The organism is Vibrio sp. 10N.222.54.E6, from assembly GCF_041473955.1.
GTDB lineage: Bacteria > Pseudomonadota > Gammaproteobacteria > Enterobacterales > Vibrionaceae > Vibrio > Vibrio tasmaniensis_A.
This window is the reverse complement of sequence record NZ_JBFRTD010000010.1, coordinates 64,837-122,507: the sequence shown is the minus strand read 5'-3', so window position 1 is coordinate 122,507 and position 57,671 is coordinate 64,837. Positions and strand designations below refer to the sequence as shown.

Below are 57,671 nucleotides of genomic sequence, written 5' to 3'. Positions count from 1 at the left end.
CGGCATACATATTGGTATCGCGTTTGTGTTCTACACTATCGTGACTACCGGTGCTGGTGATTTACCGTGGGGTATTACTCGCTTATTGGGTGGTCTAGCTTTTAGCTTAGGATTAATCCTTGTTGTTGTTACTGGTGGTGAACTGTTTACCAGCTCGGTGTTGACGCTTGTTGCTCGCGCAAGTGGCAAGATTACCTGGCGTACATTAGTTAAGAACTGGACCACGGTTTATGTCGGTAACTTAATTGGTGCATTGCTGCTGGTGGCCTGTATGCTTCTGACTAAACAGTACATGTTCGATCATGGGCAAGTGGGTTTGAATGCCATGGCGATTTCCCAACACAAAATGCACCATGATTTTATCCAAGCTATCGCGCTTGGCATCATGTGTAATGTGTTGGTTTGTATCGCGGTATGGATGACGTTTAGTGGACGTACACTGACTGACAAAATCGCAGTTATGATTTTACCTGTGGCGATGTTCGTATCAGCCGGTTTTGAGCACTGTATTGCCAACATGTTCCAAGTCCCTTTAGCTATCGGTATCAAAACATTTGCTCCCGCAGAATTTTGGACAATGACAGGCGCTAACCCTGCGGACTACGTTGATCTGAACATGATGGACTTTTTGATGAACAACTTGCTGCCCGTTACCATTGGTAACATCATTGGCGGTGGTATCTTTGTTGGTATGTGGTACTGGTTGATCTACCTACGTGACTAATAAGGGTGGCGTGATCCACCAAGCAAAGGTTTCGTGATTAATTCCGATTACACGGTTAATCCAGTTTACGAGTTAACTGGGTAACTTGGACTCAGTGAAAACACTGAACTGACTTATGACATTTAAAAGACGGTCTGCATTGCAGGCCGTTTTTATTTGTGGAAAACCTACTTATTCATTTCTTAAATTATCATGTGAACGCTCAATAGCGATGATCACCGTGTGTGTATATGTCTTTGAAAACACCCAAAGATCAAAGGTAATGATCTTTCCCTAGGTGGGAATGGACAAAAAAGGATCTATATTGATTTGGTTATCCACAATTTCTGTGGATAACCTGTCTCAAATTCAGTGAGTAACCAGATCTAAGTGGGGTAGGGAGGCTATTTCGAAGGCTGTATTTGCGCGAGAACTCGGCCTTCTTTAGTAAGAGATGTCTTCAATGAGAGCTGAAGTGCAAGTGCTAAAGAGCAGCTCATCATCACGAAGATAGCTAACATGATCATCAACTGATACTTAATCGCAATCATCGGTGATGCACCTCCTAAGATCTGTCCTGTCATCATTCCCGGTAGCGTGACTAAGCCTGTAGTTGCCATAGAGGCCATAATTGGTGACATCGCTTTCTGTATCGCATTACGAACAAAAGGCGCGGCTGCATAGGAAGGAGATGCGCCCAAAGCGATAGCCGCTTCGTACTCTGATTTCTGCGTTTCAAAAGCCCCAAACAAGTTCTGCAATGCCACGATATTACTGCTTAAGCTATTACCTAACAGCATCCCTGCAATAGGGATAAGGTACTGTGCGTTAAAAACCGGTGTCGGTTTAATGATGAAAAAGCAGATAAACAAGACAATAGGTACACAAGTTACAGCAAGGCTAACGGCTATAGGACCTAAAAGTAGGTTTTTGGAGAGCCTAGATTTTTCAACAATTGAGCTTGCCCCAACGATGATCATTGCAAATAGCCACAGTAAATTGACCCATAAGCTATTTAAGGTGAACAAGTATTCTAGGTAAAGTCCCACTAGAAATAGCTGAATAACCATACGGATTATGCTGACAGAAGCCTCTTTGCCAAGGCCGAGTTTTAACTTGTGGTTGATGGTAATAGGTAGCAAGAGAAGTGAGCTGAAGAACAATAACTGCCACCAAGATATATCAATAACGTCTTGCATAATGATTCCTTTTAAGTGGTCTCCATCATATCTGAAAGTGCCAAATGATGCATTTCAACTGTAAAGTCACCAATTCTAAAAATGATCAATCATTTAACAAACAAAACACAAAATAGTGGTTGTTTGAGGCTTTTCTAGCTACTACTTAGTAGGTAAAAAGTTAAAATTGGTTGTCAGATGGTTGCGTGTATGTTGGTTTTTAACATTTGTGAAATATACTTAATTCTTCACATTTGTTAATACTTTTTAATAACTTTGTTTAACTGAAAACAAGTTTGGATGACCTCAAAAAAGTATTGATTAGCAAGGGTTATAACGGGGGATTTGATTGAACCCTACTTTGTGTATGGTCTAAAATTTGTTGTTAGATACTCAAGAACTTTAGCCCCATAGAATGGGTTACTCGAAATTACTAAATACAAAATAGGCAAAATGTATGAGTGATGTTAATAAAATTGAAACTGGCGAAAAACGCTCGTTGGAGTGGAAGTCTTTCCTCTTCATCGCGGTGGTTCTCTTTCCAATATTAAGTGTGGCTTTTGTAGGCGGTTACGGCTTCCTAGTTTGGGCACTGCAAGTGTTTGTATTCGGACCTCCTGGTGCTCACGGCGGCATGTAATGCCCTCTAGTAACAACATTTTTTAAAATCAATATTTAAGAGAGCTAAACATGAAATCATTTTTAGTTAAATTATGGCGCACAATGACTCGCCCTGCAGTACACATCAGTCTTGGTGTACTAACTATGGGTGGCTTTATCGCCGGTGTTATTTTCTGGGGCGGTTTTAACACAGCTCTAGAGCACACAAATACGGAAGAGTTCTGTGTAAGTTGTCACACCATGCGTGACAATGTTTACGTAGAGCTACAAGAAACGGTTCACTGGAAAAACACTTCTGGTGTACGTGCTACTTGTCCTGACTGTCACGTTCCACATGAATGGACAGCAAAAATCGCTCGTAAGATGCAAGCATCTAAAGAAGTATTTGCTCAAGTATTTGGTGACCTAGATACACCTGAGAAATTCGAAGCTCGTCGTATCGAACTGGCTAAACACGAATGGGATCGTTTCTCTTCGAACAAATCTCTAGAGTGTAAAAACTGTCACAACTACGATTCAATGGACTTCGAGAACATGCGCCCAACAGCGCGTATCCAGATGAAGAATGCAGCAGAACGTGATCAAAGCTGTGTTGACTGTCACAAAGGTATTGCTCACAACCTTCCAATGGATATGGCATCAGCAAGCGGTATTGTTGGCGAGCTAGAAAATGTAGCAAGCAGCACATCTTACGCAAATGGTTCTGACGTGATCTCTATTCGTCACCTACCAATGTACACAGATGAAACAGCAACAGTTGAAGCGGGTCTACTCAGCCCTGCAAGTAAAGTTGCGGTTATCGACGAAAAAGGCGACATGATCAAGATTCAAATCGATGGTTGGCGTAAAGCGAAAGGTTTCGGACGTGTAATCCAAGAAGACTTCGGTATGAATATCTCAACTGCAATCTTGACCAAAGAAGTATCTCAAAGTGACGTTATCACTGTTGGTGAGAAGAAAGAAGATGAGCTTACTGGCCTTCCATGGGAAGAAGTTAACCTAGCACTTTGGATGAAGAAAGAGTCTATGGTTGATAACTTCGATCCAATCTGGAACGCAGCGGGTCAAGCGTACCAATCTAACTGTTCAACGTGTCACTCACAGCCAGATGAAGCTCACTTCAGCGCTAACGGTTGGGTAGGCATGTTAGATGGTATGATTGCATTCGTTAACTTCGATACAGATACAGAAGCACTTGTTCTTAAGTATCTACAGAAGCACTCATCAGATTTTTCTGAAGGCCATCACTAATAAGACGTCAATTGGAGTAACACAATGGCAATTACAAGAAGAAGTTTTCTGAAAGGTGTCGCGACTACAAGTGCGGCATCGGTTATCGGTCCAAGCTTATTGGCGTCGGCATCAGTGTCTGCAGCAGAAACAGACGGCGCGTGGAAAGTCTCTGGTTCTCACTGGGGTGCATTCCGAGCTCGCGTTTATGCGGGTAAAGTACAAGAGATTAAACCTCTAGAAATCGATCAACACCCAACTGAGATGTTGAAAGGTATTAAAGGTATTATCTACAGCCCATCACGTGTGCGTTACCCAATGGTTCGCCTAGATTGGTTGAAGAAGCATAAATACAGCGCAGACACGCGTGGTAACAACCGTTTTATTCGTGTGACTTGGGATGAGGCACTAGACCTTGTTTACCGCGAACTAGAGCGCGTACAGAAAGATTACGGTCCATGGGCGCTTCACACAGGTCAAACTGGGTGGAGACAAACGGGTCAGTTCCACAGCTGTACTAACCATATGCAACGTGCAATGGCACTTCACGGTTACTCTGTGAAGAAAATCGGTGACTACTCAACAGGTGCTGGTCAAACGATCATGCCTTACGTGCTAGGTTCTACTGAAGTTTACGCACAAGGTACATCTTGGGAACTTATCCTAGAAAACAGTGACAACATTGTTCTTTGGGGTAACGATCCAGTTAAAAACCTGCAAGTAGGTTGGACATGTGAGACTCACGAGTCATTCGCATACTTAGAGCAGCTGAAAGAAAAAGTTGCTAAGAAAGAGATCAACGTTGTTTCTGTTGACCCTGTTAAAAACAAAACAGGCCGTTACCTAGAAAACGAGCAAATGTACATCAACCCACAAACTGATGTGGCGTTCATGCTTGGTGTTGCTCACGTTCTTTACAACGAAGATCTATACGACAAGAAGTTCATCGAAACTTACTGTCTAGGTTTTGAAGACTTTATCAAGTACGTTCAAGGTGAAACGAAAGATAAAGTTGAGAAGACACCTGAGTGGGCTTCGGCTATCTGTGGTGCAAGCGCGGACTCTATCCGTGAATTCGCTAAGATGCTGGTTAACGGTCGTACGCAGATTCTTGTCGGTTGGAGTATCCAACGTCAACAACACGGTGAGCAGCCTTACTGGATGTGTGCCGTTATCGCAGCAATGGTTGGCCAAATCGGTCTACCTGGCGGTGGTATCTCTTACGGTCACCATTACTCTGGTATCGGTGTTTCTTCAACTGGCTTCGCTGCTCCGGGTTCATTCCCGTTGAACATCGACCAAGGTCAATCGCCTAAGCACACTAACACTGATTACAACGGTTACAGCCGTGTAATCCCTGTTGCTCGTTGGGTAGATAGCTTGCTAGAGCCAGGTAAGAAGATCAAAGCGAACGGTTCAACGGTTACACTACCGGATATCAAGATGATGGTATTCAGTGGTAATAACCCGTGGCACCACCACCAAGATCGCAACAAGATGCGTAAAGCATTCAAGAGCCTACAAACTGTAGTGGCTGTTGATTTCGCTTGGACTGCAACTTGTCGTCACTCTGATATCGTGCTTCCTGCATGTACTCAGTGGGAACGTAACGATATTGATGGTTACGGCGCGTACTCTGGTCGTGGTTTGATCGCGATGCACAAACTAGTCGATCCTCTGTTCCAGTCTAAAACTGACTTCGAGATTATGTCTAGCCTAACTAAGCGTTGGGGTCGTTACGACGATTATACGCGTGGTATGGACGAAATGCAGTGGGTTAAATCTCTGTATGACGAATGTCGTGCATCAAACGAAGGCAGCTTCGAAATGCCTGAGTTTGCTGAGTTCTGGGAGAAAGGTTTCCTAGACTTCGGTAAAGGTAAGCCATGGACTCGTCACGCTTCATTCCGTGAAGATCCAGAGATCAACGCACTAGGTACGCCTTCTGGTTTCATCGAAATCACAAGCCGTACTGTTGGCAACATGGGTTACGAGCACTGTCAAGAACACCCTATGTGGTTTGAGAAATCTGAACGTTCACACGGTGGTCCAGGCTCTGACAAACATCCGTACTGGCTACAATCTTGTCACCCAGACAAGCGTCTTCACTCTCAGATGTGTGAATCTGAAGAGTGGCGTGCGACTTACGCGGTACAAGGCCGTGAGCCAATCTACATCAACCCAATCGATGCTAAGAAGAAAGGCATCAAAGATGGCGACGTAGTACGTGTGTTCAATGACCGTGGTCAACTACTAGCAGGTGCTGTTCTAATGGATAGCTACGCACCTGGTGTTGTTCGTATCGAAGAAGGCGCTTGGTACGGCCCGATCAACGAGAAAGTGGGGGCGCTAGATACATACGGCGATCCAAACACACTAACTCAAGACATCGGTACGTCTGAACTTGCTCAAGCAACGTCAGCAAACACATGTTTGGTTAACTTCGAGAAGTTCCAAGGCAAACTGCCTCCAGTAACTTCATTCGGTGGTCCAATCGAAGTTTCTTAAGTCTTGTACTTAAGAACCAAGATTAAAGCTTGAATTAAAGCCCCTGTAAGCACTCTTACAGAGGCTTTTTGTTTTTCTAGCCTGTGTGCGGAATTTGTAATTAAGCATTGTCATAGCGCCAACAGGGGGCGTTTTTGAGACCGGCTATAACGACGTGCCGTTTGAGATAGGCTGTAGAACTATGAACTACGAACAATGAAGCAGGAAGGGAATGTATAAAGAATCTGTTGTAAGGGCTTAGGCAGACGGAAACAAAAAGGCCGATACAAAGTATCGACCTAATAGAGACCTATGGAATTGAATCAGCTTGAGTTAAATTTCGAACATAAACCAATAACCGTATGCACAGATTAATGCGGGTATGCCTGAATATAATGTGGCCACAAGAGCCGCTTTCGGTGCCATTGCGATAGCAGGGAATAAAGCATCACCATCATTTGAAATTGCGTTACCGACCTGAGCTGAAAGTGGCAGTGCACCTGAAAGGTAAAGGCTAGTGACCAACAATTGTGGACCACACCCCGGCAGTAAGCCCATCAACACACCCGCCAGGGGGAGCATCATCCCCCAGCTTGAGAATAGCGTCGCAAAATCGACATTTGCAAGCACAGAGCCAAACTCGAAGAAAAGAAAAGCCACCACCACCCATGCAGTGACAAAGTTTGTATCTTGAGCTGTTTTTTGTAGTGGGTGAGAACCTATACATTTTTCATCTTCACTTACGGCCGATTTGTAATCCTCAATTTCACGAGTAAGCCCCCACAAAAACATCGAGCTGATCAGTAAAATCGTTCCCGTCCATTCCATAGACATCTCAGGCAGTGTCAGCAACTGGTTTACATCGATTTGAAAAGAGCCAAGCAGGGCAACAGCGGCTCCCGGAATAATAAGCACAGACCATAGGTAACCCTGAAGGTTTATCGCTTTTTTAGAGACAGGGCTTTGACCTTGAGGTTGTGAGGTACAGCTGTTTTCCGCTTCATTTCTCTCTGCCTGTTTCGGGCGTAAAAAGTCGTCTGCGTGAAACAAGTTTATGATTCGTCCTGAGGCGGTACCCACGATTACACCCATCGCCATCATGGCTAAACCTGTTTTGGGTTCGCTAGCAATTAACAGGAATGCCGCGTCACCCATGGTTGAGACGAGTACAGCCACAACCGCACCAAATCCGAGTTTGCCTGAAATAAATTGTGTGGTGACCACAATCGCTCCCCCACAGCCTGGCAATGCGCCCATTAGCGCGGCGAATACAACTTGGTTTGAACGAGATTGATGGACGAGCTTATTGAAGACGTTATCTTTGTTGATGTATAGACTTAACCAGTGGTAAATCGCTAGGGTTAGCGCAACGTAACATGACACTGCCCAGAAGGCGTCAGACAAGGTAGTGACCGTCAATTCTCGCGTAGCAGGAGCTGCAACTAACGCCGCAAGTGAAATAGGTAAAAGCAGGCGCTTAAAAGACAGTGAAAACTGAGTTGTTTTCGCAGCGCTGCTGCTTGGCAAAAAAGAGATTAGTCGATCCATAAGTGTCACTCAAAATTTGTGTATTAAGATAATCATATACGAATGATAATAATTATCAATTGCATTCGTTGTTTTTTTATCTTTTGTTACCATTGGCCAAACCCACGAAACATGACCAATCTAAAAAAATGAGGTAAAGTATGCCTAATAAAGAGAGACTCTAAAGGTAGAGTCATAATTGTTAGTGTAATAGGAAGAAACATGATTTTAGTTGTTGGTCACAAAAACCCTGATAGTGACAGTATTTGTAGTGCGTTAGTTGCAACTGAGCTTCTTAAAGCTCGTGGCGAGGAAGCGACACCAATTCGCCAAGGCGAGATCAACCGCGAAACTCAACACATTCTAGAAGTCGCTGGTGCTGAAAAGCCAGAACTTCGTACTTCTGTTGCTGGTGAGAAAATCTGGCTAGTAGACTACTCAGATCTTGCACAAGCACCAGACGATGTAGCTGAAGCAGAGATCGTAGGTATTGTCGATCACCACCGTCTAGGTGACGTGATGACAGTTAACCCTATGGAAGCTTGGATCTGGCCTGTTGGCTGTACAAATACAGTACTTTTCAACATGTTCAAGATTGAAGGTCACGCTATCTCTCAACAAATCGCTAAACTGATGATGTCTGCAATTCTTTCAGACACAGTTGGTTTTGCTTCTCCAACATGTACTCAAAAAGACAAAGACGCGGTTGCTGAGCTTGCTGAAATCGCTGGCGTGACTGACGTTGATGCATTTATCAAAGCGCTTCTAATCGCTAAGACAAACATCGAAGGCCTATCTGCGGCACAATTAGTAGAAAAAGACCTTAAAGGCTACCCATTCAACGGTCGTGATGTTGTTGTTGGTCAAGTTGAGCTTGCGACTCTTGAGCAAGTAGACGGCATGATCGAAGCGCTAGAAGCTGATCTTGAAGCGCGTTGTGAGAAAGATGGTCTAGCATTCGCTGCAGTAATGCTGACAGATATCACTACAGCTCAAACTCGTCTTCTATACAAAGGTGAGTGGGCTGATAAGCTGGTTAAATTCGAGAAAGACGGTGTATTGATGATGGAAAATACATTGAGCCGTAAGAAGCAAGGTTGGCCTTGGCTTCAAGGCGAGCTTGTTTAACCAAGTCGCTTAATTATAAACGCCTGCTAATTTAGCAGGCGTTTTTCTTTGAAGTAGGCTTTCTTCTTCATCGATAGTGTTTGAAGTTAAAAACACTCGGCATAAAATAGCTTTAAGAACATAGTTACTGACTAAAGTAGGAAATTGAGATGACTACACAGCTAGACGATAAAAAAATCGCTGAAATCAATAAGTATACGGGTGAGCAACGCCTGAAGTACTGTGTGAAAGAAATCGTAGCGAACCGTGAAGTATGGATCTTAACCGATGAACACGGTTGTGTAATGCTGAACACAGAAGATGAAGACTGTGTTCCTGTATGGCCAAATCAAGAGTTTGCGGAGTCTTGGGCGACGGGTGATTGGTCTGAGTGTAAAGCTGAGTCTATTTCACTAAACAAATGGCATAGCCGTTGGACTAACGGTCTAGAAGACGACGAGCTTGCAGTTGTTGTGTTCCCGAACGAACAGGAAGAAGGTGTTATCTTGTTCCCGGATGAGTTCGACTTCGAGCTGAAGAAGCAGGCTGCTAAGCGCTAATTCTCTCGTCAAATTGTAAGCCAGCGTTGTCTTACCTCGGGCAACGCTGTTGTTCTATTCTTCCCTTCTAAGCTACTTTCCAACGTATTTTCGTCAATACCCAATAAGTTGATACAAAGGCGCCTGCTGTGCTGCTTTAGAAGCTTGCTGAAGTACACCTGTTTTGCTGTATCTTTTCAGTATTTTTCGCACAACTGGTTTTGCCTGTTCTTTTGTCATTCCCACTTTCAATTGAGGCTCATACAGTAGCTTTAGCAGCACTACATCTAAGGGGGATAACAAGTCTTCTGGCGTGTGATCATTGAAAATAGAAGGGTAGGCTTTATCTGAATCATTCGGCAGGCCTAGAACCTGTGTGATCTCTTCCACGATACATGCGACCAGCTTTCCTCTTGCTCTCGCTTGATCTACTGGGATCACAATTCCTGCATATACAATCTCCCCTTTGGAATTAGTTCGATAACCTGCAGTACAGATAGCGCTGTTTAGATGCTGTGTCGATTTCAGTTTGAGTACAGTTTTGGCTTCAGCTATCCACTGACTCTGCCTCGTGTATATCCATTTTACATTCGCTTCAGACTTATTTTTAACGATTGTTATGGGGTGCTGGGTCACTTCGGACAAGTGTTGGAGATGAAGTTCCGTGAGCTCCTGATGCAGGTCTTTATCACCCACTCGATGATCAACCCATACCTTGATAGGCTGTTTCCATTTAGCGAGGAGCTTGTCGCCTTGTGAATATTCGTGTTGAAGTGCGACGTGATAAAAGGCAGTTTCGACGAAGGTTCTATCTAGCCATGTGAGTGTTGTGCTTGCTGCATTAAAGGACAGCAGCGCCAACAAGAGGGAAAGCATTGAAGCTCTTGGTAACATATCTTTCCCCTTTGCGGAATATAGCGCTATCACCGATTAATGGCTTGGTGCTTTATAGAAGTGGCTCTCAACTAACCTTTGTGTGATTTGGTGAGTTGGGTTAGTCAGTACTTCATGTGTTTCGCCACTTTCAACCACATTGCCTTCGTGCATGACGATGATCTTATCTGTGATGTGTTTAACAATGCCGATGTGTTGGGAAACATAAACGAACGATACGCCCATCTCTTCTTGAAGTTCTAGGAACAGATTGATGATTTGCGAACGCATCGCCATATCCAAACCATTCAACGCTTCATCAGCCACAATGATGGAAGGCTGAAGTATCAATGCGCGAGCCAAACAAACCCTCTGCTTCTGGCCTGCAGCAAGCATCTGAGGATAGAAGTAAGCATGTTCTGGTAGAAGCCCAACACGTAATAATGTGTCCTTTACGCGGCGCATGCGGGCTTCTGGTGGCATGTTGGTATTTCGCTTCAACGGTCCTTCAAGGATTCGACCAATCTGGATGCGTGGATTTAGCGAGGTGTTCGGATCTTGGAAAATCATTCGAATCAGTTTACAGCGAGTTGAGTAGTCTTTGTGTTCTAGCTTTTCACCGTTCACTCGGATCTCACCTGCTGTTGGTTCCACCATACCCGCTAGCATTCTAGCTAATGTCGATTTCCCCGACCCATTCTGACCGATAAAACCAATAGTCTGTCCCGCTTCAAGGGAAAAGCTAACTGGCTTCACTGCCTGATGAATCTTTTTACGGAAAAGACCAGAGCGAGTCGTAAAGTCTTTAGATAAATCACTGACCTCTAATAATGCACTCATGATTTCTTTTTCTTCTCCATATTCAGAGGGAAATGACAGTTAAATTTGTGGGTCTTTATACGCTTAGTATGCGGGATCTCGACACACTGTCTTTGCGCGTATGGACAACGTGGTCCAAGTCGACAACCAATCGGGAGGTGCTGCAGCGGCGGAATTGACCCTGGTAAAGATTGCAGTTTTTCTTTATGGGGAATCCAGTCGTTAAAATCGGGCATCGCTTTTAGCAGTGCAACGGTGTAAGGATGCTTTGGTACATCCAACAGTTTTGTCGTATCTGCAGACTCAACGGACTGACCGCAGTACATCACGGTTATTCGTGTCGCCCATTGAGTGATAGTCGTTAAATCGTGCCCAATGAGGAGAATTGTCGTGTTATGAAGTTGATTCATTCGGCTCAATAAGCGCAATATTTGAGACTGCGTAATCGGGTCTAAATCGTTGGTTGGCTCATCGGCAATTAGCACTTTTGGCTTGGCAGCGATCGCCATGGCGATCATGACTTTTTGACACTCACCATCGGTCAACTCATAAGAATAACTGTCCATTAGGTGAGAGTGATTTTTGATCCCCACTTTATGCAGTAATGCTATTGCTTGCTTTTTTCGCCACTTAAACCGTTGCCACCATCGACCTTCAAATGAACGCGAAGGAATCGCCTCTATTAGCTGGCGTCCCACTTTTTCGGAAGGGTCAAGACATGTCGATGGTTCTTGGAAGATCATCGCGATATCGCGAGCGATCACACGGCGTCGTTCTTTGGGCGTTAGTTGTAGCAGGTCGATATTGCCAAGGCGCATTCGGTCGGCAGACACTTTCCAGTTTTCTTTGCAAACACCAACGATCGCTTTTGCAACCAAGCTCTTACCAGAACCTGATTCACCTACTAAGCCACGAATTTCTCCCTCATTGAGGGTAATACTCATTCGATCTACTGCTTTAACCATCCCTTGAGGGGTCTCAATCTCGATGGTTAGATGTCGAATATCAAGTAACGGCATTATTCGATTCCTGCATTTAGCGCTTGGCGAACACCTTCACCGACAAGGTTAATCACGATCACTGTAAACATAATGGCTAAGCCGGGTAGAGTTACTGTCCATGGCGCAAGGTAAATCAGCTCTACAGAATCACCCAAAATTGAGCCCCATTCGGTACTTGGTGCTTGAGCGCCAAGCCCTAAGAAACCCAAGGCCGTGATATCAAGAATGGCGACTGACAATGCCAGTGTAATTTCAAGTGCCACTACAGTAAGAATATTAGGAAGGATTGAATTCCATAACAGGTAGAAGTCATTCGCACCATCAAGGCGAGAAGCCAAAATATAGTCTTTTTCTACTTCTGCATGCACGGCAATGTATACCGAACGAATAAAGCGTGGAATCAATGCCAAACATAAGGCTAGCAAGATATTAAACTCGCCAAAGCCAAGAAATGCCACGAAGATAATCGCAAGTAGCAACGACGGAATAGACATTACCGTGTCAAGCAAGTGGTTTAGCGTACTTGATAGCAACCCACGAGTCATACCTGCAAGTACGCCAATCAGACAACCGATGACTGCTGCGATAAAGGTAATCACTACTGCGGCACCAAATGTCAGCTGAGAGCCAATAATCAGACGGGATAGAATATCTCGGCCTAAATCATCAGTGCCTAGAAAATACTCAACTGTTCCAGCCGGATCCCAAGAAGGAGGTGTTAGTAGGTGCCCCGTCTGCTCTTGAGCATCATGTGGTGCTAGCCATGGTGAAGTGATGGTGATCAAAATGATCAAGACCAAACACCATAGTCCAAACATTGCGAGATTATTGCCACGGAAGCTGCGCCAGAAACGCTCGAATTGGGTTGGAATCTGTTCTTCTTGGTAGACGTTATTTGTTAGCATACCATTCCTTCCTTACCAGAGGATTGACCATCGCGCCCAGTAGATCGGACAGTATATTCGCGGTCAAAACCAAGGTTGCTACCACAATTACACCAGCTTGAATTGAAACGTAATCTTGATTGGATAATGCATCCAGCAACCAGCGGCCAATACCCGGCCAGTTAAAGATAGACTCGGTGATGATAGCGAGCGTTAACATACTGGAGAGTTGAACGCCGACCTTAGGAATAATCGGTGGTATTGCATTTCTTAATACATGTTGAGTGACGATCTCTCTTGTTGAAAGACCTTTGATTCGCGCGGCACGGATGTAGTTTTGAGCCATCACTTCAGCCACTGACGCTCTCATTAGTCGGATAACCTGGGTTGTTGGAGCGAGCGCCAAAACAAGACAAGGTAACGCCATATGGTCTATTACGCTCTGTAGGGCGTGTGCTCGATAGTTACCTTCGGCAAAGAAGGCATCAATCATTGCAAAGCCAGTCACGTGTTCAATTTCGTAAAGTAGATCGTATCGTCCCCCAACAGGGAACATCTCGAAGTGCAGTGAGAACACCATGATCATTAGCAATGCGACCCAAAATATAGGTGCTGAGTAGCCTGCCATTGAAGTAAACGATATAGTGGTATCAACAAACTTACCTTGTCTCATGCCGGCAATTGTGCCGAAAGGGATGCCGATAAACAGTGCGAGTAGAAAAGCAAAGAAGCACAATTCTAACGTCGCAGGGAATACCACGACAAGCTCTTCGATGATAGGAACACCGTGTTTGCTCAGGCCGAAATTCAGCGTCGATAATTCGGTGACGTAGCTAAGCCAGCCGGGCCAAAAATCTTGAATTGCCCAAGGTGAGGTTTGGTCTAATCGAAGTAGAGCAAAGCCCACCAAAGTCAGAATTCCAAGTGTAATAATGAATAAGTTTACACGTCTTAATGTATACCAAAACATCAGTTCACCTCCCTTCTGACTTGATCAAAAGGTTGAGCATTAAAAGGACTGCGTTTAAAACCTGTTAGCGAACGATCGTGCACACGGAATTGCACGCCATGAGCGAGAGGTATCACAGGAACTTCTTCATTAAGAATGTTTTGGGCTTGTCGATACAAGTTCACGCGATGCCTTTGTTGATTAATCTCTAATGCCAAGTCGAGAAGGAAATCAAAGTCTGAGTTGCACCACATAGAGACGTTTAATCCCGCGCGTTCCGAACTACATGATAGAAGTGGACGCAAGAAGTTGTCTGGGTCGCCCGTACTGCCAATCCAACCTGTGAGTAACAAATCTGTTGAGGAAATTGAAGACAGCTGTGTTCGGTCAAATCGATCGTCGGTATAGAGTTTCAATTCAATACCAATATCAGCCAAGTTTGCTTGGATCAGTTCTGCCGTTTTTCTTGGACTTGGATTGTATGCGCGTGGCTCTAGTGGCACCCACATTGAAAGCTCTAACCCTGGTTCTACACCGGCCTCTCTAAGAAGTGCGATCGCATAGTTTCGATCATAGCGAACTTGAACGCTGTCTTTTTGATAAGCCCAAGAAGTAGGGGGAAGTAACGTGTAGGCTTTTGTACCTGTACCGTAGTACACAGAATCAAGAATGTTCTGACGGTTAATAGCCAAGTTCAATGCTTTACGTACTCGTGAGTCACGCAATGCAGGGTGTTCTGTGTTTAGCGCGATGAAAGAGACATTTACTGCAGGTGTGGCAGAAATCTTCAACTCTTCATGAGCTTGAATAATAGGGATCTGGCTAGAAATTGGTGAGTTCAACACGTCACACTCACTGCGGAGAAGCTTGGCAAGTGTGCCTGTACCGCGTTGTGAAGTATCAAATACAACTTGGTCCATTTGTACTTCACCCTTCCAGTAATGCATGTTCTTTTTCAAGCGTACAAGATCATTAATTTGATATTCATCCAAGTAGAAAGGGCCTGTGCCTACGGGCTTGGAGTCTATTTCATTTTTTTCATCTGTGGTAATCAGCTTGTTGGCATATTCTTTGGAGTGAATGACCGCATAGCTGGTGGCGATATTGTTAAGAAATGAATTATCTGGGCGACTTAACTGGAACTTCACCGTTAGGTCATCCACCGCCGTGATTTCAACTATCAGGTTTTGAAAGTCTATGCCAGCGAACCATGGATATAAACCGCCACCCACATAATGAAATGGGTTTGAAGTATCAATGATACGTTCAAAACTAAAGACCACATCCTGTGCATTCATGCTGCGGGTTGGGGTAAACCAATCTGTGGTTTGAAACGCAACATTTGGGCGCAGTTTGAAAGTGTACTCTGTACCTGATTTATCGACAGACCAGCTTGTTGCCAAGTTCTGTTTTGGTCGGTAAGTCATAGGATCAAGAGTGAGCAGGGTATCGAAAATTTGAGGGCTCAGCGACTCTGAGGTAATGCCACTATCAACCAATTGTGGATTGAAGGTACTAGGATTACCTTGGCCGCAATAAATGAAGCTTTTTTCACGGATTTGCTCGTGAGTGACACTTTCACCACATCCAGCTAAAAAGCCAAGCGTGCAGATGCTAAGTGATAGTCTTATTAGTGCTTTCATAAAAAGAAATACTTTTCGAAACGAGGCGTTAGAGGAGCCTCAAGATCCCGACAATTTAACATTTTATTTATTCGGCTCCAAATAATAATCAAGTGTGGACAGCTATTTATCGTTAGCTTGCCCTACAATCGCGTACTTCCTCACCATTCCACGTAATTGGTTATAGGTTAACCCAAGTAGTTCTGCTGCTTGCTTCTGGTTATACTTGCTCTGTTTTAGTGCTTGATTGAGTAATTTAATGTCTTGCTGTTCTTGCCATGCTTTGTAATCAAGCGGCAAAGAAAATGAGTGCTCTAATGGAGTATGGCTGTTGGACAGATCATTGCCAGTTTCGTGCGTGGAATCTTGATCTATTTGCCATGTTGGTTTAAAGGGGTTAAACACCAAAGATTCAATAGGATATGGATCTTTACCGTGCTGGTAGATAGCTCGTTCAACGACGTTTTTGAGTTCTCTCACATTTCCCGGCCAAGAATAATCCAATAGTGCATCAACAGCAGATGGAGCAAAACCGACAAACAGCTCCAATTCTAACTCTCGACACATCTTAATGGCGTAGTATTCTGCTAGCAGCGTGATGTCTTCTTTTCGTTCGCGAAGAGGTGGGGTAGTAATGACATCAAACGCCAGTCTATCTAATAAATCGGGTCTGAATTCGCCTTTTAACGCCATGTCTGGTAAGTCAGCATTGGTCGCACACACCAGTCTTACATTGGCACTTAGCGCCTTTTGTCCGCCGACACGCTCATATTGCCCGTATTCAATAACACGCAATAGCTTCTCTTGAACGGCAAGGGGGGTGGTCGCTAGTTCGTCTAAGAACAGAGTTCCACCTTCAGCCCTTTCAAAACGACCTTGATGACGACCTTTTGAACCGGTAAAAGAACCTGATTCATGACCAAACAACTCTGAATCAATCAACCCTTCGCTAAGGGTTGAGCAGTTCAGTGAGATCAATGGCTGGTCCCAGCGCCTTGAAAGGTAATGCAGCCTTTGGGCGATTAACTCTTTACCTGTACCACGCTCCCCGATGATCAGAATCGGTCTTTCGATTGGTGCGAGTTGAGACACTTTATCCAAAACAGAGAGAAAACTAGGGGATTCACCAATGAGATTCTGCTGCATAAATGGGTCCTTGTATGATCTGATTTCCAATGGGCAAGACATAGAGAGCTTTATTTACATCACTTGATGTAAATAGCATTAATCACAAAGCTGTAGTGGTGAAAAATACCAATACTTGGCTAAATTCATCATAGCATGGTTCGGGATAATCACCATTTTATTGTAAGCGCTTGATAAACAATGACTTGAAAGTTGGCACGCTACTTGGATTACTTATGGTAGGTTTAACAACAGACGTAGATTTTTGAGCAAGTGGATTGAGAAATCGAAAACGATTTAAAACCTATTTGCCATTATTGCAATTAAGGAGTTTCTTATGGGTATTTTTTCTCGCTTTGCAGACATTGTAAATTCAAACATCAGTGCACTATTAGATAAGGCTGAAGATCCTGAAAAGATGATTCGCCTCATTATTCAAGAAATGGAAGACACGCTGGTTGAGGTTCGTACTAACTCAGCAAAAGCCATTGCAGACAAGAAAGAGCTAGCACGTAAAGTTGAAGCTATCGAAACTCAGATTCTAGATTGGCAGAATAAAGCGACATTAGCCCTGACTAAACAACGTGAAGATCTGGCTAGAGCGGCACTCATCGAAAAGCAAAAACTTGAAGATATCATCAAGAGTCTCCACACCGAGCAAACTTTGGTTCATGAAACCATCGAAAAACTAACCAGTGAGATCGGTAAGCTTGAAACCAAAATCGCCGAGACTCGTGCAAAACAGCAAGCACTAATGATTCGTAATAATGCAGCAAGCAATCGTCGCGATGTTCAAAAACATCTGCATTCAAGCAAAACCAACGAAGCAATGGCGAAGTTTGAGCAATTCTCACGTAAAGTGGATGAATTAGAAGCTGAAGCTGACGTTTACGCAAAAACCGGTAACGCAAAATCTTTAGACCAAGAGTTTGCAGAGCTACAAGCTCAAGACGAGATTGAAAAAGAGCTGGCGAAACTGAAGCAACAAGTTGAAAACCGCGATAAATAATTTTAGGAGTTGTCTATGTCAACATTTCTAATTGCAGGTCCACTGATTGTCTTTTTGATCTTCGTGGCACCGCTATGGTTATTCTTACACTACCGCAGCAAGAAGAAATCCAGCAATGGTCTTTCAGAAACGGATCTTCAGCGTCTGCATAAGCTTTCTGAGCAAGCTGAGTCGATGCAAGACCGAGTGAAAACGTTAGAAAAAATACTGGATGCGGAGTCACCTAACTGGAGACGAAACTATGAGTAGAGAACTGTATCGCGATCCGATTAACGGTAAATTGTCTGGCGTGTGTGCCGGATTAGCGAACTATTTTGGCCTTGAAGTTTGGTTGGTTCGTATCTTAGTGATCTCAGCCGCACTGCTAGGTGGTAGCTTTTTGGTGTTATTAGCGTATTTAGCTTTGACATTTATGCTTGAAAAACAACCACCTCAATATGTCGATCAGATGAAAGCCAAACAAGAGCACACACTCAAGCAAAAACCCTGGGAAAAAGGGCAAACAGCAGAGTCTTTGTTGGGCACTTTAGAGGGTGATTTCCAGACGTTAGAGACCAGTGTACGCAATATGGAAGCTTATGTGACTTCGGACACTTTTAAAGTCGACCGTGCATTTAAGAACATGTAGTGGTCAAGCCTCAAAAAGATTAGATAACGGTTTAGGAAAATTTATCCCAAGCCGTTATTTTTTATTAATAATTTTGTCTAAATAAATCTTACGATAACTGGTAAGTTACATGTGATTAATCTATGTTAATAAAATATTTATAGATATGGATGATCGCAATGTACAAAGCCTCCCTAGTCCTATTGGTGACCTTATCCGGGTTATCAGGGTGTGGTAAGGAGCTCCCTCCGGTTCCAGAACCCGAATCACGACCAGCCAAACTCTTCACCGTCTCGGTCGGTAACAATGCCTTCGAACGAAATTTTCCTGCGACTACTGAAGCGGGCGATAAAGCCGTATTGGCATTTCGAGTCCCCGGTTTACTAAAAACGATCGATGTCACTGCGGGGCAACAGGTCTCCAAAGGTGATGCATTGGCAACGCTTAATCCTGATGAGTATCAGTTGCTAGAAAAGCAGGCAAGAGCTAACTTCAAACTTGCCGATGTGCAATACCAACGTTCCATCAAGCTACGTAAGGATAGAGTGGTTTCTGAGCAAGATTTTGACCAAGCGAAAGCAAATCATAACTCTGCAAGAGCGGTTTTAAATCAAGCAAAAGCTAATCTTCGCTACACCACACTCGTTGCGCCATATGATGGTACTATTTCTATTATTCCTGCTGAAAACCACGAATACATCGCGGCTAAGCAAGGTGTAATGAATATCCAAACGAATCAGATCCTCAAAGTTGTCTTCTTATTGCCTGATCAATTAATTGCACGCTTTTCTGCAGGGTTTGAGACAGACGCAACTATGGTATTCGATGCTTTCCCTGAACATTCTTATGTCCTCACCTTTCAAGAAGTCGATACCGAAGCCGATCCTAAAACCGGTTCATACAAGGTCACCATGGTAATGGAGAGACCGACTGATATAGGCATCCTACCGGGTATGTCTGGCACGGTTAACCTTGTTTCTTCACAAGCAGCGGCGACAAAAATTCCAACCTCAGCAATGATGACCAATGGAGATGATGTCTCAGTATGGCGCGTTAACAACGATGGTATCGTCGAAGAAGTCGCGATAGTCATTGATGAAAAACGTCATATTATTTCGGGTCTTAACGACGGAGATCGCGTTGTGACCTCAGGCGTTAATGGATTAGAAACCGGCGTCAAGGTTCGTGAGTGGATCAAGGAAAGGGGGCTCTAACATGAAGACAGTATCAAAAGCCATCGGCCTATCATGTTTGGCGATGTTGACAGCCTGCAAAGACAAAGGTGTCACTGAAGTCGAAAAGCTTCCTCTTGTTAAAGCCATTGAAATCTCCGTCTTAGACTTTAACGATAAGCTCTATTTTCCAGCAGTGGCTAATGCTGCTGAGAAAGCGCACCTAAGTTTCCGTGTCGCTGGTGAGATTTTTAAACTTGATGTCAAAGAAGGTGAACAAGTTAAAAAGGGTGATGTTCTTGCCGAGTTAGATCCAACAGATTATCAGTTGGACGTTGATAACGCTCAAGCTCGATACACAGTGATTAACAGCCAATACAGACGTTCAAGTCCGTTGGTCAAAAAGGGGTTATTGGCTAAGTCTCAATTCGATGAGATTGCCGCTCAGCGTCAAATCGCTTATGCCGAGTTAGAATTGGCAAAACTGCGTTTGTCATTTACTAAGCTTCGCGCACCGGTTGATGGAATTATCTCTCGTGTCAGTGTTGACCAATACGAAAATATTCAGGTTGGCCAACAGATTGTGAATATTCACAGTGTTGAGGATGTTGAAGTTGTTATCCAATTGCCTGACCAAATCTATGTAAATCAACCAAATGAAGCGACTATCTCGAATATTGAGGCAGTAGTTAGAGTTCCAAGTGGGAATGAATACAGTGCGGGGATAAAAGAGTTTACGACTGAACCCGATCCAAACACAGGTACATTTACCGTCACGCTTGCTTTGCCTATGCCAGAAGATGATTTGATTCTTGACGGTATGGCCGTTGAGGTCACGTCAAATGGGCGTGATATCGGGTTGAAATTAAAAGCAGGCGTACTTATTCCTATTGAGGCTGTGTTTAATGCCGATGGGGATGAGTTAACTCGTCAAAACTCTTACGTGTGGATTCTTAATGACGACAATACAGTATCTAAGCAGCAAGTCGTATTAGGCAAAGCGAATCAGAAAACATTGCAGATAATCAAAGGATTAGAAATGGGGCAGCATGTCGTTGTTGCAGGCGTATCGCGATTGCGAGATGGGATGACAGTGGAAGTATTGTCTCAGGAGACGAACAATGAGTGAAGTCAATAGCAAGCCCCAAAGTGACGATCAACAGGGTGATGACCAAATCACTGGAGTGGCGGCTTATTTTATACGAAATAAGGTCATTAGCTGGATGCTATCACTGATCTTTCTTATTGGTGGTGTGTCTGCATTCTTTGGTTTGGGCCGTTTAGAAGATCCTGCCTTTACCATCAAAGATGCCATGGTAGTGACCTCTTATCCGGGAGCGACGCCTCAGCAAGTGGAAGAGGAAGTGACTTACCCATTAGAGAAAGCGATTCAACAGCTTACCTATGTTGATGAAGTTAACTCTATCTCTAGTCGTGGCCTGTCTCAGGTTACGGTAACGATGAAGAATAATTACGGCCCTGATGATCTTCCACAAATTTGGGATGAACTTCGACGTAAAGTGAATGATTTGAAAGGTCAACTGCCACCCGGGGTAAATGACCCTCAAGTCATAGACGATTTTGGTGATGTTTACGGTATTTTGCTTGCCGTAACGGGGGACGGTTACAGTTACAAAGAGTTACTTGATTACATTGATTACCTAAGGCGAGAGCTAGAACTTGTTGATGGGGTCAGTAAAGTCTCGGTATCCGGCCAACAGCAAGAGCAAGTGTTCATTGAGATATCGATGAAACGGATCAGCTCTCTGGGTTTGTCTCCAAATACTGTATTTAACCTTTTATCCACTCAAAATATTGTTTCAAGTGCAGGTGCTGTAAGGATTGGTGACGAGTACATTCGAATCCATCCAACAGGGGAGTTCCAGAATGTTGAACAGCTCGGTGATTTGATTCTTACGGAAGGTGGCGCTCAAGGGCTTATCTATCTAAAAGATGTGGCGAATGTAACTCGTGGTTATGTTGAAGTGCCTACTAACATCATTGGCTATAACGGGAAGCTCGCACTTAACCTTGGTGTTTCTTTTGCACAAGGCGTGAACGTGGTCGCAGTGGGCGAAGCCTTTGACCGAAGGCTCGCCGAGCTGAAATACCAACAGCCCGTAGGTATTGACATATCTGAGGTTTATAACCAACCCAAAGAAGTCGATAAGTCAGTTAGTGGATTTGTAGTGAGTTTAGGACAAGCGGTTGCGATCGTAATCGTAGTGTTGCTGTTCTTCATGGGATTACGATCGGGTTTGTTGATTGGTTTGATACTGCTATTGACCGTTTTCGGTACCTTCATTTTCATGCAGTACTTCAAAATCGATCTTCAACGTATTTCATTGGGCGCGTTGGTTATCGCGCTGGGGATGCTGGTGGATAATGCCATTGTGGTGGTGGAAGGGATATTGATCGGCACGCAGAAGGGGCGAACCCGAATGCAGGCCGCTACAGATATTGTGACCCAAACCAAATGGCCACTGCTTGGTGCAACGGTTATTGCGGTCACCGCTTTTGCCCCAATCGGTTTGTCTGAAGACTCAACGGGCGAATATTGTGGCACCTTGTTCACGGTTCTACTTATCTCCTTGATGCTGAGTTGGTTTACGGCCATCTCACTCACGCCATTCTTTGCCGATATGTTCTTCAAAGGCCAGAAAGTCGATCCAGATAGTGAAGGTAAAGACCCATACAACGGGATGGTTTTTGTTATCTATAAAAACTTCCTTGAGTTCTGTATGAAGCGTGCGTGGCTCACGATGTTCGTTCTGATTATTGGTTTGGGTGCGAGTGTTTACGGCTTTGGTTTCGTAAAACAAGCCTTTTTCCCATCTTCAACCACGCCGATGTTCCAAGTTGATGTCTGGATGCCGGAAGGTACGGATATTCGAGCGACCAACACCAAACTGAAAGTACTGGAAAGTTGGTTAGCAGAGCAGGACGAAGTTGAACATATCACGACAACGGCGGGTAAAGGTCTGCAACGTTTCATGCTGACTTATGCGCCAGAGAAAAGTTATAGCGCATACGGTGAGATAACGGTTCGTGTGAAGAGTTATGAAGTACTTGAAGGTTTGATGTTGCGCTTTCGTGAGCATGTAAACGGCCAGTTCCCTGAAATTAATTACAAACTTAAGCAGATCGAATTAGGTCCTGGTGGCGGTGCGAAAATTGAAGCGCGAATTGTGGGTTCTGATCCAACGGTTTTACGTTCAATCGCAGCTCAAGTTATGGACATCATGCGTGCTGACAATGGATCGTTTAACGTTCGTCACGATTGGCGTGAAAGAACTAAGGTACTGGAACCTCAGTTCAACGAAAGCCAAGCGCGTCGTTATGGTATTACCAAATCTGATGTGGATGATTTCCTAGCGATGTCTTTCTCTGGTAAATCGATCGGTGTGTACCGTGATGGGACGACGCTGATGCCTATTGTGGCTCGTTTACCTGAAGATGAACGTGTCGATATACGTAACATCGAAGGCATGAAGATTTGGAGCCCAGCATTAAGTGAATACATCCCACTACAACAAGTAACACTAGGCTACGAATTGGAATGGGAAGACCCACTGATCATCCGTAAGAACCGTAAGCGTATGCTGACGGTAATGGCGGATCCTGACCTACTGGGTGAAGAGACAGCATCAACTTTACAGAAACGCTTACAGCCACAAATAGAAGCGATTGAGATGCCACCGGGTTATTCATTGGAATGGGGTGGTGAATACGAGTCGTCAGCTGACGCTCAAGCGTCACTGTTCACAACTATGCCGTTAGGCTACTTGTTCATGTTCTTAATCACGGTGTTCTTGTTTAATTCGGTGAAAGAGCCCCTGATTGTTTGGTTAACGGTACCACTCGCCTTGATAGGGGTAACGACAGGCTTGCTAGCCTTGAATACACCGTTCGGTTTTATGGCGCTTCTGGGCTTCTTGAGTTTGTCTGGAATGCTTCTGAAGAACGGTATCGTACTGCTTGATCAAATTGAGATTGAGATGAAGTCAGGTAAAGACCCATATATAGCGGTTGTTGATGCGGCATTGAGTCGTGTACGTCCTGTATGTATGGCGGCTATCACAACGATTCTCGGTATGATTCCATTGTTACCGGATATCTTCTTCAAGCCAATGGCGGTAACCATCATGTTTGGTTTGGGCTTCGCCACCGTACTGACGCTAATCGTGGTACCTGTGCTGTATCGTCTATTCCATAAAATTGAAGTCTCGTAAGACGAGTGAGTCTTTGAATTAATGCCCCTGTTTAGGGGCATTATCATTTCTGAGTGATTTAAAATAGGTAGCAATAACATGGAAACAAACACTGAAGGTAGAACGTGTGCATGGGCACTGAAGCACGAACTGGAAAGGGAGTACCACGACGCAGAGTGGGGCGTGCCTGTTTATGATGACCAAGTTCTGTTTGAGTTCATTACTTTAGAAGGCGCTCAGGCGGGCCTGAGTTGGATTACGATCCTTAAAAAGCGCGAAGGCTATCGTGCTGCCTTTGATAATTACGATCTAAACAAGTTAGCCGAATTGAGTGAAGACAATGTGCCACACGTCATAGAGAACTTTGATGTGGTTAAGCATAAAGGCAAGATTGCCTCTGTGTATAACAACGCTCGAGCAACGCTTGAACTGCAGAAAGAGTTTGGTTCTCTTTCAAACGCCTTATGGCAATTTGTCGATAACAAGGTGATCGAAAACCACTGGATTGAGATGACTCAAGTTCCAGCTTCTACCGAGCAATCCAAAGCGATGAGTAAGTTTTTGAAGAAGAGAGGCTTTAAGTTTGTTGGGGAAACAATCTGTTACGCGTTAATGCAAGCGACAGGTATGGTTAATGACCATTTAGAAGGTTGCCCACATAAATAAAGGTGTTATTTCTCGACGCGAAATAATTGTGTGTAAATTGAAAAATTCACTGGTCATTTATAAACTTTTCAATATTATATGCGACCAAATTCAAATGTAGACAACGATAGTGAATCAACAAAACTACCAAATATGTGATGCTAACTATGATCCCTTGCTTAGGCAGTTTATGCGTGAGGATGGCCACGTAGAAACTATCGCGCCGCTAGAAGGTAAAGTGTTCCTATTCTTGCTTGAAAATACAGGCGAATGCATTGAGCGAGGCCTGATCTTTGATAGATGTTGGGGGGATGTGATTGTCTCTGAGCAAGCGTTGACCAACGTGATATCTAAGCTTAGAAAAACACTGAACAGAGTGACTTGTGGTTGCGCCACGATTCGTACCGTCAGTAAAATGGGGTATTCTCTGGAGATAGAGGAATCATCTCAACCTCAAAATACAGAGCCTAAAGCGACAGTCCCTGAGGCGGATTTAGTATCAGAGTCTCCTCAAACGATAGGATTATCGCAAGCCGAACTTAACCCATCATCAATAACGACAAATCAAACACAAACCTCAGGCGAGTCACCTGAGAAAAAGCCGCAAGATGAGCAGGCTCATGTTATGCCTGCATCAGTAACACAAAGCGTTGAAGGCGACATGGAAATGCCATTGTCCACAGTTAGCCCGAGAGGTTCAGTCAACGCGGTACCACCTAGCTTTAAGCTTTTTGTTCATCGTCATTTAGCCTGCGTGGGCTACTTTTTAGCCTTTACCTGTGTGTTGATCTCTTTGTTTAATATATTTCAGGCTTACTATCAGCCATTGCCATACTTTGTTGATAAAAATGAGTATCACGACAGCTTCGTAGATGAAACTAATCACTACTTTTTCCATATTGTTCGCAATGAAGCCTACTCGTTGCCTGCGATCACTGAGAGACTGATACAAGTTATACCTAGCCACTGTAATGTTGATGTTTTTGTTCGCATTTATCCATCTGTCAACCAACCTGAAAATGATGCTTTGTATATGCTGATTGAGAGAAAGGATGGCGAAGCTCTTAATTACTTGTCATCTATTTTTGAAGTTGAGTCATCTTTTGATTCGTTTGTGAATTACATGGCTCAAAGGAGTTACTTTTGCGAATAATTGGTTTGCTATTGGTATTAGCACTCACAGCTGCAAGTTTCATGATTGATAGAAACGTATTAGCGGGCACTCGTTGGCACTGTAAAACCATCAAAACGGGCTTTATGACGCAGGCATTTCAACCTTATCAATCGTTGTATGAACGTATGACTTTTACCTTCCAATCAGACAATACGTTTATGATTGCAGAGGCGGTGAAGATTGAAGAGAAGAATGGTCAGGTGAGTAAATTGGAGCACCACTCCTCAGGTCGTTATTCGTTAGAAGATGGCGAGTTGTCTATCTCTATCATTGATTATTCGCCGACAACTGAAACTGATGATCCTGTTATTAATCGAGAGTATAGCTCGTATAAGGGGCTGAATATTGATTACTCAGTTGTTGTCACCGATGACTCACTCTATTTATTTAATAAAAATCGTTTCGAAATTTTTAATTGGGTATGTTTTAAGGTTCAGAAGTAGTCATATAACTTCTACACCAAGAGCTTACCGAACTAAAAAAGGCAGGTTGTCCCTGCCTTTTTGTGGAAACTTGTTTATTGTTTTACTTAAACCAGAGCGTTGTAACGATCTAGTCCAGCTTCTAGATCCGCAATCAGGTCATCGACGTCTTCTAAGCCGATATGAACGCGTATCAAGGTTCCTTCGAAGTTAGGGTTCGCTACCGTTCTCAAGCTATTAAAGCTGCTCGGTTCGTTCGCTAGAATCAAACTTTCAAATCCACCCCATGAGTAACCCATACTAAAGTGCGTCATACCATCAAGCAGAGCAGTCGTTGCTTTTGTGTTTGAGTTCTTCAGTACGAAAGAGAACAAACCATTACCGCCAGTGAAGTCTCGTTTGAAGAATTCATGACCAGGACAAGACTCAAGGGCAGGGTGACGAACATGGTCAACCTCAGGGCGTGTTTCTAACCACTTTGCTACTTTAAGGCTGTTTTCAGCATGTTGGCGAAGTCGAACGTCAAGAGTGCGAATACCGCGAAGACCAAGATAAGCGTCATCTGGAGATACGCACTGTCCCATCAAGTAACTCTGCTCTCTCAGTTGATCCCAACATTTTTCGTTGGCTACCGCAGTTCCTAGCATCACATCAGAGTGACCAACAATGTATTTAGTCGCCGCTTGAATTGAGATGTCGACGCCAAAATCGAACGGTGAGAAGTTAACACCAGCCGCCCACGTGTTATCGAGCATTACAATGATGTCATGTTCATGAGCAATACGTGCGAGTGTTGGGATGTCTTGAACTTCCATGGTGACTGAACCCGGAGATTCAGTAAATAGAACCTTAGTATTTGGCTTAATAAGGTCTTGGATACCTTCACCGATCGTTGGCTCGTAGTAAGTGGTCTCTACACCCATCTTTTTCATTATGGTGTCACAGAAATCACGAGTGGGTTCATAACAGGTATCGACCATCAGAATATGGTCACCTGTTTCAACAAAAGAGAGGATGGCATTAGAGATGGCTGCCGTACCACAAGGGTAAAGTGCGCAACCTGCACCACCTTCAACTTCAACCATTGCATCTTGAAATGCGAAATGAGTCGTGGTGCCACGGCGTCCGTAGAAAAGTGTCTTGTTAGCGCGGTTAATGGTCGCTTTGCGTTTCTCTTCTACTGTGTTGAACACGACAGTTGAAGCGCGTTGTACTGGTGGGTTAACGACACCATTAGTCCACTTCTTATCACGACCTGCAGTGATCAGTTTAGTGGTTTTGTTCTCGGACATGCTGTGAATTCCTTATCAATCGGTTATGTCCTATTTAAAACATGCCAATAGCCTTCAAAGCAAGAGCAGAGCGGGAGTTTTTGCGCTTTTCTTTCGCTTTTTAACCTTCCACGTCGTTTATCGTGAAAGGTTTAAAATCCGATAGTCGGCGAGTGATGAGCCGGGGTGGACGCATTGATGGAATTAAAGCAGCGGGTTGAATAAGTAAAACAACCTTTCGAAGAAGCGGTTGCGTAGGTTTCTCTGCTCCCATTGCTCCAATTCCACTGGATGAGATGATTCAATATAGGATTGCTGCAAATCAAACAGTTGCTTGGTGAAGTGCACATCATCAACGGCTAGCGTTACTTCGAAGTTAAGCCATAGGCTGCGCATGTCGATATTGACCGTTCCGATTAAGCAAAACTCTTCATCAATCACTACCGATTTGGTGTGAAGAAGCCCGCCGTAAAACTCATATATCTTCACTCCGGCTTCAAGCAGTTCGGTATAGAAGGCGCGAGAAGCCCATTTAACCATTAATGAATCGTTGTTATGTGGAATGATTAATTCGACGCTGACACCACGTTGTGCCGTCATTTTGAGTGTTTCTAATAAGTCGGCACTCGGTACAAAATAGGGTGTTGTAATACGAACTGAATGGTTTGCTTGATTAATCGCAATAGTAAGAACTTGCAGAATCAAATACTCCGGCATGCCCGGCCCAGATGGCACTACTTGAACTGGATGATGCGTCATTATTTCTTCAACCGGGCACTCTGGTAAATCAGGAAGAATGCGTTCACCGGTTTCCACTTCCCAATCCCAACCATGAATTGCTGACAACACGTTAACGGTTGGCCCAGTGACGCGAACCATGACATCAATCCATTGGCCGACACCTGAGCTCTGTTTGAAATGAGCTGGATCTACCATATTCATTGACCCGGTATAGGCGATGGACTCATCAATCACGATGATCTTCCGGTGCTGCCTTAGATCTAAACGGCGTAAGAAAATACGCCAAGGACTAACCTCTAATGCTTGGACAACGTGAACGCCAGCGTCTTTCATCATTGAACGCCAGTGACTTTTGAAAAAACGCGGGCTACCTGCAGAATCGAGTAAAACTTTAACATCGACACCACGTTTTGCTGCTCGAATAAGTGCGGAAGCAACGGAGTCAGTTAAGCCACCGGGGTGCCAAATATAGAAAACCATTTTGATACTCGTCTGGGCGTTTTCTATATCTTCGATAATTGCGTGTAGGATTTCATTAGGAGAAGCTTGCAGTGAAAGTGTGTTTCCGCTGAGAGCTGGAATGCCCATCCGATTGTTACAAAGCTCATCAATTTTGTGGATAGGAGAGCCGACTTTACCTGGAAGGTGGACTTGGCAATCATTTAATTGGCGGAACCAATCACCAAAAGGCGTAAACATGCGATGTGCCCGCTCAGCCCTCTTTCTACCGAGATTTAGCTCTCCGAAAAGGAAGTAACAAGCGACGCCAACAATAGGGATAATGTAGATAACCATCAACCATGCGAGAGAAACGCTGACAGAGCGTCGTTTTAGTACGACACGAAAAGTCACACCGGCGACAAGGACCCAGTATAAAGCGACAGAAGCTAAAGTTAAAAAATGGTAGAGCTTTTCCACATTGAATACTCGAAAAAAGAGACACTTAGATAGTAATGCTATTTTACGGATATGGGAATTTAAGGAATCAACTATTTACAAAATAGAGCAAAAGCTGTAAACAGGTTAAAGTTGTTAAGTTTTAGTTAACTTAAGACGAATGCAATTGTTTTGTATGAAAAACCGGCATTTAACCATAAAGATTTACATTGATAACGAAATATATACGGTTCGGGCTTCCAATTGTATTCTTAAACTGGTTTACTTGCTAGATAACGAGCGTCAATCAAATCTTTTAATGGTGTAAATTATTATATACACCTTATCTTTTAATGACGCCACACAAAGCAAAATACAACATCACATAACACAAAAGTTTGGAGTAAACGTGGCTACTAGTAATACAACCACTACACCCCGCGATACCTGGGGTTCGAAATTAGGATTCGTAATGGCTGCAGCAGGTTCTGCTGTTGGCTTAGGTAACATCTGGAAATTCCCATACACAGCAGGTGAAAGTGGCGGCGGTGCATTCGTTGCAATTTATCTGTTTTTTGTAATCTTCATCGGTTTTAGTGTGATGCTAACTGAATTTGCGATTGGCCGTCATACGCAAAAATCAGCAGTAGGTGCATTTAAATCAACTGACCGTCGCTGGACGTTCGCTGGTGTTATCGGCGTAGTCAGTGGTTTACTTATCATGGGTTTCTACCCTGTAGTAGGTGGCTGGTCTATCGCATACATCGGTAAAATTGCTGGTGGTCTACTAGACGCACCTGAAGCAATTGGCGACAGCTTCGGTGGCTTTATCTCAAACCCAGTTCAGCCACTAATGTGGATGGGCCTATACCTACTACTTAACGTTGTCATCGTTATGAAGGGTATTTCTGGCGGTATTGAGAAAGCGGGTAAGATTCTGATGCCACTTCTTTTCATCATCCTTATCGTGGTATCAATCAAAGGCCTAATGCTTCCGGGCGCGATGGCTGGTCTTGAATTCCTATTCAGCCCTGACTTCTCTAAAGTAGACAGCGGTGTAATCCTAGCTGCACTAGGTCAAGCATTCTTCTCACTATCTCTTGGTATGGGTTGTATGTTGACTTACGGTTCTTACCTTAAGAAGAAAGAGAACCTAGTTCAAACTACAGCTATGGTTACGGCGATGGATACAGGCGTTGCTATCCTAGCTGGTGTTGCAATGTTCCCTGCAATGTTCGCATTCGGTATGGAGCCTGCAGCAGGTCCTGGTCTAGTATTCGTTGTTGTTCCTCAGCTATTCGCTGAAATGGGCGGCGTAGTTGGTCTTCTATTTGCTCTTATGTTCTTCGTTGGTCTAAGTGTAGCGGCACTGACTTCTTCAGTATCTCTACTTGAAGTTGTTGTTTCGTACCTAATCGATGAGAAAGGCATGAAGCGTGTAACAGCTGTACTGTCTGCAAGTGTCGTAATGGCGATTCTATGTATCTTCGCTTCTCTATCACTTGGCGGTTTCGGTCCAACACTGTTTGGTACTGGTGCATTTGATATCTTCGACTTACTAACGGATAAAATCTTCCTAGCAGTTGGCGGTATGTTGGTATGTATCTTCGCTGGTTGGAGACTAAACCGTGCTGACCTAGAGAAAGAAATCACTAACGACGGTGAAGTATCTTTCCCACTATTCGGTCTATGGTACACACTCGTTAAGTACATCATCCCAGTAGCTATCGCTATCGTAGCGTTCATGGGTATCTCTTCTGGCTTCGACAGCGGTAAAGGTGCAATCATGCTACTAGGTATTGGTATCATTGCCGGCTCTGCGCTTATTTCTAAGAAGCTATAATTCTTAGAAACTCTAATCGCAAACTAAAGTTAATTGATAAGCGGGAGCCATTGGCTCCCGTTTTTTATGCGACGTACTTATTGTTTTTCGAGAAATAAAAACATCGTCCCCTAAAGTTATCCGTGTGGTGGCCGATATATCTTTCGGTTAGGCTATATCGGCCTGTATTTATTTTAGGTAGGTGTTCTGTGAAATTGTCAGTGAGAAAAAAACTATATTTGGGTTTTGGATCTATATTGGCGGTGCTTGTCACGTTAGTAGGGATTGTATCGATAGAAGTGATTGGGGCTCACGAGAGCTCTGATGAAATTAGACTGGATGATGTTCCAGGAACTGTTACCTACCTTATATTGATCGATGAAGCTGGTGATGTTTACCGTGATGCTTTGGGCGCGGTTGTTCAGGGCGGTAATGCGCTCAATGATTATCGAGCTAATAAGACTCAATTTTCTCAAGCAATTGAAGAAGCAAAGCGTTTAGAGAGTAAAGGCTCAGAGGACCATCGTCGTGTTCAGCGAATTGAAGAGCTAATGGGGCGCTTTACTCAAGAGTTTGAATCGAAGCTCGTACCTATGCTTAATGATGAAACTGCATTGTTATCAAATATCCAGCAGCTTCGCTCTTTGTATGAGAGTAATCTTATCCCGATTGAAAATTTGCTTGATCAAGCATCTGAAAGTGAGATTGCTGATACAGAGCGAGCTCTGCTAACACTAACGGATTCGTTTATTACAATCGAACGCACGATTATGGTGTTGACTGCGGTTGCGATTGTGTTTGGTTGCGTAATTGCGTTTGTATTGTCTAGCTCTATTACTAATCGCTTAACTCGTGTAGAGCAAGTTGCACGACGCGTAGCAAATGGTGATCTAACGGCAGGTGACATTGTTGATGATTCTGGTGATGAGTTGGCTGACCTTGCTCAATCGATCAACCAGATGCAAAAGTCATTGGTCGATCTCCTCGGTTCTATCTCATCAGTGACTACCCAAGTTCAATCCGTTACTGGTGAGCTATCATCAATCAGCCACGACATCGTATCTGGCGCCTCTGCTCAAGCAGATAAAGCGACATTGATTGCGACTGCGGCAGAAGAACTAAGCTTAACCATTTCTGAAGTAGCGCAACAAGGTACTTCTACTTATGAAGAAGCGCGCCGCTCAGAAACGTCTGCAGAAGACGGTCGTAAAGTGATCGTGGAGATGGTTGCGAGCATCCAACAAGTGTCTACTCAAATGAGCGACATGTCGTTACAAATGAACACGCTGGGTTCACATGGCGAGCAGATTGGCAGTGTTATCAAGGTAATCGAAGATATCGCAGAACAAACCAACCTCTTGGCTCTGAACGCGGCTATTGAAGCTGCGCGTGCTGGTGAGTTCGGTCGTGGTTTTGCCGTGGTAGCTGATGAAGTACGAGCGCTAGCGGAGAGAACGACTAAAGCAACACAAGAAGTGTCTGGTATCATCCAATCTATTCAATCTGGTACTCAAGAAGCGGTTACTTACACTCAAGACAACTGTCGTTTAGTTGAAATTGGTGTAGAGCAAAGTACAGGGGCGGTATCGGCTCTAGAAGCAATTGTTAGCGGTGCGGGCAACGTACAAAGCATGGTTAACTCAATTGCGACTGCGGCAGAAGAACAGACAGCGGTGACAAAAGAAATCGCAGCGGATATTACGGCAATCAGTGATATCTCTGAACAGTCATTACAGTTAGCGACTCGCAGCTCTGAGAACACATCAGGTTTGAATGCTAAAGTTGCCGAACTTGAAGGCTTAGTAGGTAAGTTCAAACTTGCTTAGAGCTTAGAGCTTAGAGCTTAGAGCTTAGAGCTTAGAGCTGGATCATAAGTCTAGAACATAAGCTTAGAGCGAATTGATTAAAGACTTCCCAGTGAAAGTTGCCTATTGAAACATAAGCCCAACGATTCAATGTTTATTGAACTCGTTGGGCTTTTTCGTAGCTGGAATCTGGATTCAGACACGGTATACTCCACGTTCTACAATGGAGCTAGCCTTTACATGTTCGACATTCTTCTGAATCACTCTGATTTTTTACTTATAAACAAACATCCAGGCGTCAGCGTCCATAAAGACGATGGTGATACGATGTTATTGCAAGAAGTTGCTAAGGCAATCAATGAGCCGAAGCTATATTTAGTCCATCGTCTCGATAAAATGACGTCAGGAATTCTACTGCTGGCAAAAAATACCCCGGCAGCGAGTGAGCTTTCACAGTTGTTTGCAAAGCGTGAAGTAGAGAAGTACTACCTTGCGATAGGCTCCAAGAAGCCGAAGAAAAAGCAGGGGCTGATCTCAGGAGATATGGAGCGTTCACGACGCTCAAGCTGGAAGCTGCTGACAACCAAAGAAAACCCAGCGATTACCCAATTTTTATCTGCAACGGCTGAACCCGGTGAGCGTCTACTTTTATGTAAACCCTATACGGGGCGAACTCATCAGATCCGTGTCGCGATGAAGTCCATTGGCTCGGCTATTGTTGGTGATCCTATTTACAATCCATCGAACGAGGCTGACAGAGGCTATCTGCATGCCTTCGCGATTCGATTTACCTATCAATCACAAGCCTACGAATGTGTCTGCGATCCAAGAAACCTCGACTCTTTGGGGGAGAAATGGCATCAAGAGATCGTGTCTAATGGTTTAGACAGTTGGCTTGAACCTTGGTCATTAACGTGGCCAAAGCTAAACACTAAGTGAGTGAAATAATGGAAGCATCAGCTTTACCTCTGTTTTTTAGTCATATTGAACAGCAATTGAATGAAGTGCCGAATGAACTACGTCGTATTTTTCACGGGCGTGGCAAGTTTTGGCCCGGCCTAGATCAACTCACTTGTGATTGGGTTGATGGACAGTTATTGGTTAACGTGTTTAAAGAAGTGGACCAAGCGTTCTTATCATCTCTAAAGACTGGATTGGTCGACCTCACTAACAAAGATATCTGGCAAGTAAAACAGGGCACAAGCATTGTGCTGCAACACCGTTATGCTGATGGCGCGCCCTCTGAAGTGTTGTGGGGTCAATTGAACGACTCACCAGTCGTGGTTGAACATGGGCTTAAGTACCAACTAGACATTGGCCGCAATCAGAACTTCGGTCTGTTCCTAGACATGCGTAATGGCCGTCAGTGGGTACAAGATAATGCTAAGGATAAGAACGTTCTTAACCTGTTCGCATACACTTGTGGTTTCTCTGTGGCGGCGATTGCGGGTGGCGCTCGACAATGTATGAACGTAGACATGTCTCGCGGATCACTGAACAAAGGCCGTGATAACCACCGCTTGAATGAGCATGATATGCGCTCGGTGAACTTCCTTGGCTACGATATCTTTAAGTCGTGGGGAAAAATCAAGAAGGGTGGCCCATATGAGCTGGTTATTATCGATCCGCCTTCGTTCCAAAAAGGCAGCTTTGCACTTACTAAAGACTACAAAAAGATCTTACGTCGTTTGCCTGAGCTTCTAACCGAAGGTGGTGAAGTGATTGCTTGTGTTAACTCACCAGCAGTGTCACCAAACTTCTTGATTGAGACGATGGCAGAAGAAGCGCCAAGTGTTGAGTTTATCGAGCGTTTAGATAATCCACCTGAATTTGTCGATGTCGACCTCGATTCAAGTTTGAAAGTCCTGAGATTTAAAATTAACGTTTCTGAAGACGCTTAATTTAGAGTAAACAAATATCAACGTTTGAAAGTAAAAAAGCCACTCAAATGAGTGGCTTTTTGGTCTTTAGGTTTCTAAGAAGTTTAAGCTTGTTGTTTCTCTAGCTCAGCTTCTTTCACTTCGTCTTTGATTAGAGAATCAACGATTACCGCACATGCTGCATCACCAGTGATGTTAAGGGCAGTACGGATCATGTCGAAGATACGGTCTAGAGCGAACAACAGAGGTAGACCTTCGATAGGGATACCAGCTGCTAGAAGAACCGCAACCACTAGGAAAGAAGGACCTGGAACACCAGCTTGACCAACTGCGCCTAGCGTAGACGTTACGATGATAGCAACGTAAGCGCCCATAGAAAGGTCGATGTTGAACAGCTGTGCGAAGAAGATAGCAACTAGGCCGTAGTAAATTGCATTACCAGACATGTTGATCGTCGCACCAAGTGGCAGAACGAATGAAGCCGTAGAGTTGCGAACGCCAAGTTCTTTCTCTACCGTTTCCATTGTTACTGGTAGTGTCGCCATTGAAGATGCTGTTGATAGTGCAACCGCTTGAGGCTTCTTCATTGCCACTAGGAACTTCTTAGCTGAAGTCTTAGTGAAGATTTGAATCATCAGTGGGTAAGCAACAAAGCCGAAGATAAGAATCGCAGCGATGTAAACAATGAACAGCTTGAACACGACCATAAGCGCGCCAAAGCCAAACGTACCTACTGCTTCAGCCATTAGGCCGAATACGCCAAGTGGTGCAATGATCATAACTTTGTTGATCATCCATACCATAGCGTCAACGATAGCATTTACACCGTTGATGATAGGGTCACGTTTCTCTTTTGCTTGTTTAGAAATCGCAATACCAAAGAATAAGCAGAAAACGAGAATTTGCAGAATGTTTGCTTCATTCAGTGATTGGAAAACGTTGGTAGGGATCATGCCAGTGATGGTTGCCCAGAACGTTGGAAGTTCGCCTTTCGCAGCGTATTCTGAAGAGAACATGCCTTCAACGCCAGAAACATCGATACCACGCCCCGGTTCGAACACTTCACCCATTACAAGCGCTAGTGCTACAGCAAGTGCAGACGTTAGTGCAAAGTAACCCAGTGTTGTTACACCGACTTTACCAGCCGATGAGCTATTACCTAGACCTGCAGCACCTGAAATTAGGGCAACCGCGACTAGAGGAATAACCAGCATCTTGATCAAATTGATGAAGATAGCACCCAGTGGAGCGAACATAGTTGCGCTGTCACCCATCATCGCGCCGACTGCGGTACCGATGATCATTGCAATAACGACTTGAATGCCAATATTGCTTAGTAAACTCTTTTCTTTTAACACTTCCATAACCTCTGTGCTACTAAATATAAAAATCCCAGAATTACTCACCAATGAACGATGTGCCATTGGATAAATATTTCGCGAAGAGTTTTACACGTATCCTTTACATTTATCAATATGAGCAGAGGTGAAAGTCTCTTAAAAACAGCAGGTGAATCGCTATTAGATGTTTTTTCATACCAAAGCAAACGTTTGCTTTGGTTTTTCGTTGTTCGGTTATTTGTAAGATTTATAAAAGTGTTTTTATTGATCGCTTTGTGAATGGATTGTGCTTCGCGTCGCTTGCTTACTTTTGTTAACATTTAATCAATATCTTTAAGTTTTTTCTATACAGATTAATCTGGCTGAAAATGATAAAGCTTGTTGTGGGAAATTTAGCCTGAACTATGCTTAAGGTATCTATTTATTACCAAGATGTTACCTCTGCGCTTTAAATAAAACGTCTATCTAGCATCTCAGTTGTAAGGAGAGGGGCTATGACTTTTATATTAAAGTACTTGTTTGCGTTTCTTCTGTTGTTCAGCTCTGTGTTCGCTCAGGCCGATGATGTTTGGGTGATTGAGGTGAACGGAGGGATAGGTCCGGCGACCAGTGATTACCTCACTAGAGAAATAGAACAAGCTCACGATGAGCAAGCAAAACTCATCATTTTGAAAATGAATACGCCTGGCGGGTTAGATTCGTCGATGCGTGACATTATTCGATCCATCACCACATCACCGATTCCTGTCGCTACTTGGGTTGGCCCTGCGGGTTCGCGAGCAGCGAGCGCCGGAACCTATATTTTACTTGCCAGCCACGTTGCTTCCATGGCGCCCGGAACTAATCTAGGTGCAGCAACCCCAGTGTCTCTTGGCGGTGGCAAAACGCCGACTAATCCCTTGTCGCCTCAAGGTGATGCCAATAAAGACGACAACACTTCTGCGAGTGAGCAAGACGCAACCAAACAAGAGAATTCAGATCAAGTAAAAGCCACCACTGCGATGGAGAAGAAAGTCATCAATGATGCTGCTGCCTACATCGTCAGTTTGGCTAAGCTGCACAAACGTAACGAAGAATGGGCAGAAAAAGCGGTAAGAGAGGCAGCCAGCTTGGATTCTGAGAATGCACTGACTCTTAACGTGATTGATTTTATTGCCAGCGATCTTCAGCAATTGGTTGAACTGAGCAACGGACGCACCATCACCATCAACGGTGTCAGTCAGGAAGTCCAACTTAGTGATGTTGCTTTTGTCGAGCGAGAACAAGACTGGCGCTTTAGTTTGCTGTCAGTGATCACGAACCCGAACGTTGCATATATTTTGATGCTGATTGGTATCTACGGTTTGTTACTCGAATTCTATAACCCTGGCGTCGGGCTACCGGGTGTATTGGGGGGGATCTGTCTGTTACTGGCAATGTACTCCTTACAAATGCTGCCGGTGAGTTACGCAGGCCTTGCGTTGATTCTGCTTGGAATTGCCTTAATGGTGGCAGAGGCCTTTAGCCCGAGCTTCGGGATTTTCGGTTTGGGTGGCGTCGCCGCATTCACATTGGGCTCGATCATGCTGATGGATACCGAAGTGCCGGGTTATCAAATCGCATTGCCGTTAATTATCGGTATTAGCCTATTCTCTGTCGCTTTTATCGTTGTAACTATCTCTATGCTAGTCCGAGTGAGAAACAAGCCGGTGACTACGGGGATGGAAGCAGTTGTCGGCGACACTGGCAAAGTGGTAAGCGGCTTCCCCGGTACGGGTCGAGTATTGGTTGAAGGTGAGATCTGGCAAGCCAAATGTGCGAGTGAATTGCAAGCGGGGCAGCTTATTAGAGTGACCAAACTGACTGGGTTGTTGTTGGATGTTGAGGCGTTGCCCGAGGAGACATCATCGAAATCTAGCTAGCGCGACATGCTAGAACAAACTTGATTGAATTATTTATTGCTTAACCATCGTTACCATTAGGGGGCGGTTATGTTTATACACACTATAGGTATTGTCATTGTGCTCGTTATCTTGCTGATAGCCAGCATGTTCAGAGTGCTGCGCGAGTACGAGCGTGCAGTGGTGTTCTTCCTCGGGCGCTTTTACGGTGTGAAAGGGCCGGGCTTGATTATCATCATTCCTTTTATCCAACAAATTGTGCGAGTGGATCTACGAACTATCGTTTTGGATGTACCAACACAAGATTTGATCACACGCGATAACGTGTCGGTGAAGGTGAATGCCGTGGTGTATTTCCGAGTGCTGGATCCGAAGATGGCGATCAATAACGTAGAGAACTACCTCGAAGCGACAAGCCAACTTTCACAAACAACGCTGCGTTCGGTGCTTGGGCAACATGAGTTGGACGAGCTGTTGTCTGAGCGAGAAGAGCTTAATAGAGACTTACAAGCGATACTGGATCAACACACCGATAACTGGGGGATCAAGATTGCCAATGTCGAGATCAAGCATGTTGATCTGGATGACAGCATGGTGCGTGCTCTTGCTAAACAAGCCGAGGCGGAACGTTCTCGTCGAGCCAAGGTGATACATGCGACGGGTGAGTTAGAAGCATCTTCAAAGTTACGTGAAGCGGCCGAAGTGTTGAATCAAGCGCCCAACGCCATTCAATTGCGATATATGCAAACACTAACAGAAGTGGCGAATGAGCGAACTTCCACAATCATATTCCCAATGCCCATCGATCTGGTCGAGAAGATAACCGATCCGATTAAAGCGACACTCAATGAGGCAGCAATCAAGAAAGCGATGAAAGCCGATGAGTAATTCGCTTAAATGAAGAGCAATAAAAAAGGCTCCACAGTTGTGGAGCCTTTTAGTATTTGAATCGCTGGTTCTATTTAATGACCAATGATATTACTAGCCGTTACTTCTGCGTAGCCGCTTTCATTGGCGTAACAAACTCCGCAAGTGCTTTAAGCATTGCTTCTGGTTGTTCAACGTTGTTTTCAATGATTTTCACAACCGCTGAGCCAGAGATAGCACCTGCAGCGCCAGCTACAATCGCTTCTTTCACTTGTTCAGGAGCAGAGATACCGAAACCAAGCAGTGCTGGTGGCGCATCGAACTTGTTCAAACGGTCGAGCAGTGCCGTTACTGGCATGTTTGCTTTTGTTTCAGCACCCGTTACACCAGAACGCGAAAGTAGGTAGGTGTAACCACCACCTAGCTCAGAAACTGATTGAAGAGTTTCATCGCTTGCTGTCGGTGGAGCAATAAAGATTGGATGAACGCCAAACTTTTTAGCTGCAGCAACAAACTCGCCACTCTCGTTAGTTGGTACATCAGCAATCAATACTGAATCGATACCTGCTTTTGCGCAGCGTTCGTAAAAATTTTCTATACCACGTGCGTAAACCAAGTTTGCGTACATCAGTAGGCCGATTGGTAGCTCTGGGTATTTAGCGCGAATTTGACCGATAAGATCGAAGCACACATCTGGCGTTACTTTAGAATCTAAAGCACGAATGTTTGCGCCTTGGATTGTTGGGCCATCTGCAAGCGGATCAGAGAATGGAATACCAAGCTCAAGTGCATCTGCACCCGCTTCAACCAAGGTTTCCATGATCTTAAGTGATTGCTCAGGGTTAGGATCGCCAACCGTTACGAATGGTACAAATGCGCCCTGATTCTTTTCAGCTAAGCGAGTGAAGAGTGATTGATAGCGATCCATTATAATGCTCCTTTCTCTTTAAGAATGTCGTGTACAGAGAAAATGTCTTTGTCACCGCGACCAGATAAGTTAACGACTAATAGCTGTTCTTTCTCTGGGTCGTCGTGAGCCATTTTAACAGCATGAGCCAAAGCATGAGATGACTCTAGCGCTGCAATTATACCTTCTTTACGTGCAATCAATTGGAACGCTTCTAGCGCTTCGTCATCGGTCACGTTGTCGTATTCAGCACGGCCAATCGCATTTAGGTGCGCGTGTTGAGGACCAACTGATGGGAAATCTAGACCCGCAGATACAGAGTAAGACTCTTCTACTTGGCCGTTCTCATCTTGCATCAGTGGGGCTTTCATACCGAAGAAAATACCGGTTTTACCGTGTTTAAGCGGCGCGCCGTGTTGGTCAGTATCAATACCTTTACCAGCAGGCTCTACACCGATTAGGCGAACAGACTCTTCTTCAATGAAATCAGCGAACATGCCGATAGCGTTTGAACCACCGCCAACACAAGCGATAACGGCATCAGGAAGGCGACCTTCACGAGCTAGAATTTGGTTTTTCGTTTCTTCACCAATCATGCGTTGGAAATCACGAACAATCGTTGGGAATGGGTGAGGACCCGCTGCAGTACCCAATAGGTAGTGCGCGTCTTCATAAGTTGCAGACCAGTCACGTAGCGCTTCGTTACATGCATCTTTTAGCGTTGAAGAGCCAGAATGAACAGGGATAACCTCTGCGCCCATTAGTTTCATACGGAACACGTTCGGGCTTTGACGTTCAACGTCTTTTGCACCCATGTAAACACGACACTTAAGGCCCAATAGAGCACAAGCTAGAGCCGTTGCCACACCGTGTTGGCCTGCGCCAGTTTCAGCGATGATTTCTTGCTTACCCATACGTTTTGCTAGCAGCGCTTGACCAAGTACTTGGTTTGTCTTGTGAGCACCGCCGTGAAGTAGATCTTCACGCTTTAGGTACAGTTTAGTTTTTGTACCTTTAGTCAGGTTACGCGTTAGCGTTAGTGCCGTTGGACGACCTGCGTACTCTTGCAGAAGCGTCATGAATTCACTGCGGAACTCAGGATCGGCTTGTGCATCGATAAATGCTTGTTCTAGTTGGTCTAGTGCTGGCACTAGGATCTGCGGTACGTATTGACCACCGTATTCACCGAAGTAGGCATCGAGTTTAGCCATTGTGTTATTCCTTCAATTCTATCGATGTGTATTCACACCAAGTCATTTAATCTTGTTTAAGCTTCGCAAAGGCAAAGCTTACTAATTAGTTTTGAGATTCTGCTTTCTAATTTCTAGCGCCGAGTTTGGACTAGTAATTGCGAATCGCTGCAAAAGCACGCTGCAGCTTGTCTGCGTCTTTTTTACCAGGAGCGGATTCAACGCCAGAGTTTAGGTCTAATCCTAAGCAGCCCAACTTAGCCGCTTGGTTAGCATTGTCTGGGTTTAGGCCACCCGCCAACATGATTGCGCTTTGGTTGTTGATTAGGCTCCAGTCGAACGCTTGACCTGTACCACCCGTTTGAGAACCCACTTTAGTATCTAGCAGGTGACGAGTCACGTTGCTTTTCAGTAATTTTGGTAGCGTGTTTTTAGCACCGTTTTCAGCACCAGAAGCAACACCGTAAGCTTTCCAAATCTCAACGTGTTCAGGTAGTGATTGTTTTAGTTCATCGACAAATGCTTGAGGTTCGTCACCGTGCAGTTGCACCGCAAATAAACCTAGCTCAGAAACCGTTTTCGCAACGTCAGTAACGCTATGATTTTGGAAAACACCCACGTAGTTCAAAGGTGCGCCGCTCATGGTTAAACGAGCTGCTTCGATATCCACATGACGCTTAGATGCTTCAACGAAAATCAGACCACCGAATACCGCACCGGCTTGATAAGCCTTTGCTGCATCGTCAGAGTGAGTTAAACCACACACCTTGTTTTCACCGAGCGTCACTTTACGCACTGCGAGTTCAAGGTTCTTCTCTGCCATTAAAGAGCTGCCGATTAGGAAGCCGTCTGCAAACGTTGAAAGGTCACGCACTTGTTGATGTGTGTAGATGCCAGACTCTGAAATCACGACTGCGTTTGTAGCCAGTTCGCGAATCAGCGGAGCCAACTCTTTGGTACGGTTCAAATCAGTCGAAAGGTCACGCAGGTTGCGGTTATTAATACCGATCACTTTTGCTTTTAAAGCGACAGCGCGATGAAGCTCTTCTTCGTTGCTGACTTCGGTAAGTACGCCCATATTTAGCGAGTGAGCGACGTCAGCAAGTGCTTTGTACTCTTCGTCATCCAATACCGAAAGCATTAGCAAAATTGCGTCAGCTGAGTAGTGACGAGCTAGGTAAACTTGGTAGGTATCAACCATGAAGTCTTTACACAGGATAGGTTGCTTAGCAATGCTGCGAACCTTAGGTAAAAACTCAAAGTCACCTTGGAAGTACTTCTCGTCTGTCAGCACAGAAATCGCGTTGGCGTGGTTGTTGTAAACCGATGCAATGTAGTCCAAATCAAACTCGTCACGGATTAAACCTTTTGACGGAGATGCCTTCTTACATTCAGTGATGAAAACCGTTTGTTCACCGCTCAGTGCATCATAAAAGCTGCGGTCTGTTGCGGTTAACGCTGCTTTAAACTCGTCCAATGGTTGAGTTTGCTTACGCGCTTCAACCCATTGGTATTTATCTCGAACGATTTTTGCTAATACTTCCGCCATTTCAGCTTCTTTGACTGAAACGTGGGTCGACAGTTTATCGGTAGTCTGTGTCATGTTCTTTGTCTCGTCGTTCGTTAGGCGTGTGCAGCAAGCTTTTGTACAAGCTCGTACGCTTTGCCAGAGTTCATCGCGTCAATCGCTTGCTGTGCGTTGGCTTTTAGATCTTCGTGACCAAATAGACGCATCAGCAGAGCAACGTTCACGGCTACTGCGCCAACTTGAGCATCAGTGCCTTTACCCGTAAGGATATCGGTTGTGATGGCTTTGTTCTCTTCTGGCTCGCCGCCCTTGATTGCTTCAAGAGGGTGAGTGTTCAAACCAAAGTCAGCCGGTGTCACTGTGTACTCGTGAATTTTGCCATCTTTGATTTCAGCAACGATCGTCTCGCCGTGAATAGCCACTTCATCGAGGCCGCTACCGTGAACAACCGCAGCACGCTTCATACCCATTTGCAGCATGGTTTCCGCGATAGGGCGTACTAGCTCTTTGCTGTAAACACCCATTAACTCGATGTTAGGGCGAGCAGGGTTAATCAGTGGGCCAAGGATGTTGAAGATAGTGCGTGTTTTCATTGTTTGGCGAACAGGCATCGCGTGACGTACACCGACGTGATATTGCGGAGCAAATAGGAATGCTACGCCAAGTTCGTCGACTGCAGTACGAGTGTCTTCTGCTGTCATCGCTAGGTTAATGCCGAACGAATCCAGTAAGTCAGAAGAACCTGATTTGCTCGATACACTGCGGTTGCCGTGCTTCGCGATTTTTAAGCCACACGCTGCTGCAACGAATGCTGAAGTCGTCGAAATATTAATGGTGTTATGACCATCGCCACCTGTACCCACGATGTCAGCGAAATCGTAATCAGGACGTGGGAACGGGTTTGCATTGGCAAGCAGTGCTTTTGCGGCGCCAGCGATCTCATCGGGCGTTTCGCCTTTGATTTTTAGTGCAGTTAGCGCAGAAGCCATCAAAATTGGGTCTAGTTCGCCCTTGATGATCACATCAAACAGTTGTTGGCTTTCTTCTTGAGTAAGAGACTGTTGTTCGTAAAGTTTATTAATCTGTTCCATGATCGTTTCCTAGTTAGTCTTTTTATCAAGAGTAGAGCTTTTCTCTAGATGAAGAGGTTTATCAAGAGCCCATTCGATAGCGTTCGCTAGAAGCGTTGCACCGTAGGTCGTCATAATCGATTCAGGGTGGAATTGGAATCCACAAACCTTGTCTTGTTCTTGAACTACAGACATTACCAAATCATCGACTTCAGCGGTCACTGTTAGACTATCGGATACATGCGTTGCCACTAAAGAGTGGTAGCGAGCGATAGCCAGCGGCGAAGGTAAGCCTTGGTAAGTCGCATGGTTTTGGTGTTCCATCATCGACACCTTACCATGAATGATTTCGCCAGCGCCTGCAACGGTGCCGCCGTAGGCTTCAACAATCGCTTGGTGGCCTAAGCAAATACCAATCATTGGCACTTTGCCTTTTAGCAGCTGAATTAGCTCAGGCATGCAGCCCGCATCCGCTGGAGCGCCAGGGCCTGGCGAAAGCAGTGCAACAGGGTTGTCTAGTTCGTTGATCGCCGCTTCAACTACCTTTGCAGGAATGTTGTTACGGTAAATTTTCACGCTGTGACCTAATGAACGGAACTGGTCTACAAGGTTGTAAGTGAATGAGTCGAAGTTATCGATGAATACAATATCAGCCATGATTACGACTCCTTCTTGTTTGATGTGTGCTGATTTGCAGCAGCGCTTTTAGTATGAGCTGCTTGAATCGCAGAGATGACCGCTTGAGCTTTGCCGCGAGTTTCATCTGCTTCTGCTTGTGGATCTGAATCGAACACCACACCCGCGCCCGCTTGTACTTGTGCTACGCCATCTTCAACGTAAGCAGAACGAATTACGATACAAGTATCTAAAGTGCCTTCACCGGTTAGGTAACCAACTGCACCGCCGTAGCTACCACGACGTGTTTTTTCTACGTCACGGATAAGCTGCATTGCGCGGATTTTTGGTGCGCCTGTTAGCGTACCCATGTTCATACAAGCTTGGTAAGCGTGTAGAGCATCTAAGTCTTCACGTAGCTGACCAACAACACGAGAAACCAAGTGCATCACATGACTGTAGCGATCAACTTTAAGCAAGTCTGCTACGTGGCGAGTGCCAGCTTCTGCAATACGTGCCACATCGTTACGTGCTAGGTCGACTAGCATCATGTGCTCAGCGTTTTCTTTCTTGTCGGTACGCAGTTCAAGTTCGATACGGCTATCTAGGTCGAAATCGATTTGACCGTCTGGGCGTTTACCGCGACGACGAGTACCTGCAATTGGGTAAATTTCAATTTGGTTGGTTTCAGTTTCGTACTTCAGCGCACTTTCTGGAGAAGCACCAAACAGAGTAAACAGCTCATCTTGCATGTAGAACATGTAAGGGCTTGGGTTACTTTGCTTGAGTTCTTTGTAAGCAGCTAGTGGAGCAGGGCAAGGTAGCGTAAAGCGGCGTGAAGGAACTACTTGGAACACGTCGCCTTTAACGACGTATTCTTTTAAATCACGAACCGTTTGGCAGAAGTCTTCATCTGAAACGCTTGGTACAGCGTCAACATTGTCTAGTGGCGTAACTTCTGTGATGGCTTTCAATGACTGACACTGTGTTTGAATGTCGGCTAGGCGCTCTGTTAATTGCGCTTTGATGCTTTCATCTTGAGCAAACAAGCTCGCGTGAAGTAGGCCTTCGTTTTCTTGGTGGTCGAAACGTAATAGAGTCTCGGCAACGTAGAAAACAAAGTCAGGACAATTGTTGGTTGCTTCAGCATCGCCTAGCGGTTCAAAGTTCGCCACGATGTCGTAAGCGAATAGGCCAGCCATGAATAACGCGTGTTTGTTATTCGCGTCTTGCTCAAAGCTATGCTGAACCAAACGCAGTGCATCGAATGAAGACGCTTCTCTTAAGCGTGAGTCTTCGTCTAACTCGTTACTTGGCTCAACAAAAGTCAGCGTCAAAACGTTATTCGTAAGGTCAGATTTGATCTCTGTTTTAACGTTTTGAGATAGGTGTTCGATAAGCGCTTGACCATTTTGAGTCAAGGCTTGAAAGGTTACTTCATGTCCGCGACATACGATGCGAACAGCAGAGTCGATAAGGAGTAGGCTTGTCAAGTTCTGTTTAGATTCAATCTCAGCAGATTCCAACAACAGACTGTCTGTTTTGTTTTCACACAGAGTATGAAAAACACTGGTTGGATCTTGCGAGTAAGGAACGGAAGAATTGATGACCTCAATGGTTCCCAGCTTTTTGATTTCAATGGCCTTGTTCACAAGACCTCCTTTATGATTCTTTAAATTTCCTGCCGTACATAGTCGCATAAAGATACCTTCCACCCAATCTAGAATATGGTTAATTCGTTGATTTGTTAGTCAGTTGAATGTGAGATGTTCGACAAATTAAAAAGCCCGCTATGAAAGCGGGCTTAGTGATAACTTTTTTATAAACAAACTGTTTAATTAGAAGTACACGTTGGCCCACCAAGAACTTGTCCAAGTGCGCCACCAATTAAGCTCTGAACTTGCTTCTACTGAAGAAAGTTCTAAAACTTTATCTTTATGGTTTTGGTTAAATTCTTGTAACATAGTGAACCTATCAAATGTGATACTTCGTATTTGTGTACTAGTTAACTAGTTTTGCGCTTGCAGGTCAAGTGCGTTGACACAAATATAACGATAAAAATTGAAAACAATGAAAAAGAATATATGAGAATTGATCTACATAGTCATACAACAGCCTCAGATGGCCGACTTACTCCACCTGAACTGATTGACCGAGCGCTAGGCTTTAACATCGAAGTGTTAGCGATTACAGATCATGATACGACTGATGGGCTTGCTGAAGCACGCAGCTATATTGCTGATAACAATCTCCCTATTCAGTTGATTAACGGCATCGAGATCTCAACCGTTTGGCAAAACAAAGATATCCATATTGTTGGGTTAAACGTCGATCCTGAATCACCAGAATTGAAAGCGTTAATTGAACAACAGAAGCAACACCGTGTCGGACGTGCAGAGATGATTGCTCAACGTCTTGAGAAAGCGACTCGTGAAGGTGTGTTAGAAGAGGTTAAGTTGATTGCAGGTGATGCGCCAATTACTCGAGCACACTTTGCGAAATGGTTAGTCGACAATGGCTACGCGAAAACCATGCAGCAGGTGTTTAAAAAGTTTCTTACGCGCAACAATCCAGGTTATGTGCCGCCAACATGGTGCTCAATGAGTGATGCTGTCACGGCTATTCATGCAGCTGGTGGTCAAGCGGTATTAGCTCACCCTGCGCGATATGGCCTTACCGCCAAGTGGGTTAAACGCCTTCTCGCTGCATTTGTTGAAGCAAATGGTGACGCTATGGAAGTGGCTCAACCTCAGCAAGCGCAACAAGAAAGACGCACACTTGCGGATTATGCTATACAATACAAACTATTAGCCTCCCAAGGCAGCGACTTCCATTACCCATCCCCATGGATGGAACTTGGACGTAATCTCTGGCTACCTTCTGGGGTCGAAGAAGTATGGAAAGATTGGGAGTTTCAAACGGTTTCACCATCTGAATAGTCTTTAGGTGAACCAGCTCCTTCTGATGATAGAGTCGAGAGATTCGATAACGAGGATCAACAATGAGCCAGTTTTTTTATGTACACCCAGATAACCCACAAGCGCGCTTAATTACTCAAGCGGTTGCGATTATTCGCAATGGCGGCGTTGTGGTTTATCCAACAGATTCAGGTTATGCACTGGGTTGTCAGCTTGAAAATAAACAAGCACTCGAACGCATCTGTAAAATTCGTCGAATCGATGATAAGCACAATTTCACTTTGTTATGCCGTGATCTTTCTGAGTTGTCACTGTATGCACGAGTAGATAACGTGGCTTTCCGTTTGCTTAAGGCGCACACGCCAGGTGCTTACACGTTTATTTTCAAAGCAACAAAAGAAGTGCCAAAGCGTTTGATGAACGCTAAGCGTAAAACGATCGGTATTCGTGTACCGGACAACAAAATTGCCCTAGAACTTCTAGAAGCAATGGGCGAGCCATTGATGTCGACGTCTCTGATTCTTCCGGGTAACGAGACCACTGAATCGGATCCTGAAGAAATTCGTGACAGCCTAGAGCATGCGGTTGATGTCATTTTGAATGGCGGCTACTTAGGTGAGCAACCGACTACGGTTATTGACTTCAGTGACGATGACGCCGTTGTTTTACGCCGTGGTGCCGGTGATCCAGCGCCGTTTGAATAATAGCGTTACTGATTAACAGTCTGTAACGAAACAGCAAACCTGCCAGAGTAAATAACAAGTGCTTTTTGGCAGGTTATTTGCGATAATACGCGACCGCGATTTGGTCGCGAAAAATTCATTCGACGTCTGTGAAGACGACAATTAGGTAGAAAAGAGTAAATGAGCGAAAAATTACAGAAGGTTTTAGCGCGAGCTGGTCACGGTTCTCGTCGTGAACTAGAAGGTTTAATCAAATCTGGTCGTGTAAGTGTTAACGGTCAAGTTGCGAAATTGGGTGAGCGTCTTGAAGACGAGAACTCAGTGATCCGTATCGATGGCCACACAATTACAGGCAAAGCCTCTGAAGAAGTGGTTTGTCGTGTACTTGCTTACTACAAACCTGAAGGTGAGCTTTGTACTCGTCACGATCCTGAAGGTCGCCGTACTGTTTTTGATCGTCTACCTAAGATCCGTGGTTCTCGTTGGATTTCAGTTGGTCGTCTTGATGCAAACACATCAGGCCTACTGTTGTTCACAACCGATGGTGAACTAGCTAACCGCCTAATGCACCCAAGCCGTCAGGTTGAGCGTGAGTACCTAGTACGTGTATTTGGTGAAGTAACCGAGCAAAAAGTTAAGAACGTGACTCGTGGCGTTCAACTTGAAGATGGTATGGCTCGTTTCGAAGATGTGGTTTACGCTGGCGGTGAAGGTATGAACCATACTTTCTACGTAGCAATTAACGAAGGTCGTAACCGTGAGGTTCGTCGTCTTTGGGAATCACAAGAAACAACAGTAAGCCGTCTGAAACGTGTACGTTACGGTGATATCTACCTTGATAAGAAACTGCCTCGTGGCGGTTGGAAAGAGCTAGACCTTCAAGAAGTAAACTACTTGCGCGAGCTTGTTGAACTTCAGCCAGAAAAAGAGACGCTGTTGGATCTTGATCCTGCAAACACTTCTCGTAAGCGTGAGCGTTCTCGCAGCCAGAAAATTCGTCGTGCTGTTAAGCGTCACGAAGAGCGCGCAAATGCTCCTAAAGGCCGTAGCAACCAGACTAAGCGTAAGAAGCCTGCAACTCGCGGTACTACAACACCTGATTCAGGTCGTAGTGCTCCAGCGACCAATGGTAAACCTCAGTCTACCAAAAAGCCTAAACTGAACAACGGACGCCCGGCTAAACCGGCTAAGCCAAGATCACGTAAGTAATTTCGTGGATTCTATAGCTTAATCCAACGTTTCGAATACAAAAAAAACCTGCTAATTTAGCAGGTTTTTTTTATGTCTTGAATATGGCGCAGTTCAAATCATGTGGAAGTGCTTGATCAGGTAGAAGTGCTTAGCCAGCTCGGCTGACTCGCTACGATTGATATTAGGTCACTTTCAAATGATTCGAGAAGTTGTCACCCTTCGCCATGCGGTCATACAAAATAACATTGACCGCGGCAGCAAGGTTCATGCAGCCATTAGTCGGAACGTAGATGGTTTCACGACAGAAGTCTGTGATCTCTTTTTTCAGAGTCCCATCTTCAGGGCCGAAGATATAAAAAGCACGAGGTGGGTGCTTATAATCAGGCAGAGGCTTGGCGCCTTCTATCAAATCAACCGCGATGGGCACGCAGCCAACAGGAATAATATCTTTAAGATCTTCAACACCAATTAATGGCAACTCAAGGTGCTTTTCTTTGGTGTCGGTATGAAACTGTCGAGCGTGGTCATAACGGGTGCCAGTATAAAATACAGAGTTTGCTCCATAGCAACCAGCTGCTCGCATTACTGAGCCAACATTTTCAGGGGTTTTGGGATTTACTAATCCAACACAGGCATAGCCTTTGGATAGGGTATCTGTCTTTGCTTTGGTCATAATTTTGTAGAGTTGCAGTTTGGTAAAGTGATGAGGCTATGAAGTCGTAAGAAAACCAGCTCAGTACTCTGAGCTGGTTTAAGAAGAGCCTAGTCGCGTTTCCACAACATGTGACAGAACTTGTGTTCAGGGTCACGGCTGATCAGTAGACGAGCGAATACGTCATCTAAGACATCATCAGCTTCATTTACAAGACCAATGCGTACTTCAGCGTAGATCTCTTTGTCGACTTCAAAGCCAACATGTTCAACCCAATCGTCACCAGTTTCAACAAGTTCTGCAGCGCCACGATCTTCAAACTGAGCCGTGAATAAGATCACGTCTGCAGGTTCAAGATTATCAGCAGCCATCTCTAGAAAGATGTCGTATGCAGTGTCAATTGCGTCGTCGTAAGACATTAGGTCGTTAGCTTCGGTCATAATCAGTATCTTAGCTTGCGCGGTTCATGTATTTACGTTCAGCTGTGTTCACAACAACTTTGTCGCCAGTTGCAATGTACTCAGGAACTTGAACAGTAAGGCCTGTAGACAGACGAGCTGGTTTAGTACGAGCTGAAGCAGATGCACCTTTGATTGAAGGGTCTGTCTCTTCGATTACTAGCTCAACTGAAGTTGGTAGCTCAAGAGTCGCCGCAGTACCGTCGATAAGAATCGCGTACATACCTTGCGTATCTTCGTTGATGAACAGCAGTTCGTCTTCGATCATTTCACCGTTGAAGATGAATTGTGTGTAATCTTCGTTATCCATGAAGATGTACTCGTTGCCATCAACGTAAGAGAACATCACCGCACGCTTAGTTACGTCGATCGTTTCAACGATTTCGTCAGCCTTGTGGCGAACTTCTGTTTTAACGCCAGTTGCTACATCGTGACCACGGAAGCGGTAAATCTTTTGACCGCCACGGCCACCTGGTGTTGTTACTTCGATATCTTTAACTAGTACTGTTTTGCCATCAACATTGATCGCAAAACCTTTTTTAATCTCACTTGCTCTAGGCATTTTGTGTTTGTCCTTATTGGGTCTATCCGGTGATTATATCTCGTAGACGCTATAAATAGGAATAGCTTGAATCATAAAGTCACCTAAGCGATCATAGAGAGACAGTTAAATCATTATTTTATTTACCGAAACGACCTATGCAGCTACCTGTTATTGACCCAACACAGCCATTTCAACCTGAATTTCAACCTGTGGTTAACGATCTGATTACCTTTCTAAAAGGTGGGTTAGGTTCTAATCTGCACAGTGTCTATGTTTATGGCAGTGTGGCACGCAAGCAAGCCGTTGTCGGTCGCTCGAATCTAGATGTGGTTGTGGTTACTCATCGTTCTTTCCCAGACCAACGAACCACGCTGCTGAATACCATCAAATGGCGCTTCCAAAAGAGCTTCCCTCAGGTCACTCAAGTGGCGATCAAAACTACCTTGGTGAGCGAGATAGTTGATTTCGACAATATCTTTACGTGGGGCTTTATGCTCAAGCATTTAGCTGTGTGTGTGCATGGTGAAGACTTATCTGATTGCTATGGTGATTTCGAAACGAGTTGGGAAATTGCTAAGCATTGGAATATGGACGCGGAAAATTGGTTAGCGGTTTATCGTAATAAGATAGCCCGAGCAACAACGCCAGAACAGCAAGTAGCCGCGCAAGTGATTATTGCCAAGAAGCTTCTGCGAGCCAGTTACTCTTTGATCATGTACCGAGATAAAAACTGGTTCGATGCGCCTATGGAGTGCGGTCAACAGTTCTTGAGATATCATCCAGAGAAAGAAGTCGAGATTCAAAGATTGGGTATTTTGCTGTCTGGGCGTGCGATTCCTAAACGTTCAGTAATAGGTATTCTTGATGGCTTTGGTGAATGGCTGGTTAAGCAGTATCAGAAAACTGAGTTTCGAATCGGGTAGGGGGTCGTAAGCTATCAAGATCGTAAGCTATCCATTGATATGAAAAAGCAGAGCGAGTTAAGCACTCCTCTGCTTTTTTCGTTTTAATGTCTGGCTCGAGTTTTAATAGATATCTCGAGTCTAATGTCGCGTCGAAAAGAGAATTAAATCTAGAACAGACCTAGCTGCTGGCCGCTGACTCTTTCAAAATCTAACCCTATAAATGGCAGAATCGCTTCTGCGACCGGTTTAATCTGCTTGTCGATGTAATGTTGATAATCGATACCGCTCTTCAAATACTCCTTGGGCTCGGGGCCACTCAGCGTAATCAAATATTCAATACGCCCTTTGTTTTGATATTGAAGCGGGCGACCGAGCTGAGCATTGATCTCATCGGCTAATCTAGCAGCGCGAACCTGTGGCGGAATGTTCTTCTGGTATTCATGCAACTTACGGCGCAAGCGTTTTTGGTAAACCAGTAGGTCATCGTGTTTGCCCGCGGATGTTTCATCGACAAACTGTCTAACATAATCACTTGGATCTTGGTCGTGAAAGACCATCTCATACAAGGTTTGTTGGAACTGTTGTGCAAGGGGCGTCCAATCGGTTCGTGCACTTTCAAGGCCTTTAAAAATGATCTTCTCTTGGTCACCTTGATTGATTAGACCTGCATAACGTTTCTTCGACCCTGTCTCAGAGCCTCGAATGGTCGGCATTAGAAACTTGCGATAGTGAGTTTCGTATTCCAGTTCGAGTATTGAGGTTAGGTTGTAGGTTTCTTTTAAGTGATTCGTCCACCAGTCGTTGATGTAAGCCACAAGGGAGTGACCAATCTCGTCTGCTTGTTCTTGCTCAAAACTGCCATTAAGAGACACGAAAGTTGAATCGGTATCTCCGTAAATTACTTGATACCCTTTATCTTCGATCAGAACCTTGGTTTGCTTCATTATCTCATGACCACGCATGGTGATAGAGGATGCCAAGCGAGTATCAAAGAAACGACAACCAGAAGAACCCAGCACACCATAGAAAGAGTTCATGATGATCTTAATCGCCTGAGAAAAAGCTTTCTCGTTATTTTTCTTTGCGACATCACGCGCTGCCCAGAGATTTTCGATCATCTCTGGTAGAAAGTGCTTAGAGCGGTGGAATTGACCGCCACGAAACCCAGCCACTGCTTGGTCTTCTTCAGAGCCTAACTCTAACTTTAGTCCTTCAATTAACCCCATCGGGTCAATTAAGAAAGAACGAATGATCGATGGGTAAAGGCTCTTAAAATCGAGTACCAACACAGAGTCATAAAGGTTGGGAATCGATTCCATCACATAGCCACCGGGGCTAGCGATCCAGTTCTCGGGTTCTAAGTTCGGCGCGACATAACCCGCTCGGTGTATCTGAGGCATGTATAAGTTAGTAAAAGCCGCGACAGAGCCGCCAACGCGATCAAGTTCAACACCAGTTAAGCGAGAACGTTCAATAGCAAAATCGAGTAGGTGAGTGTGTTCGAAGATTCGGTTTACTAGCACACAGTCTTGAAGGTTGTACTTGGCAAGTGAAGGTTTATCGAACTTAAACATTCGATTGATTTCATCCATGCGGTCATGAACATTATGAATGTCTTTGCCTTCGCCCAGTAACTCTTGTGACACGGACTCAAGAGACCAAGAGCGGAAATGGTAGGTTGCTGTTTTAAGCATATCGATACCATCTAAGACCACGCGACCAGGAATGGTAATGAAGCCCTGCTGGTTTTGTGCGGAGCTGCGAAAGAAGCTCGGTTGATTGTCGCGACCAATACTGAGTTTCACTTCGTTCCATTCCGAACGCTTATGCAGCAGCCTAAAGTCGAAATCAATGACATTCCAACCAATGATGATGTCCGGGTCAAATTCGGAGAACCACGCAATCATGGCTTCAAGCAGCGCTTTCTCGTTGGCAACCCATTGGATATTGGTGTTTGCTTCTTGTGGATGGCCAATCATTATCACTCGGCTATCCATCGGGCTGTCTAGGCCGATGGAATAAAGCACACCTTTTTCCGAACACTCAATATCAAGCGAAACCACAGACAAGTTTGGCAAGTAATCGCCAGTTCGGCATTTTGCGTTCGATACTCTGCGATGCTGTCTTTTTGGAGTGATAGTGCCTGTGAATTCGATACTGCCCTTGATAAAGCGCTCCATCAAGAAACGATCGGCCAGTCGAATATCACTTTCAAAGGTTTGGATCTCTTCACCGTTAAAGGCTTGAGCTAACCCGAAGCTGCTTCTCGATAAGGAAGTGTAACAAGCGGCTAAAGGGGTTTGGTCAAATGTTGCTAGCTCCAAAGGCTTTAACTGGCAATTGATAGACTCTTTCGCTGCGATAGCCTGACATGCTTCAACATCAGTTTGCGCGACAAAAAATACAGGCTTTTCATTTTGAATAGTCAGTAGCGTAGGGCCTTGAGGGGTGCTTAACCACAAGTCGATTTGTGTGCGCCCTGAAAAGTCTCTTGCTTGTCTTGTGAGTACAAAGCCTTGCTGAATATCCAATGTAGTAACCTATTGAAATTGGGAATTGAATACTACCACCTAGCGACTCTCAGCGCATAACAGGCAGCAAAAATACTAACTAAATTCTAGTTAACAGAGGCAAATAACGGGACTCTATAAGCAAATAAGTGAAATTGTCGCGAATGGCTATTCAATGGTATTGAAAATATCTTTATCTTGTGTAATTTTATTGGGTGTTGTTTTAACTGGTTGATTTTTAGAAAAAGCTTGTTGTTTTAGTTGGCTTATTTGTTAATAAGTACTTGCTAAAGTTCGTGTTTCAGCACATATTCAACAGAGCTTTTTTTTAGTAATTAAGTTAAGATGTACTCAATGCTGCGATTCACTGTTCCTTTGTTCAATTGTTTCAAACAGATGAAATGACACAGTGGTTGCAGAGCCAATTAATAGTGTGGAGATACAAGTTTGATAAATGTTTTCCTTGTAGATGATCACGAGCTGGTTCGCACAGGGATACGACGTATTATTGAAGACGTCCGTGGAATGAACGTAGCAGGGGAAGCTGAAAGCGGTGAAGATGCTGCAAAATGGTGTCGTACTAACAATACTGACGTTATTTTGATGGATATGAATATGCCTGGTATTGGTGGCTTAGAAGCAACCAAGAAAATCTTGCGTTTCAACCCTGATGTTAAAATCATCGTTTTAACTGTTCATACGGAAAATCCGTTTCCAACTAAAGTGATGCAAGCTGGAGCTGCTGGTTACCTTACTAAAGGGGCAGGTCCGGATGAAATGGTAAATGCAATTCGAGTGGTTAATAGTGGCCAACGATACATTTCGCCAGAAATTGCGCAGCAGATGGCTTTGAGCCAATTCTCGCCTGCGTCTGAAAATCCATTCGCAGACTTATCTGAACGTGAACTTCAAATCATGATGATGATTACCAAAGGTCAGAAAGTGACGGATATTTCAGAACAACTCAATCTAAGTCCTAAAACAGTCAACAGTTACCGCTACCGCTTGTTCAGTAAGCTGGATATCAGTGGCGATGTAGAGCTGACGCATTTAGCGATTAGACATGGAATGTTAGACACTGAGACCCTTTAACACTGAGATCGTATAGTGACCAACTTGTTTGACTCAGTCTCATTCCTCAAGACAGTAACAGAGCAGCCCGGCGTTTATCGAATGTATAACGCCGAGGCTGTTGTTATTTACGTCGGTAAAGCTAAGAACCTCAAAAAACGCCTTTCCAGTTATTTCCGTAAAAAAGTCGACAGTGAAAAAACACGCGCTTTAGTCAGCAATATTGACAAGATCGATGTCACTGTAACGCACACGGAAACAGAAGCGCTCATCCTTGAGCATAACTACATCAAGCAGTACTTGCCTAAATACAACGTACTTTTGCGTGATGATAAGTCGTACCCTTATATTTTTATTAGCGGTCACAAGCATCCTCGTTTGTCGATGCATCGTGGTGCTAAAAAGAAAAAGGGCGAATACTTTGGTCCTTACCCTGATTCCGGCGCTGTGCGTGAGACGTTGCACCTACTACAAAAAATCTTTCCTGCTCGCCAGTGTGAAGATACGGTTTATGCCAACAGAACGCGCCCGTGTTTGATGTATCAGATTGGCCGTTGTGCTGCGCCATGTGTCAGCTCAATCATCTCTGATGAAGAGTACAGTGAACTTATCGACTACGTTCGTCTGTTCTTGCAAGGGAAGGACAAGTTAGTCCTTGAGACGCTCATCGAAAAGATGGACACAGCAAGCCGAGAGCTTCGCTTTGAGCAAGCTGCCGCGTTCCGTGACCAAATCCAAGCGATTCGACGCGTGCAAGAACAACAATATGTATCCGACGACTCAATGGAAGATATGGACGTGTTGGGCTTTGCTCAAGAGAATGGCGTAGCGTGTATTCATATCTTGATGATTCGCCAAGGCAAGGTTTTAGGCAGTAGAAGCCATTTCCCGAAAATTCCCAACAATACGGTGCGAGAAGAGGTTTTTTCGAGCTTTTTAAGCCAATATTATCTTGCGCATAATGAAGCGAGAACCATCCCAACTCGTTTGATTCTCAATGCCGATTTGATGGAAGATATCACACCGATTCAAGAAGCCTTGTGTGAAGTGGCGGGTCGTAAGATTCACTTCAATACCAACCCTTCAGGTACTCGAGGTCGTTACCTTAAACTCTCGAATACCAATGCATTGACGGCTATTACCACTAAGATTAATCACAAGATGACCATCAATCAGCGCTTTAAAGAGCTTCAAGAAGTGTTGTCGATGGATGTGATTAAACGGATGGAATGTTTTGATATCAGTCATACCATGGGTGAAAGTACGATAGCGTCTTGTGTGGTGTTCAATCAGGAAGGCCCTGTTAAGCCGGAATACCGCCGTTACAACATCACTGGCATTACCGGTGGTGATGATTACGCGGCAATGGCTCAGGCGCTTGAGAGGCGTTACTCGAAGCAACTTGATGTCGATAAGATCCCAGACATCATTTTTATCGACGGTGGTAAAGGTCAGCTCAACCGCGCTCATGAGATCATTTCTCAATATTGGGGTGATTGGCCATTTCGACCAAGAATGATGGGTATAGCCAAAGGGGTTACGCGTAAACCGGGTTTAGAAACCTTGGTGACTCTTGAAGGCGAAGAGTTCAATTTACCCAGTGATGCGCCAGCGCTACACCTTATCCAACATATTCGTGACGAAAGCCATAATCATGCTATTGCCGGGCACAGAGCAAAACGTGGTAAAACGCGTAGAACCAGTGCACTTGAAGGAATTGAAGGGGTAGGGCCTAAGCGTCGTCAATCTTTGTTGAAATATATGGGTGGCTTACAAGAACTTAAGCGCGCAACTGTCGAAGAAATAGCCAAAGTGCCGGGCATTAGTCATTCTTTGGCAGAAAACATTTATCAAGCATTGAAACAATAGTAAAAATCCCGCACCATTAAAGCGCAATTGATAAGAGCCTAATAATATGCGTTTGAATATACCTAACATTTTGTCCTTACTGAGACTATTTTTAATCCCAGTATTCGTTGTTGTTTTTTACCTACCTTATGAATGGGCTCCTTTTGCTGCTGCAATGGTGTTTTGGGTAGCGGGTTTTACTGACTGGCTAGATGGCATGCTGGCTCGTAAACTAGGACAAACGTCTCGCTTTGGTGCCTTTATTGACCCCGTGGCGGATAAAGTGCTCGTTGCTACTGCTCTTATCTTAGTTACCGAGCACTATCACTCGATCTGGGTGACTATTCCCGCGGTGACCATGATTGGTCGTGAAATTATCATCTCGGCGCTTCGTGAATGGATGGCTGAAATCGGCAAACGTGCAAGCGTTGCGGTATCTTGGGTTGGTAAAGTGAAAACCGTTTCTCAGATGTTCGCTCTTTGGGTACTTATCTGGCGATACGACGACTGGATGGTTTGGGTGGGTTACATTGCACTCTATGTTGCAACCGTTCTTACTTACTGGTCAATGGCGCAATACTTGATGGCCGCCAAAGATGATTTGTTAGACGAAAAACACCATTGATGAAGAAGCGAGCTGAGGCTCGCTTTTTTGATCTTTAACCTAAGGTTAAATTATCAATAGTGGATATCTAATGTGATATAGATCTCCTTTGAATAGCCTGTCCACAAAGTGCTTTGCACACAAAGTCAGCTATTTAGCCTGTTTCGTATAAAATCTATTCAAACGAATTAAAAATACAAAAATAATATTGACTCAAACGCTCGAATCCGTAGAATGCATCCCGTACCCAAGAGGATGGCAATAAGCGATTCGATTGGAGTTACTAAGGCGCCTTGGCAGAGTGGCTATGCAGCGGATTGCAAATCCGTGGACCTCGGTTCGACTCCGGGAGGCGCCTCCATTATCTCTTTCGTAGAGTAATGAAAATGCGATACTAGCTCAGTTGGTAGAGCGCAACCTTGCCAAGGTTGAGGTCATCGGTTCGAACCCGATGTATCGCTCCAAAATTTGTAATGTTGATTGGCGTCAGCATTAAGATGGTGTTTTACTTTTCAGTAATCGGCATCGCAATAAAGAATTGCGTGCCCTGGTGGTGGAATTGGTAGACACAAGGGATTTAAAATCCCTCG

The 57,671-nt window shown here is 44.5% G+C and carries 51 protein-coding genes, 2 tRNA genes and 1 other annotated feature (1 of these 54 running past the window's edge); of the genes, 30 read left to right on the top strand and 23 right to left on the bottom strand.

What is annotated here, in order from left to right; all coding sequences use genetic code 11:
- Positions 1-724: the 3' portion of a formate transporter FocA gene (focA, locus tag AB4513_RS05445; protein WP_009848790.1), read on the top strand. Its footprint begins 119 nt before the window's first position; only the last 724 of its 843 coding nucleotides appear in the window; its start codon lies beyond the left edge, outside the window; the stop codon is at positions 722-724.
- Positions 725-1,107: 383 nt separating this feature from the next.
- On the opposite strand, the gene AB4513_RS05440 is transcribed toward focA, so the two are convergent.
- On the bottom strand, positions 1,108-1,902 hold the full coding sequence (locus AB4513_RS05440) for an ABC transporter permease (RefSeq protein WP_102257841.1): 795 nt from the start codon (positions 1,900-1,902) through the stop codon (positions 1,108-1,110).
- A gap of 436 nt (positions 1,903-2,338) precedes the next feature.
- Between AB4513_RS05440 and torE the strand changes: the two genes are divergently transcribed.
- The 3 genes from torE to torA are packed head-to-tail and all read left to right on the top strand — an operon-like array spanning position 2,339 to position 6,240.
- On the top strand, positions 2,339-2,521 hold the full coding sequence (gene torE, locus AB4513_RS05435) for a trimethylamine N-oxide reductase system protein TorE (protein WP_008222628.1): 183 nt from the start codon (positions 2,339-2,341) through the stop codon (positions 2,519-2,521).
- Between the two features lie 50 nt (positions 2,522-2,571).
- Positions 2,572-3,753: a pentaheme c-type cytochrome TorC gene (gene torC / locus AB4513_RS05430; RefSeq protein ID WP_009848788.1), complete on the top strand. Its 1,182-nt coding sequence runs from the start codon at positions 2,572-2,574 to the stop codon at positions 3,751-3,753.
- A 24-nt stretch (positions 3,754-3,777) separates the two neighbouring features.
- Positions 3,778-6,240 carry a trimethylamine-N-oxide reductase TorA gene (gene torA / locus AB4513_RS05425; RefSeq protein WP_017100089.1) on the top strand — a complete coding sequence of 821 codons (2,463 nt, stop codon included), beginning with the start codon at positions 3,778-3,780 and terminating at the stop codon, positions 6,238-6,240.
- A gap of 312 nt (positions 6,241-6,552) precedes the next feature.
- Here the strand turns inward: torA and AB4513_RS05420 are convergent, their stop codons facing one another.
- On the bottom strand, positions 6,553-7,767 hold the full coding sequence (locus AB4513_RS05420; RefSeq protein ID WP_012604363.1) for a putative manganese transporter: 1,215 nt from the start codon (positions 7,765-7,767) through the stop codon (positions 6,553-6,555).
- 201 nt (positions 7,768-7,968) lie between these two features.
- On the opposite strand from AB4513_RS05420, the gene AB4513_RS05415 reads away from it, so the two are divergent.
- The gene (locus tag AB4513_RS05415) at positions 7,969-8,874 is read left to right on the top strand and encodes a manganese-dependent inorganic pyrophosphatase (RefSeq protein WP_017104082.1); all 906 of its coding nucleotides are present in this window, start codon (positions 7,969-7,971) and stop codon (positions 8,872-8,874) included.
- 149 nt (positions 8,875-9,023) lie between these two features.
- The gene (locus tag AB4513_RS05410) at positions 9,024-9,413 is read left to right on the top strand and encodes a DUF2750 domain-containing protein (RefSeq protein ID WP_004734596.1); all 390 of its coding nucleotides are present in this window, start codon (positions 9,024-9,026) and stop codon (positions 9,411-9,413) included.
- Between the two features lie 93 nt (positions 9,414-9,506).
- Here the strand turns inward: AB4513_RS05410 and AB4513_RS05405 are convergent, their stop codons facing one another.
- The 7 genes from AB4513_RS05405 to pspF form a co-directional block, all read right to left on the bottom strand.
- Positions 9,507-10,286: a DUF2927 domain-containing protein gene (locus tag AB4513_RS05405; protein ID WP_102257842.1), complete on the bottom strand. Its 780-nt coding sequence runs from the start codon at positions 10,284-10,286 to the stop codon at positions 9,507-9,509.
- Between the two features lie 36 nt (positions 10,287-10,322).
- Positions 10,323-11,105 carry an ATP-binding cassette domain-containing protein gene (locus tag AB4513_RS05400; protein ID WP_009848782.1) on the bottom strand — a complete coding sequence of 261 codons (783 nt, stop codon included), beginning with the start codon at positions 11,103-11,105 and terminating at the stop codon, positions 10,323-10,325.
- Positions 11,102-12,103 (bottom strand): oligopeptide/dipeptide ABC transporter ATP-binding protein, encoded by a 1,002-nt coding sequence (locus AB4513_RS05395; protein WP_009848781.1) that lies wholly within the window; start codon positions 12,101-12,103, stop codon positions 11,102-11,104. The genes AB4513_RS05400 and AB4513_RS05395 overlap by 4 nt, the downstream gene beginning before the upstream one ends.
- Positions 12,103-12,990: a putrescine export ABC transporter permease SapC gene (gene sapC, locus AB4513_RS05390; RefSeq protein WP_009848780.1), complete on the bottom strand. Its 888-nt coding sequence runs from the start codon at positions 12,988-12,990 to the stop codon at positions 12,103-12,105. Before sapC ends, AB4513_RS05395 begins: the two co-directional genes overlap by 1 nt.
- Positions 12,977-13,939, bottom strand: coding sequence for an ABC transporter permease subunit (locus tag AB4513_RS05385; RefSeq protein WP_009848779.1), 963 nt, complete (start codon positions 13,937-13,939; stop codon positions 12,977-12,979). The genes sapC and AB4513_RS05385 overlap by 14 nt, the downstream gene beginning before the upstream one ends.
- On the bottom strand, positions 13,939-15,561 hold the full coding sequence (gene sapA, locus AB4513_RS05380) for an ABC transporter substrate-binding protein SapA (RefSeq protein ID WP_102257843.1): 1,623 nt from the start codon (positions 15,559-15,561) through the stop codon (positions 13,939-13,941). The genes AB4513_RS05385 and sapA overlap by 1 nt, the downstream gene beginning before the upstream one ends.
- A 102-nt stretch (positions 15,562-15,663) precedes the next feature.
- Entirely contained in the window at positions 15,664-16,686 is a 1,023-nt protein-coding gene (gene pspF / locus AB4513_RS05375) for a phage shock protein operon transcriptional activator (RefSeq protein WP_102257844.1), read from the bottom strand.
- 316 nt (positions 16,687-17,002) lie between these two features.
- Between pspF and pspA the strand changes: the two genes are divergently transcribed.
- From pspA to AB4513_RS05330, 9 genes are all read left to right on the top strand, one after another.
- Positions 17,003-17,674, top strand: a complete 672-nt coding sequence (pspA, locus tag AB4513_RS05370; protein ID WP_010440091.1) for a phage shock protein PspA — start codon at positions 17,003-17,005, stop codon at positions 17,672-17,674.
- A gap of 15 nt (positions 17,675-17,689) precedes the next feature.
- Positions 17,690-17,923 carry an envelope stress response membrane protein PspB gene (gene pspB / locus AB4513_RS05365; RefSeq protein WP_009848775.1) on the top strand — a complete coding sequence of 78 codons (234 nt, stop codon included), beginning with the start codon at positions 17,690-17,692 and terminating at the stop codon, positions 17,921-17,923.
- A complete protein-coding gene (pspC, locus tag AB4513_RS05360) occupies positions 17,916-18,302 on the top strand; it encodes an envelope stress response membrane protein PspC (RefSeq protein ID WP_032499058.1) in 387 nt (128 codons plus the stop codon). The genes pspB and pspC overlap by 8 nt, the downstream gene beginning before the upstream one ends.
- Before the next feature lie 158 nt (positions 18,303-18,460).
- Positions 18,461-19,495: an efflux RND transporter periplasmic adaptor subunit gene (locus AB4513_RS05355; RefSeq protein WP_029223131.1), complete on the top strand. Its 1,035-nt coding sequence runs from the start codon at positions 18,461-18,463 to the stop codon at positions 19,493-19,495.
- A 1-nt stretch (position 19,496) separates the two neighbouring features.
- The gene (locus AB4513_RS05350; protein ID WP_102257845.1) at positions 19,497-20,582 is read left to right on the top strand and encodes an efflux RND transporter periplasmic adaptor subunit; all 1,086 of its coding nucleotides are present in this window, start codon (positions 19,497-19,499) and stop codon (positions 20,580-20,582) included.
- Entirely contained in the window at positions 20,575-23,685 is a 3,111-nt protein-coding gene (locus tag AB4513_RS05345; RefSeq protein WP_102257846.1) for an efflux RND transporter permease subunit, read from the top strand. The genes AB4513_RS05350 and AB4513_RS05345 overlap by 8 nt, the downstream gene beginning before the upstream one ends.
- 78 nt (positions 23,686-23,763) lie before the next feature.
- Complete coding sequence (locus AB4513_RS05340) at positions 23,764-24,330, top strand: DNA-3-methyladenine glycosylase I (protein WP_102257847.1); 567 nt, start codon at positions 23,764-23,766, stop codon at positions 24,328-24,330.
- Positions 24,331-24,439: 109 nt separating this feature from the next.
- Positions 24,440-25,462 carry a winged helix-turn-helix domain-containing protein gene (locus AB4513_RS05335; RefSeq protein ID WP_017100082.1) on the top strand — a complete coding sequence of 341 codons (1,023 nt, stop codon included), beginning with the start codon at positions 24,440-24,442 and terminating at the stop codon, positions 25,460-25,462.
- Entirely contained in the window at positions 25,453-25,926 is a 474-nt protein-coding gene (locus tag AB4513_RS05330) for a hypothetical protein (protein WP_009848768.1), read from the top strand. The genes AB4513_RS05335 and AB4513_RS05330 overlap by 10 nt, the downstream gene beginning before the upstream one ends.
- 86 nt (positions 25,927-26,012) lie before the next feature.
- Here AB4513_RS05330 and AB4513_RS05325 read toward each other — a convergent pair whose 3' ends face one another.
- A complete protein-coding gene (locus tag AB4513_RS05325; protein WP_017100080.1) occupies positions 26,013-27,197 on the bottom strand; it encodes a cystathionine beta-lyase in 1,185 nt (394 codons plus the stop codon).
- A gap of 183 nt (positions 27,198-27,380) precedes the next feature.
- Positions 27,381-28,835, bottom strand: coding sequence for a cardiolipin synthase (gene cls, locus AB4513_RS05320; RefSeq protein WP_012604351.1), 1,455 nt, complete (start codon positions 28,833-28,835; stop codon positions 27,381-27,383).
- A gap of 367 nt (positions 28,836-29,202) precedes the next feature.
- Here cls and AB4513_RS05315 point away from each other — a divergent pair, with 367 nt between their 5' ends.
- The 4 genes from AB4513_RS05315 (at position 29,203) to AB4513_RS05300 (ending at position 34,321) form a co-directional block, all read left to right on the top strand.
- Entirely contained in the window at positions 29,203-30,636 is a 1,434-nt protein-coding gene (locus AB4513_RS05315; RefSeq protein ID WP_012604350.1) for a sodium-dependent transporter, read from the top strand.
- 188 nt (positions 30,637-30,824) lie between these two features.
- On the top strand, positions 30,825-32,441 hold the full coding sequence (locus AB4513_RS05310; RefSeq protein ID WP_009848765.1) for a methyl-accepting chemotaxis protein: 1,617 nt from the start codon (positions 30,825-30,827) through the stop codon (positions 32,439-32,441).
- Between the two features lie 219 nt (positions 32,442-32,660).
- The gene (locus tag AB4513_RS05305; protein WP_102257848.1) at positions 32,661-33,359 is read left to right on the top strand and encodes a TIGR01621 family pseudouridine synthase; all 699 of its coding nucleotides are present in this window, start codon (positions 32,661-32,663) and stop codon (positions 33,357-33,359) included.
- Between the two features lie 8 nt (positions 33,360-33,367).
- Complete coding sequence (locus tag AB4513_RS05300; protein ID WP_009848763.1) at positions 33,368-34,321, top strand: class I SAM-dependent methyltransferase; 954 nt, start codon at positions 33,368-33,370, stop codon at positions 34,319-34,321.
- Between the two features lie 83 nt (positions 34,322-34,404).
- Here AB4513_RS05300 and AB4513_RS05295 read toward each other — a convergent pair whose 3' ends face one another.
- On the bottom strand, positions 34,405-35,724 hold the full coding sequence (locus AB4513_RS05295; RefSeq protein WP_012604345.1) for a dicarboxylate/amino acid:cation symporter: 1,320 nt from the start codon (positions 35,722-35,724) through the stop codon (positions 34,405-34,407).
- A 410-nt stretch (positions 35,725-36,134) separates the two neighbouring features.
- On the opposite strand from AB4513_RS05295, the gene AB4513_RS05290 reads away from it, so the two are divergent.
- Both AB4513_RS05290 and AB4513_RS05285 read left to right on the top strand, forming a co-directional pair.
- Positions 36,135-37,541, top strand: coding sequence for a nodulation protein NfeD (locus tag AB4513_RS05290; RefSeq protein ID WP_102257849.1), 1,407 nt, complete (start codon positions 36,135-36,137; stop codon positions 37,539-37,541).
- Positions 37,542-37,610: 69 nt separating this feature from the next.
- The gene (locus AB4513_RS05285) at positions 37,611-38,408 is read left to right on the top strand and encodes a slipin family protein (RefSeq protein WP_012604343.1); all 798 of its coding nucleotides are present in this window, start codon (positions 37,611-37,613) and stop codon (positions 38,406-38,408) included.
- Between the two features lie 100 nt (positions 38,409-38,508).
- Here the strand turns inward: AB4513_RS05285 and trpA are convergent, their stop codons facing one another.
- The 7 genes from trpA to AB4513_RS05250 all read right to left on the bottom strand — a co-directional run bounded on the left by trpA (position 38,509) and on the right by AB4513_RS05250 (position 45,661).
- Positions 38,509-39,315: a tryptophan synthase subunit alpha gene (trpA, locus tag AB4513_RS05280; protein WP_017080965.1), complete on the bottom strand. Its 807-nt coding sequence runs from the start codon at positions 39,313-39,315 to the stop codon at positions 38,509-38,511.
- A complete protein-coding gene (trpB, locus tag AB4513_RS05275) occupies positions 39,315-40,505 on the bottom strand; it encodes a tryptophan synthase subunit beta (RefSeq protein WP_009848758.1) in 1,191 nt (396 codons plus the stop codon). Before trpB ends, trpA begins: the two co-directional genes overlap by 1 nt.
- A 130-nt stretch (positions 40,506-40,635) precedes the next feature.
- Positions 40,636-42,087: a bifunctional indole-3-glycerol-phosphate synthase TrpC/phosphoribosylanthranilate isomerase TrpF gene (gene trpCF, locus AB4513_RS05270; RefSeq protein ID WP_102257850.1), complete on the bottom strand. Its 1,452-nt coding sequence runs from the start codon at positions 42,085-42,087 to the stop codon at positions 40,636-40,638.
- Positions 42,088-42,107: 20 nt separating this feature from the next.
- Positions 42,108-43,103, bottom strand: coding sequence for an anthranilate phosphoribosyltransferase (gene trpD / locus AB4513_RS05265; protein WP_102257851.1), 996 nt, complete (start codon positions 43,101-43,103; stop codon positions 42,108-42,110).
- A gap of 9 nt (positions 43,104-43,112) precedes the next feature.
- Positions 43,113-43,739, bottom strand: a complete 627-nt coding sequence (locus AB4513_RS05260) for an aminodeoxychorismate/anthranilate synthase component II (protein ID WP_102257852.1) — start codon at positions 43,737-43,739, stop codon at positions 43,113-43,115.
- Positions 43,740-43,741: 2 nt separating this feature from the next.
- Positions 43,742-45,349 carry an anthranilate synthase component 1 gene (locus AB4513_RS05255; RefSeq protein ID WP_102257853.1) on the bottom strand — a complete coding sequence of 536 codons (1,608 nt, stop codon included), beginning with the start codon at positions 45,347-45,349 and terminating at the stop codon, positions 43,742-43,744.
- Positions 45,350-45,474: 125 nt separating this feature from the next.
- Positions 45,475-45,589: a sequence feature (Trp leader region), on the bottom strand.
- A complete protein-coding gene (locus tag AB4513_RS05250) occupies positions 45,536-45,661 on the bottom strand; it encodes a trp operon leader peptide (RefSeq protein WP_009848753.1) in 126 nt (41 codons plus the stop codon). Its footprint overlaps the feature before it by 54 nt.
- A 120-nt stretch (positions 45,662-45,781) precedes the next feature.
- On the opposite strand from AB4513_RS05250, the gene rnm reads away from it, so the two are divergent.
- The 3 genes from rnm to rluB all read left to right on the top strand — a co-directional run bounded on the left by rnm (position 45,782) and on the right by rluB (position 48,507).
- A complete protein-coding gene (gene rnm / locus AB4513_RS05245; RefSeq protein WP_041472857.1) occupies positions 45,782-46,636 on the top strand; it encodes an RNase RNM in 855 nt (284 codons plus the stop codon).
- 62 nt (positions 46,637-46,698) lie between these two features.
- Entirely contained in the window at positions 46,699-47,319 is a 621-nt protein-coding gene (locus AB4513_RS05240) for an L-threonylcarbamoyladenylate synthase (RefSeq protein ID WP_102257854.1), read from the top strand.
- A gap of 159 nt (positions 47,320-47,478) precedes the next feature.
- Positions 47,479-48,507 (top strand): 23S rRNA pseudouridine(2605) synthase RluB, encoded by a 1,029-nt coding sequence (rluB, locus tag AB4513_RS05235; protein WP_017104066.1) that lies wholly within the window; start codon positions 47,479-47,481, stop codon positions 48,505-48,507.
- A gap of 163 nt (positions 48,508-48,670) precedes the next feature.
- Here rluB and AB4513_RS05230 read toward each other — a convergent pair whose 3' ends face one another.
- The 3 genes from AB4513_RS05230 to yeiP all read right to left on the bottom strand — a co-directional run bounded on the left by AB4513_RS05230 (position 48,671) and on the right by yeiP (position 50,161).
- On the bottom strand, positions 48,671-49,162 hold the full coding sequence (locus AB4513_RS05230) for an RNA methyltransferase (RefSeq protein ID WP_004729783.1): 492 nt from the start codon (positions 49,160-49,162) through the stop codon (positions 48,671-48,673).
- Positions 49,163-49,251: 89 nt separating this feature from the next.
- Positions 49,252-49,581, bottom strand: coding sequence for an HI1450 family dsDNA-mimic protein (locus AB4513_RS05225; RefSeq protein WP_012604336.1), 330 nt, complete (start codon positions 49,579-49,581; stop codon positions 49,252-49,254).
- A 10-nt stretch (positions 49,582-49,591) separates the two neighbouring features.
- Complete coding sequence (gene yeiP, locus AB4513_RS05220; protein ID WP_009848748.1) at positions 49,592-50,161, bottom strand: elongation factor P-like protein YeiP; 570 nt, start codon at positions 50,159-50,161, stop codon at positions 49,592-49,594.
- A 137-nt stretch (positions 50,162-50,298) separates the two neighbouring features.
- Between yeiP and AB4513_RS05215 the strand changes: the two genes are divergently transcribed.
- Positions 50,299-51,066 carry a nucleotidyltransferase gene (locus tag AB4513_RS05215; RefSeq protein ID WP_102257855.1) on the top strand — a complete coding sequence of 256 codons (768 nt, stop codon included), beginning with the start codon at positions 50,299-50,301 and terminating at the stop codon, positions 51,064-51,066.
- Positions 51,067-51,215: 149 nt separating this feature from the next.
- Here the strand turns inward: AB4513_RS05215 and AB4513_RS05210 are convergent, their stop codons facing one another.
- Positions 51,216-53,579 carry a DNA polymerase II gene (locus tag AB4513_RS05210; protein ID WP_102257856.1) on the bottom strand — a complete coding sequence of 788 codons (2,364 nt, stop codon included), beginning with the start codon at positions 53,577-53,579 and terminating at the stop codon, positions 51,216-51,218.
- Positions 53,580-54,005: 426 nt separating this feature from the next.
- Between AB4513_RS05210 and uvrY the strand changes: the two genes are divergently transcribed.
- The 5 genes from uvrY (at position 54,006) to AB4513_RS05185 (ending at position 57,545) form a co-directional block, all read left to right on the top strand.
- Positions 54,006-54,650 carry a UvrY/SirA/GacA family response regulator transcription factor gene (gene uvrY, locus AB4513_RS05205; protein WP_004729778.1) on the top strand — a complete coding sequence of 215 codons (645 nt, stop codon included), beginning with the start codon at positions 54,006-54,008 and terminating at the stop codon, positions 54,648-54,650.
- A 15-nt stretch (positions 54,651-54,665) separates the two neighbouring features.
- Entirely contained in the window at positions 54,666-56,498 is a 1,833-nt protein-coding gene (uvrC, locus tag AB4513_RS05200) for an excinuclease ABC subunit UvrC (protein ID WP_086027554.1), read from the top strand.
- A gap of 46 nt (positions 56,499-56,544) precedes the next feature.
- Positions 56,545-57,102, top strand: coding sequence for a CDP-diacylglycerol--glycerol-3-phosphate 3-phosphatidyltransferase (gene pgsA, locus AB4513_RS05195; RefSeq protein ID WP_012604331.1), 558 nt, complete (start codon positions 56,545-56,547; stop codon positions 57,100-57,102).
- Positions 57,103-57,368: 266 nt separating this feature from the next.
- Positions 57,369-57,442: transfer RNA gene (locus AB4513_RS05190), tRNA-Cys, on the top strand.
- 27 nt (positions 57,443-57,469) lie between these two features.
- Positions 57,470-57,545, top strand: a tRNA-Gly gene (locus AB4513_RS05185).
- Positions 57,546-57,671: the final 126 nt, after the last annotated feature.

What these genes read in the sequence shown, in the direction of transcription:
- AB4513_RS05285 (WP_012604343.1), top strand. Translation starts at nt 37,611, where the DNA reads ATGTTTATACACACTATAGGTATTGTCATTGTGCTCGTTATCTTGCTG.
- AB4513_RS05305 (WP_102257848.1), top strand. Translation starts at nt 32,661, where the DNA reads ATGTTCGACATTCTTCTGAATCACTCTGATTTTTTACTTATAAACAAA.
- AB4513_RS05420 (WP_012604363.1), bottom strand. Translation starts at nt 7,767, where the DNA reads ATGGATCGACTAATCTCTTTTTTGCCAAGCAGCAGCGCTGCGAAAACA.
- trpB (WP_009848758.1), bottom strand. Translation starts at nt 40,505, where the DNA reads ATGGCTAAACTCGATGCCTACTTCGGTGAATACGGTGGTCAATACGTA.
- pspF (WP_102257844.1), bottom strand. Translation starts at nt 16,686, where the DNA reads ATGCAGCAGAATCTCATTGGTGAATCCCCTAGTTTTCTCTCTGTTTTG.
- AB4513_RS05395 (WP_009848781.1), bottom strand. Translation starts at nt 12,103, where the DNA reads ATGCCGTTACTTGATATTCGACATCTAACCATCGAGATTGAGACCCCT.
- AB4513_RS05250 (WP_009848753.1), bottom strand. Translation starts at nt 45,661, where the DNA reads ATGTTACAAGAATTTAACCAAAACCATAAAGATAAAGTTTTAGAACTT.
- trpD (WP_102257851.1), bottom strand. Translation starts at nt 43,103, where the DNA reads ATGGAACAGATTAATAAACTTTACGAACAACAGTCTCTTACTCAAGAA.
- pspC (WP_032499058.1), top strand. Translation starts at nt 17,916, where the DNA reads ATGAGTAGAGAACTGTATCGCGATCCGATTAACGGTAAATTGTCTGGC.
- AB4513_RS05410 (WP_004734596.1), top strand. Translation starts at nt 9,024, where the DNA reads ATGACTACACAGCTAGACGATAAAAAAATCGCTGAAATCAATAAGTAT.
- AB4513_RS05215 (WP_102257855.1), top strand. Translation starts at nt 50,299, where the DNA reads ATGCAGCTACCTGTTATTGACCCAACACAGCCATTTCAACCTGAATTT.
- AB4513_RS05300 (WP_009848763.1), top strand. Translation starts at nt 33,368, where the DNA reads ATGGAAGCATCAGCTTTACCTCTGTTTTTTAGTCATATTGAACAGCAA.
- AB4513_RS05400 (WP_009848782.1), bottom strand. Translation starts at nt 11,105, where the DNA reads ATGAGTGCATTATTAGAGGTCAGTGATTTATCTAAAGACTTTACGACT.
- pspB (WP_009848775.1), top strand. Translation starts at nt 17,690, where the DNA reads ATGTCAACATTTCTAATTGCAGGTCCACTGATTGTCTTTTTGATCTTC.
- AB4513_RS05345 (WP_102257846.1), top strand. Translation starts at nt 20,575, where the DNA reads ATGAGTGAAGTCAATAGCAAGCCCCAAAGTGACGATCAACAGGGTGAT.
- yeiP (WP_009848748.1), bottom strand. Translation starts at nt 50,161, where the DNA reads ATGCCTAGAGCAAGTGAGATTAAAAAAGGTTTTGCGATCAATGTTGAT.
- AB4513_RS05230 (WP_004729783.1), bottom strand. Translation starts at nt 49,162, where the DNA reads ATGACCAAAGCAAAGACAGATACCCTATCCAAAGGCTATGCCTGTGTT.
- AB4513_RS05260 (WP_102257852.1), bottom strand. Translation starts at nt 43,739, where the DNA reads ATGGCTGATATTGTATTCATCGATAACTTCGACTCATTCACTTACAAC.
- AB4513_RS05290 (WP_102257849.1), top strand. Translation starts at nt 36,135, where the DNA reads ATGACTTTTATATTAAAGTACTTGTTTGCGTTTCTTCTGTTGTTCAGC.
- AB4513_RS05415 (WP_017104082.1), top strand. Translation starts at nt 7,969, where the DNA reads ATGATTTTAGTTGTTGGTCACAAAAACCCTGATAGTGACAGTATTTGT.
- AB4513_RS05295 (WP_012604345.1), bottom strand. Translation starts at nt 35,724, where the DNA reads ATGGCACATCGTTCATTGGTGAGTAATTCTGGGATTTTTATATTTAGT.
- AB4513_RS05405 (WP_102257842.1), bottom strand. Translation starts at nt 10,286, where the DNA reads ATGTTACCAAGAGCTTCAATGCTTTCCCTCTTGTTGGCGCTGCTGTCC.
- sapA (WP_102257843.1), bottom strand. Translation starts at nt 15,561, where the DNA reads ATGAAAGCACTAATAAGACTATCACTTAGCATCTGCACGCTTGGCTTT.
- pspA (WP_010440091.1), top strand. Translation starts at nt 17,003, where the DNA reads ATGGGTATTTTTTCTCGCTTTGCAGACATTGTAAATTCAAACATCAGT.
- AB4513_RS05225 (WP_012604336.1), bottom strand. Translation starts at nt 49,581, where the DNA reads ATGACCGAAGCTAACGACCTAATGTCTTACGACGACGCAATTGACACT.
- rnm (WP_041472857.1), top strand. Translation starts at nt 45,782, where the DNA reads ATGAGAATTGATCTACATAGTCATACAACAGCCTCAGATGGCCGACTT.
- rluB (WP_017104066.1), top strand. Translation starts at nt 47,479, where the DNA reads ATGAGCGAAAAATTACAGAAGGTTTTAGCGCGAGCTGGTCACGGTTCT.
- trpCF (WP_102257850.1), bottom strand. Translation starts at nt 42,087, where the DNA reads ATGACACAGACTACCGATAAACTGTCGACCCACGTTTCAGTCAAAGAA.
- AB4513_RS05440 (WP_102257841.1), bottom strand. Translation starts at nt 1,902, where the DNA reads ATGCAAGACGTTATTGATATATCTTGGTGGCAGTTATTGTTCTTCAGC.
- torE (WP_008222628.1), top strand. Translation starts at nt 2,339, where the DNA reads ATGAGTGATGTTAATAAAATTGAAACTGGCGAAAAACGCTCGTTGGAG.
- trpA (WP_017080965.1), bottom strand. Translation starts at nt 39,315, where the DNA reads ATGGATCGCTATCAATCACTCTTCACTCGCTTAGCTGAAAAGAATCAG.
- torC (WP_009848788.1), top strand. Translation starts at nt 2,572, where the DNA reads ATGAAATCATTTTTAGTTAAATTATGGCGCACAATGACTCGCCCTGCA.
- torA (WP_017100089.1), top strand. Translation starts at nt 3,778, where the DNA reads ATGGCAATTACAAGAAGAAGTTTTCTGAAAGGTGTCGCGACTACAAGT.
- AB4513_RS05340 (WP_102257847.1), top strand. Translation starts at nt 23,764, where the DNA reads ATGGAAACAAACACTGAAGGTAGAACGTGTGCATGGGCACTGAAGCAC.
- AB4513_RS05240 (WP_102257854.1), top strand. Translation starts at nt 46,699, where the DNA reads ATGAGCCAGTTTTTTTATGTACACCCAGATAACCCACAAGCGCGCTTA.
- AB4513_RS05385 (WP_009848779.1), bottom strand. Translation starts at nt 13,939, where the DNA reads ATGTTTTGGTATACATTAAGACGTGTAAACTTATTCATTATTACACTT.
- sapC (WP_009848780.1), bottom strand. Translation starts at nt 12,990, where the DNA reads ATGCTAACAAATAACGTCTACCAAGAAGAACAGATTCCAACCCAATTC.
- AB4513_RS05325 (WP_017100080.1), bottom strand. Translation starts at nt 27,197, where the DNA reads ATGTCCGAGAACAAAACCACTAAACTGATCACTGCAGGTCGTGATAAG.
- pgsA (WP_012604331.1), top strand. Translation starts at nt 56,545, where the DNA reads ATGCGTTTGAATATACCTAACATTTTGTCCTTACTGAGACTATTTTTA.
- AB4513_RS05355 (WP_029223131.1), top strand. Translation starts at nt 18,461, where the DNA reads ATGTACAAAGCCTCCCTAGTCCTATTGGTGACCTTATCCGGGTTATCA.
- AB4513_RS05350 (WP_102257845.1), top strand. Translation starts at nt 19,497, where the DNA reads ATGAAGACAGTATCAAAAGCCATCGGCCTATCATGTTTGGCGATGTTG.